We start from the raw sequence: 56,318 nt of genomic DNA on the forward strand, positions 1-56,318 counted from the left end.
CCCGTGGGGGGGGGGGCCGACCCGTTATGGGTGTGGGAGGGCTACACGTAACTGGCCGTGCCCGTACCGGTGGGGGTCCGCCCACGGCCTGTGGGGTCGGGGTGCGGTGGGTCAGCTGTCCTTGAGGACCTTGGCGGCGCGGGCCTCGGTGAGCCACTCGGGGAACTCGACCATCAGCTGCTGGTAGAGCGCGTCGTGGGAGAGGCTGCGGGGGTCGCGGCCGGCGTGGAAGAAGCCGGCGTTGTCGACGGCGCGCTTCTCCGGGACGGTCAGGTCGTCGAGCTTCCGGAGGAAGTCGAAGCCCTTGGCGTCCGGGTCACCGAAACCGATGAACTGCCAGAAGATGGGGAGTCCGGCCGCCTCGCACAGGGCCCGCTCGGCGGCGGGCTTGGACGTCGGCGCACCGTCGGTCTGGAAGATGACGAAGGCGGGGTGGGGGGAGCCCGACTTCTTGTAGTGGTCGACGACGGCCTCGATGGCCCAGTGGTAGTTGGTCCGCCCCATGTGGCCGAGGCCGGAGTGCAGTTCCTCGATACGGTCCTCGTAGGTGGTGAGGTCCAGGTCGGCGATGCCGTCCACGTCGGTGGAGAAGAAGACGACCGGGACGGTGGCCTTCTCGTCCAGGTGCGCGGAGAGGCCGAGGGCCTGCTCGGCGAGGTGCTGGACGGTGCCGTCCTTGTAGTAGTTGCGCATCGAGCCGGAGCGGTCGAGAACCAGGTAGACGGTGGCGCGATGGGTGGTGAGGTGGTGCTTCTCCAGCGTGGCGCGTGCGGCGTCGTAGAGGGGAAGGAGGGCGGGGGCGACCGCCGCGGCGGGGTGGTCGGCGTCGGGCGCGGGGGCCGGCTCGTCGGCGTCGGTCGTGGCCGCTTCCGGGGTTTCCTCCGCGTCCGCCTTCGGGGCCTCGTCCGGGGTTTCCTTCGATGCCTCCGCCGGGGCTTCCGCGACCTCGGGTGTCGCTTCTTCCTCGGGCTCCTCCGGGGCCGCCGCCGTTTCTTCCTTCGCTTCGTGGTTCTCTTCGTGCTTTTCTTCCGCGTCGGCCGGCTGGTCCGCCGCTGCGGCTGCCTCCGCCGCCTCTTCCGCCTTCTCTGACGACCCTGCCGTCTCGGTCTTCTCGGCCGTCTCCGCCCGCGCGTCGGGCTTCGGTGCGGGGGCGTCCGCCACCGTGGCCGGTGCGGCGGCGGTTGCCGGCTTGTCGAACGCCCGGCTGACCAGGTCGGCGGCGCTGTCGGGAGTAGCCGGGGTGGTGGCCGCGAGGGCGTCGGCCGCCGGCTCGCGCTCGTCCTTGGCCGCGGGCTCCTCGGAGCTCTGGGGCGCGGCGGCTTCCTTGTGCGTGTCCTCGTGCGTCGGTGCGCCCTGGTCCGCGACCGTCACCGGGCCCGCCTTGGCGTCCGCGGCGGCGTCCGGGGCAGTGTCGGCTTCGGTGTCGGCGTCCTTGGGCCGGGCCGGCTCCGTCGCCTCGGGGGCGGGTACCGGCTCGTCCTTCGTGTCGGTCGTCGCCGCTGCCTCGGCCGCCGGCTCGTCCCGTACGGGGGCCTCTTCCCGCGCCGGCTCCGCCTTCGCAGGGGGTTCCGGTGCGCGCTCAACCGGGCCGCCCTGGGCGGGCAGTGAGGCCGTGACCGGGGTCGGTGCGTGCGTCGGCTCGGAGGGCTCGCCGGGCGCCGTACGGGCGGCCGGGACCTCGGCTTCGGGAGGTGTGGTGGTCGGGGTGGTCGGAGCGGGGGTGGATTCCTCGCGGGCCTCCGGAATCGTTGCCGACTCCGGCTTGTCGGTGGTGTTCCGGGCCGCGCCGGATCCGTCGCGGGTCGCCTTGGAACGACCGAAAGCGTTGCGCAGCAGACTCCGAATGCCCATCGGCTGACCTCTCTTGTGCGTGGTGGGTGCGGCGAATGTCCGTGAAGCGCGGACATGTCCCTGACCAGGACGGATACGTAAGAGTAGCGGCCTGCACCGGCCTGATCGTGGGAACCCGCGCCTCGCGTGGTGGGCCATACGGGGGTGTTGAGCGGAGAGGTGGTTTCGGCCAGCGCGCCGCCGGTCCGGAAAACGTGTGCCGGGCGGCGGAAATAGCCCATGCGACCTTTGCGGAATAGCCCGATTGGTCGTTTGGAAAGGGGTGACTTGACCGTTTGTATGGCAGGTCCTGGCCCCATACGTGGTGCGGAAGTGGCGTATGAGGTGCCCAACGTGACGGATAGCGAAATTGTCGGCGATATCGACGGGCTGTCGGCGGGGAGGCGCTGCCCCGGTCGTCGGTGAGGTCAACTGGCCAGATTGCGCGGCGAGTTCAGGCGAGGATGCGGGGGGTGGTCCGATCCGGGGCGCCCCCGGTGCCGAAGAGGGCGTTTTGTCGCCAGGTGTTCACCGGCGCTTCGTTTCACGTGAAACATGCCCGTGGTTCCGTCGTTGTCACGGATCTCCCGGCCCCGCTCGCGCACGTCACGTGGCGGAAACGAACAGGCAAGAGCTCGGTAAGAAGTAAGTCGCGCAGGTATCCGATTCGCGGATGCGCCCGTCTTCTCCGGTGACCATTGTCCTGGGCTGCCCGTTGTGCCTCGGGGGGCGGCCGGTGAGAAGGCAAGAACCCTTTCGAGGGTGACGGGAGATGTGGGCGCATGGGGCTGACCAGTCAGTCGCTCGAAATCGCGGTGATCGTGCTGGCGGTGGTCTGTGTTGCCGCGACGGTGTGGCTTTGGCCCCGCCTGTCGCGGAACGGGTGGCGCCACGTGCTGGGGAGACTGGGGGCCATCCTGGTCACCCAGGTGTCGATCGTGTCCGCGCTCGCCCTCGCCGTGAACGCGAACTTCGAGTTCTACGGCAACTGGGACGAGCTGCTGGGCAACAACGAGCAGGCCCCGGCCTCGGTGAGCCAGGGGGACGGGCAGTACGCCACGGTCGGCAACATCAAGGGTGGGCTGATCCAGCCCGCCGGCCCCCAGGGGCTCGACCGGGTGACCGGACTGCCGAAGGGCCCCGTCGACAAGGTGGGCAAGGTCGAGTCCGTACGGATCATCGGCCGCCGCACCCGGGCCATCAACCCGGGCTTCGTCTACCTGCCGCCGCAGTACTTCCAGCAGCAGTTCCACCGGCAGCGGTTCCCCGTCATGGTCGTCATCAGCGGCTACCCGGGCGGGATCATGAACCTCGCGCAGCACCTGCAGATCCCGCAGACCGCGGGCCAGCTGATCGCGCAGGGCAAGATGCAGCCGACCGTGATCGTGATGGTGCGGCCGACGATCGCGCCGCCGCGCGACACCGAGTGCGTGGACGTGCCGGGTGGTCCGCAGGCCGAGACGTTCTTCACCAAGGACCTGCCGGACGCCATGAAGTCGGCCTACCGGGTGGGCCATGACCCCAGCGCCTGGGGCGCGTTCGGGTACTCGTCCGGTGGTACCTGCTCGCTCCAACTGGCGATGCGCAACCCGCAGGCGTACACCTCGGCGGTCTCGCTCTCCGGCGACTACGCGATCAAGGACGACCTCACCACCGGCAGCCTCTTCGGTCCCGGTCCGACGGGTGCCCAGCGCCAGCGCGAGCACGATCTGCTGTGGCGGCTGCAGAACCTGCCCACGCCGCAGGTCTCCGCGCTGGTGGCCAGCAGCCGCCAGGGCGAGTCGGACTACGGCGACACCATGAAGTTCATCCACGCGGTGAAGCCGCCGATGCGGGTCGACTCGATCATCCTGCCCCGCGGCAGCCACCAGTTCGGGACCTGGCGGCGGGAGGTCGTACCGGCCCTGGAGTGGCAGAGCCAGCAGCTGACCTTCCCGCAGGACACTGAGCCGAACGCGCCGCAGAAGCCGGCGCCGGGACAGGGGAAGGGCGCGGCCAAGGGGCAGGCGCCCGCCGACGAGCGGTCCCACAAGCGGGTGGAGGCGGAGCGCCCCTAGGGGTGAGGTGACCGTCGCCAGGGCGATGGCATGCGGAAGGGGGCGCCGGCATGGTCCGGCGCCCCCTTCGTCGTACGGCCGCTCCCCCGCATGAGGACGCCGTTCCTGCCCCGGCCGCTTCTCCCGAGCCGTGCGGGTCCCGCCCCAACGGGTCCCCGGCCGGCTCCAACGGCCCTGGCTCACGGCCGGTAGACCATCCCCGGTTCCGGCTTCGCCGGGGAGAGCAGCTGGGACACCGTGACGACCGTGTAGCCGCGCTTCTTGAGCTCCTTGAGGATGCCCGGGACGGCCGGCACGGTGCCCTTGTAGATGTCGTGCAGCAGGATGATGCCGTCGCGCTTGGTCTGGTCGAGCACCCGCTTGGTGATCAGGTCCGAGTCGGTGGTCTGGTAGTCCTTGGCGGTCACGCTCCACAGGACCTGTGCCAGGCCGAGATCCTTGCTGATCTTGGAGACCTCTTCGTTGGTCCGGCCCTGCGGCGGGCGCATCAGCTTGGGCGTCTTGCCGGTGATCTTGCGGACCGCGTCCTGGACCTGGGACAGCTCGCGCTTGGCCTCGTCCGGCTTGATCTCCGTGAGGATCTGGTGGGACCAGGTGTGGTTGGCCAGCTCATGGCCCTCGGCGTCGATCCGCTTCACCTCGGCGGGGCGCTCGGCGATGTGGTTCTTGCCGAGCATGAAGAACGTGGCGTGGGCCTTGTTCTCCTTGAGGATGTCCAGCAGCCGGTTGGTGTTCTCGCTCGGGCCCGCGTCGAAGGTCAGCGCCACGCACTTGGCCTTGCGGCAGTCGACGGCATCGCCGCTGCCGGCGTCCCCGGCCTTGGCGTCCTTGGCATTGACGTCGGCCGCCGGAGCGTCGGCCCGCGCATCGGCCGGTGCGGTGACGTCGTACGAGGCGCAGCCGCTGAGGGTCAGGGCCAAGGAGGCGGCCGTCAGCAGCCCGGCTATGGACGAGCGGCGGGCCGCGGATATCTGCTTCGGCATGCGATCTCTTTCCTGGAGTCGTTCGCTGGGGTGCTGGCTGCTGTGGAGTTCTCGGCCGTCTTCCTCGGCGCCCTTCGCCGGCGGGTGGTGCCCGGGAGCGTCCGCGCCCTTTCCGGGCATGGCGAAGCAGACGCGGACGGAGTCGTGGCCCGGCGCGCCGATCGCCTTCCGAACGGACTCCAGGGACTGTACAGGCGAAGTACACACCAGGTGTATAGATGAGGGAGGAGCGCGATGTGATGCTGGCGACAGCCCGATCGGGCGCACTCCGCGCGACACTCCGGCGCACCCGCGGTGGACTTCTGCTGTGACCGCCCCGCCGGACGACTGCCTGGCCCGAAACGACTGGATCTGCGGCGACTACCTGAGCACCCGCCGCCAGATCCTGCTCGACGCGGTCGGCCAGCATGTGCAGTTGACCGTGGTCTCGGTGGGACTCGGGCTGGTGATCGCCCTCCCGCTGGCGCTGCTGGCCCGCCGCCGGCGCTGGACGGTCGGGCCGGTCCTCGGCCTGACCACCGTGATCTACACGATCCCGTCGCTGGCGATGTTCTCGCTGCTGCTGCCGGTCTACGGACTCTCCGCCACCCTCGTCGTGGTCGGCCTCGCCCTCTACTCCCTCACCCTGCTGGTCCGGAACATCCTGGCGGGTCTGGACGGCGTCCCGGCCGGAGTCAAGGAGGCCGCCCGGGGCATGGGGTACGGGCCGATGCGGCAACTGCTGACGGTGGAACTGCCGCTGGCGGTGCCCGCCGCGATGGCCGGGCTGCGCATCGCCACGGTCTCCGCGGTCGCCCTGACCACCGTCGGTGCGATCGTCGGGTACGGCGGGTTGGGCAACCTCATCTACGCGGGCATGAACGCCTACTTCAAGGCGCAGGTGCTGACCGCGTCCGTGCTCTGCGTGCTCATCGCGGTCGCCTTCGACCTGCTGCTGCTCGGCCTGGAGCGTCTCCTCACACCATGGCGGCGGGCCGGCCGCAGCCCGCGGGCGGCCCGTGGGAGGCGGCCACTCACCGCCTCCGGACGGCGGACATGAGCACCCTCGCCGCGGTCTGGGCCTGGCTGACCACCGCCGCCAACTGGTCCGGCGAGAACGGCGTCTGGCACCGGCTCGCCCAGCATGCCGCCCTCACCTTCGCCTGCCTCGTCCTCAGCGCCCTGATCGCCCTGCCGATCGCGTTGACGCTGGGCCATCTGGGCCGCGGTGGCGCCCTTGCGGTCAACCTGGCCAACATCGGCCGGGCGGTGCCGACCTTCGCGGTCCTCGTTCTGCTCCTGCTGACCCCGATCGGGCGGCACGGGGAGTGGCCGACGGTCATCGCGCTGGTGCTGTTCGCCGTGCCGCCGCTGCTGACCAATGCCTACGTCGGGATGCGCGAGGTGGACCAGGACGTGGTCCGGGCCGCGCGGGGCATGGGGATGACCGGGATGCAGCTGGTGTGGCGGGTGGAGGCGCCGCTCGCCCTGCCGCTGGTGCTGACCGGGGTGCGGATCGCCGCCGTGCAGCTCGTCGCCACCGCCACGCTGGCCGCCTTGGTGGGGGGCGGCGGCCTCGGCCGCATCATCACCGCGGGCTTCAATCTGGCCAGTACCCCGCAGGTGGTGGCCGGTGCGGTGGTGGTCGCGGTGTTCGCGCTGCTGATGGAGGCCCTGTTCGAGCTGGTGCAGCGGTTCGCCCCGGCACGGGCGCGGGGGCGGACCCGGTGAGGACGCCCCGTGCGGCCCCGGTCCCGCTCCGCTCGGCCCGCGGTGCGCTCGGCACGTTGACCGCCCTGGCCGTGGCGGTCGGTCTGGTCTCCTGCACCGGTGGGCCGTCGCTGGAGCACCGCGGCGCGGTCACCGCCTCGCCCGGCGACAGCCGCGATCTCGCCATCGGCTCGGCCGGCTTCACCGAGAGCGAGTTGCTCGCCCAGATGTACGCGGCGCTGCTCGGCCAGGACGGCTACCGCACCCATGTCCTCACCGTCGGCAACCGCGAGCTGTACGAACCCGCGCTGGAGGCCGGCCAGATCGACGTCGTGCCCGAATACGCCGCCACTTTCGCGGACTGGCTCAACGCCAAGGAGCACGGTCCCCAGGCCGCCCCGGTCGCCTCCCCCGACCTGGACACCACCATGGCCGCCTTGCGTCGTCTGGCCACCCCGCGCGGTCTGACCGTGCTTCCGGCGGGCCGGGCCGTCGACCAGAACGCCTTCGCGGTGCGCGCCGCCTACGCCGCCGAGCACCACCTCCGCACCCTCAGCGACCTGGGCCGCGCCAAGCTGCCGGTGCGGCTGGCGGCGGGTGACGAGTGCGTCCAGCGGCCGTTCTGCGCACCGGGCCTGCGGAAGACGTACGGCATCGACATCACCGCCGTGGACCCCAAGGGCGTCGGCACCACGCCCGCGAAGCAGGCCGTACAGAACGGCCAGGACCAGATGGTGCTCACCACCAGCACGGACGCCACCCTCGATCAGTTCGGGCTCGTCGTCCTCGCCGACGACCGGAAACTCCAGAACGCCGACTACATCGTCCCCGTCGTCAACCGCGCACGGGCCGGCAGCGCCCGCCCGGCCGCCGCGCTGAACGGGCTCAACCGCGTGCTGACCACCGCAGACCTGGCGCACCTCAACGAACAGGTCGACAGCTGGCGCCGGCTGCCCGCCGATGTGGCCCACAACTACCTGGTGTCGAAGGGGCTGTTGAGGAAGGAATGACGGAGCCGGAACGACGTTTCACGTGAAACAGCGCTCCCGGCCGTCGTTTCACGTGAAACACCACGCCCGTCCCGGCCGCCTCCCTCACTCCGTCGGAACCGAGTCCACCTCCGGCCGCCCCTGCGACAGCCCGCGTCCCTCCGGGGCGATGGTGCGGCGCAGCGCCTCGTGCAGGGTGGTCGGGGTCAGGACGCCCAGGAACCGCCGGCCGTCCAGGACCGCGATCCAGCCGGCATCGTGCTTGAGCATCTCGCTGAACGCCGCCTTGAGGGTTCCGGACGCCGGGATCCACGCCTCCATCCGACGGGCGTGGTCCGCCACCGTGCCACCCGCGCCCGACAGTTGCTCCGTGCCCACCCAGCCGTGCAGCGCCCCCTCGGCGTCCAGCACCACCGCCCAGCGTGCACCTTCGGATCGCAGCCGGACCACGGCGTCCGCGGCGGGTTCGGCGAGCCGGGCGAACGGCGGGCGTTCCAGGTCGTCGCGGTCGATGGCGGTGACCGACAGCTGCTTCAACGCCCGGTCGGTGCCGATGAATTCGGCGACGTAGGGGGTGGCGGGGGCGCCGAGCACCCGCGCCGGGGTGTCGAACTGCTCGATCCGCCCGGCGCCGTAGACCGCGATCCGGTCGCCGAGCCGGATGGCCTCCTCGATGTCGTGGGTGACCAGCAGCACCGTCTTGTGCAGGGTGGCCTGGAGCCGCAGGAACTCCTTCTGGAGGCGGTCCCGGACGACCGGGTCGACGGCACCGAACGGCTCGTCCATCAACAGCACCGGCGGATCGGCCGCCAGGGCGCGGGCCACCCCGACCCGCTGGCGCTGGCCACCGGACAGTTGGTCGGGGTAGCGCGCGCCGTAGACGGTCGGGTCCAGCCCGACCAGGTGCAGGAGTTCGGCGGCCCGCTCCCGCGCCTTGGCCTTCTTCCAGCCGGTCAGGAACGGCACGGTCGCGGTGTTGTCGAGGACGGTGCGGTGCGGGAAGAGCCCGGTTTGCTGGATGACGTAGCCCATCCCCCGGCGGAGCCGGACCGGGTCGACACCGGACACGTCCGCGTCGTCGACGAAGATCCGCCCACTGGTGGGGTCGATCAGCCGGTTCACCATCATCATGGTCGTCGTCTTGCCGCACCCGGACGGCCCGACCAAGGTGACCAGCTCACCCGCGCCGACCTCGAACGAGAGGTCGTCGACGGCCGTGGTCCCGTCGGGGTAGCGCTTGGTGACCGACTCGAACCGGATCATTGCGCCATTGAATCCCGCGGCCCCGCACCGGTCCCGTCATGCGGGCAATCGAGTGGGGAACGGAACGGCGACGGGGGCCGTACGAGTTGCTTCCGGGGCACCGCCTCCCGTCCTGCCGCGCCCGGCCCGACCGGCGTGCTTACGATCCACTCCGGCCGCTCCTCGGAAGGGTGGAAGGGAACGCCACATGAGAGCCGTAGCAGTCAACGCCTTCGGTGCGGACCCGCAGCTCATGGAGCTGCCACAACCTGAACCGGGGCCTGGTGAAGTCCTGGTGCGGCTGGCCGCCGCCGGACTCAACCCCGTCGACTGGAAGCTCGCCGACGGCATGTTCGGGGAGGCCGTCCACGCCAAATTCCCGCTGGTCATGGGGACGGACGGGGCGGGGGAGGTGGTCGCGGTCGGCAGCGGCGTGCGGAGGTTCACCGTGGGGGACCCGGTGTTCGGCCAGTTCCAGCGGCCCGAGCGGGGCGGCGGTTCGTACGCCGAATTCGCCGTGGCCAAGGAGGACGCCATCGCCCTGGCCGCCCGCAGCGTCACCTATGCGACCTCCGCCGCCGTGCCGACGGCCGGGATGACCGCGTACAACCTGGTCGAGGAGACCCGGGTCGGCGAGGGCCGGCGGGTGCTGATCGTCGGCGCGACCGGCGGGGTCGGCACCTTCGCGACCCAGATCGCGGCCGGCCGGGGTGCGGAGGTGATCGCCACCGCCCGCCCGGCCAAGGCGGAGTTGATGCGCACGCTGGGGGCCGCGGCGACCGTCGATCACACCGCGGGACCGGTCGCCGACCAGGTCCTCGCGGCGCACCCGGAAGGGGTGGACGTGCTGATCGACATGACCAGCGACGCGGCGGGGTTCGTCGAGCTGACCCGGGCGGTACGGGACGGCGGTGTGGCGGTCTCGCTGATCGGCTCCGCCGACGCCGATGTGCTCACCGAGCACAACCTGCGCGGCTTCAACTTCGTCAACCGGCCCTCACCCCAGCTCCTGGAGATCCTCGCCGGGCACCTCGACGCGGGCCGTCTGACGGTCCTCGTGGGCCTCGAAGTCCCCTTGGCGGAGGCCCCCGAGGCCCTGGCGGCCAGCCGCACCGGGCGGGCGCAGGGGAAGACCGTCCTGGCGATCTGAGGACGGTCTTCGCGCTGCTGCCGAGAAGGCCGCTGTCCGCGCCGGACCGTTGTCGTGTCCCGTTGCCGGGGCGCGGACGCGGATCAGTGCCTTCCGGTACTCCTCAGTTCCGCGGTGACCGGCCGGCGGCGTCGCCTGCGCGGTCCGGGTGCTCGTCCGGGTCGTACTGCCGGGTGGCCTGGCGCTGTTGCGGCGACATCGTCCGCCACTGCTCCCTGAGGGGGGCCAGCCCGTCGGTCAGCGCGCGGTGCCCTGCGGCGTCGTTCAGGACGTCCTTGAGCTGGAGCCGCCCGCTGAGCATCTTCTTCGCCAACTGCCAGAGCGGCTCCGGTGCGTTGGGGTTGTCGCGCACCGCACGCAGGGTTTCGGTGTGGTGCTCGTTCTGCTCCTCAGATGTGGCATTTAAGGTGGCATAGCGGTTTTTTCTTATGCGCGCCATTTTGGGTATATGGTGCGGTTATGCGGCCGGTGGTGCCGCGTACCGGGCGGGCGCCACGGCCGTCCCGGGGCGCGGCGAGCCGCTACCGGCGCGGACGGTCATCGGCGAACCGGCGCTGTGCGGCGCGGTGGGCGTTCCGCATGCCGCGGGCTGTCACCCGCCGGCGCACCGGCCCGGGCTGACGGCCCGACATCCCCGACAGCACGGCGCGGCGGAGGCGGGCCGCCAGTGGGCCCGCGGCGGCGAGGGCGGCGGTGGCCGCCGCCGCGCCGATCGCCGTCCCCACGCCGGAGCGCAGGGAGGCGGTCAGGGCGTCGGTGTAGGCGTCGGCGGCGGGGCGGGAGACCGTGGCCGGCAGGGCGTTCAGGAGGCGGGCGCGGAGCAGCGCCAGCGCCGCGGCCAGGAGGGCGCAGGCCACCGCGCAGCCGGCCGCCGTGCAGATCAGCGCCCGGCGTCGGCGCCGGGTCAACAGCAGACCGGCCAGGAGGCAGAGCGCGGCGGTCGGCGGCAGCAGCAGCGCGCCGGTGCGTGCGACCTGGAAGCCGGCCCGCAGCCGGGGCACGTCGGGGGACTTGAGCAGCACGATGGAGGCGCCGGTGGGCGGCACCCGGTGGATGAGGTCGATGCCGAGTCCGTTGCCGGACAACTGGTGCCGGACGCGCTCGATGACCGGCGAGAGGTCCAGGGTGACGGGGGCGTCGCCGGAGGCGGCCAGCGTGCCGTCCAGGGTGCGGTGGGCGGTGCGGTGCACCCCGGTCCAGACCGCGGGGAAGGTGCGGCCGGTGACGACCTGGCGGACCTGTTTGTCGACGAACTCGCGGATGCCGCGGGTGAACTTGCGGCGCAGCGCGGGACGTTCGGCGCGGGGGACCACCTTGAGCAGGCCGTCCAGCCGGACGTGGGGCATCACGCCGTTGGTGACGTCGTCGACGATGGCGTCCTGGATGGCGGGGTTTCCGGCGAGCGGGGCGACCGCGGCCACGTAGCGGTCGGTGTCGGTGAGTTCGGTGCGGGCCCAGAGGGCGGCCAGGCTCAGCGGTAGCAGCAGCGTTCCGATCAGCAGCAGCGCGCCGCCGGCCAACGAGCGGGCCCGGCGTGGCCGTCCCGGTGGGCAGCGCGCCGCGGTCACCCGGCCGTCGGCGCGTGCGGGTGCACTCGCTGACATGCGTACCGGTCCTTCCTGCAACGGCGATGGCTGCCACGCTCCAGGCAAGTCCGTACGGCGGTCGGCCGCGAGCGGGGCCGGTGCCAATGGGTGATCGCACGGATGAGCGGCCGGTGGGTGGCCGGCGGCGGGTGGGTGATCCCGCGCGTTGCTCAGCCGGACCGTCGGGCCCGGCCGTGCCGGACCGCCCGGACCACCCCGGGCACGAGCAGCGCGCCGGCCAGGGCCGCCACCGCCCACCCCGCCCCGTCGCCGTGCTCGGGCTCGGGTTGCGACTCGGGGAGGTCGTCCAGGTCGCCGGAGCAGGCCAGCGGCGCGGCGTCCGCACCGGCGTAGACGCAGACCGAGGTGGCGGCCCGCAGGGTGCCGGGGGCGGCGCTGGTGCCGAGGTCCCGGCGGGCGCCGAGCACCGCGCCGGCGGTGAACACCTGGATGTCGTACGCGGGCAGATCGGCGTGCCAGACGGCCTTCTGCTCGCCCGTGCCCTCCCCTTCGACGGTGCCGTCGGTGGCGGTGGCCGAGACGGTGGTGGCCGGCATCTCCTGCTCGATGCGGGCGCCGGTCACCTGGTCGCCGCCGAGGTTGTGCACGGTGATGCGGTAGTCGAGCCGCTGTCCGGCCTCCGCCCGGTCGACGCCGTCGGTTACCGTCACCGCGATGGCCGGCGGGGCGGGCGCGGCGGGGAGCGCGACGGCGCACAGCACCGCGCAGGCGGCGGCGGTTCTCATGCCGTCATCCGAGCACCGCAGCGGCGCGGGTCGGTGACTGGCGGGCCGCGCCCGGGGGCGGGGTCACCCGAGTGCGGGCGCGGGCCCGCGACGACGGCGGGTCAGTGCTGGTGCGGGCCCGGACGGTGGACGGGGCCGTGGGAGTCGTCGCAGTGGCTGCCGGAGGGCTGCTCGGGGCCGGGCCCGGGCCCCAGGGTCAGCAGCTCGTCCTCGTCCTGTTCGCCGAGGTGGTCGACCTGGAGGGTGGCGTGGGTGATGCCGTACTCGGTGTGCAGCAACTCCTGCAGGCTGCGGCGGACCTTGTGGCAGTCGCCCGCCGGGGCGACCAGGATGTGCGCGGAGAGCGCCGGCTGCCCGGAGGTGATCTGCCAGATGTGCAGGTCGTGCACCTCGACGACCTGGTCGGCGGCGACGAGGTGATCGCCCAGCGCGTCCGGGTCGATCCCGGCCGGAGCGGCCTCCATGAAGATCCGGCCGGACTCCCGCACCAGCCCCGTACCGGCCTTCAGCATCAGCGCGACGACGACGAGCGAGGCGATCGCGTCGGCCTGCTGGAAGCCCGTGGTCAGCACGATGAGACCGGAGATCGCGGTGGCGATGAAGCCGAACAGGTCGGTGAGGATGTGCTGGTAGGCGCCCTCGACGTTCAGGCTGGAGCGGTTGGCCTTCGACAGGAACCAGGTACAGATCAGGTTCACCACCACACCGGACAGCGCGGTGATGACCACCAGCCCGCCGGTGACCTCGGGCGGTGAGATCAGCCGCTGGACCGCCTCGTACGCCAGCCAGACGGAGAGCACCAGCAGGGTGATGCCGTTGGCCTGCGCGGAGAGGATCTCGGCGCGCTTGAGGCCGTAGGTGTAGCCGCCCCGTGCGGGCTTCGCGGCCAGCCGCATCGCGACCAGCGCCAACACGATCGAGACCGCGTCGGTGAGCATGTGGGCGGCGTCCGAGATCAGTGCCAGCGACTGCGCCAGGAAACCGATCACGACCTCGACCGCCATGTAGGCGGTGAGCAGAATCAGCGCGGCCCGCAGCCAGCGCCGATCGGCGTCCGGGGACACGGCATGGGTGTGGCTGTGTGCATGGCTGTGCCCACTGTGGGCGTGCTCGGTCATGGGCGCGCTCCTTCTTGGCTCCACCTTGCTTCTCGCAGCGAAGCAAACCGCACTTCGACAAAAGATCCAAAGGCTGCACCGGTGACCGTTGTCATTACCGTCGAACGGGCTATCGTGCCTGGTCAGAGCGGTGCGATGGAGAAGGGTGACCGGATGGACACGGTCCGGTCGGCGGAGCGGTCCTCCGCTGTTTCACGTGAAACGGCGGTTTCACGTGAAACGAGGCGCCGGTCACCCGCTGGCCTCAGGCGGCCGGTGCGCGGCCCGCCGCAACGGGATGCAGCGCCGCGTACTCCAGCGGTGCCGACGGGTCGATGGACACATCGAGCGGGGCGGGCGCGGCGCCGGCCCGGACGAGCAGATCGCCGACGGCCGCGATCATCGCGCCGTTGTCCGTGCACAGCCGCAGCGGCGGGACCCGCAGGGTGATGCCGGCCGCGGCGCAGCGCTCCTCGGCCAGCGTGCGCACCCGGGAGTTGGCCGCCACGCCGCCGACCACCACCAGCGTCCCGACGCCGTGCTCGGTGCAGGCGGCGACCGCCTTGCGGGTCAGCACGTCGGCGACCGCCTCCTGCAGCGCGGCCGCGCCATCGGCGACAGGTAGCGGACGGCCCGCGGCGCGGTGGCTCTCCGCCCAGCGCGCCGCCGCCGTCTTCAACCCCGAGAAGGAGAACGTGAACCGCTTCTCGGGCGGGCCAGCGGTGAGCGGGCGAGGGAAGTGGACAGCGCGCGGATCCCCCTCGCGCGCTGTCCGGTCAATGGCCGGACCGCCGGGGTAGGGCAGCCCGAAGACCCGCGCGACCTTGTCGAAGCACTCCCCGGCGGCGTCGTCCAGGGTGTCGCCGAGGTGCACGATCCGGTCACGGGCCAGGTCCCGTACGAGCAGGAGCGAGGTGTGCCCACCGGAGACGATCAGCACCACGCAGGGGTCGGGCAGCGGACCGTGCGCGAGGGTGTCGGCGGCGACGTGACCGGCCAGGTGGTGGACGCCGTAGAGCGGCACGCCCAGCGCGTACGCCAGCCCCTTGGCCCCGGCCAGCCCCACCTGGAGCGCACCGGAGAGTCCCGGTCCGGTGGTCACCGCCACCGCCCCGATGTCGGACGCCCGCAGCCCCGCATCGGCCAGTGCGCTGCGCACCACGGGCGTCAGCGCGTGCACATGCGCCCGGGCGGCGATCTCCGGCACCACTCCGCCGAACCGCGCGTGCTCGTCCATGCTCGACGCGACGGTGTGCCCGAGCAGCCGCCCGTCCCGCACCAGGCCGGCACCCGTCTCATCGCAGGACGACTCGATGCCCAGCACCACCGGCGAGCCCATGGACCGCACTCCTTCCCCGTCGCGTTTCGTGCCCTGGACAGTCATAGCAAGTAATTGCAAGCAATGTGCAATAAGGGGCGGGGTGGGCGCAGGGGGACGCGCCGGGCCCGCGGGGGCCTCCCCGGGAGCCGGGGCCGCCCGGCCGGTCAGTAGAGTTCGGCACCCGTCCTTCGACGTCCCCTTGACCTCCGTCCCGTCCCTTCGCGCCCCGAGGTACCCCGCAGTGACTCCCCCGCTTCCCCTCTCCGTCGTAGGTATCGGGGCCGATGGCTGGGACGGACTGTCGCCGGCCGCGCGGCGGGAGCTGGCCGCGGCCGAGGTACTGATCGGCGGGGCGCGGCAGTTGGCGCTGCTGCCCGCGGAGTGCGCGGGGCGGCGGGTGCCGTGGCCCTCGCCGCTGCGGCCCGCCGTGCCCGGGCTGCTCGCCGCGCATACCGGGCGGCGGGTCTGCGTGCTGGCCAGCGGGGACCCGATGTTCTACGGGATCGGGCGGACCCTGACCGAGGTGATGGCGCAGGACGTCGCGGTGCGGCGCCCGCTGCGGGTGGTGCCGCACCCGTCGTCCGTGGCGTACGCCTGCGCCCGGCTGGGCTGGGCGGTGGAGGACACCGAGGTCGTCACGCTCGTCGGGCGGCCGGCGGAGAACCTGGTGCGGGCGCTGTACGACGGGCGGCGGGTGCTGGTGCTGTCGGCCGGGGCCGGGACGCCCGACGAGGTCGCCCGGCTGTTGCGGGACCGGGGCTTCGGCCCGACCCGGATGCGCGTACTGGAACAACTCGGCGGCCCGCGCGAGCGGGTGGTCGAGGGCAGTGCGGAGCGGTGGGACGCACCCGCCGGCGATCCGCTCAACGTGATCGCACTGGACTGCGTGCGGGAGCCGGACGCACCGCGGCTGCCGGTCGTGCCGGGGCTCCCCGACGACGCCTACGAGCACGACGGCCAGCTGACCAAGCGTCATGTCCGGGCGGCCACCCTGGCCGCGCTGGCCCCCGTGCCCGGCGAGCTGCTCTGGGACATCGGCGGCGGTTCCGGCTCCATCGCCGTCGAATGGCTGCGCGCGCACCGCAGTTGCCGGGCCGTCAGCGTCGAACGGGACACCGTACGGGCGGCGCGGATCGGCCGCAACGCAGGGGCGCTCGGCGTCCCGGCGCTGCGCGTGGTGCACGGCGCCGCGCCCGCCGCACTGGCCGGACTGCCGACGCCGGACGCGGTGTTCATCGGCGGCGGCCTGACCGTGCCCGGGCTGTTGGACGCCTGCTGGGACGCGCTGCCCCCGGGCGGCCGGATCGTCGCCAACACCGTGACGCTGGAGTCCGAGGCGCTGCTCACCGAGTGGTACCGGCGGCACGGCGGCGAACTGGTGCGGCTCGCGATCGCCCATGCGGTGCCGGTCGGCGGCTTCACGGGCTGGCGGCAGGCGATGCCGGTCACCCAGTGGTCGGCGGTGAAGCCCGCGTCGTCCGGTGTGCCGGAGCTCGGCCCGCAGGAGACCGCCACGCCCTCCCGCTCCCAGGACCCCTCGTAACCTCCCCAGGAGACCGACAGTCATGACCGTCTACTTCATCGGTGCGGGCCCCGGCGCCGCCGACCTGATCACCCTGCGTGGCGCCCGCACCCTGGCCGCTTGCGGGGTCTGCCTCTACGCGGGAAGCCTGGTGCCGCGCGAACTGCTCGCCGAGTGCCCGCCGGGGGCCCGGCTGGTCGACACCGCGCAGTTGGACCTGGACGCGATCACGGCGGAGCTGGTCCGGGCCCACGAGGAGGGCCAGGACGTCGCCCGGCTGCACTCCGGTGACCCGTCCGTCTTCAGCGCGGTGGCCGAGCAGATGCGCCGCCTGGACGCGGCGGGGGTGCCGTACGAGGTCGTGCCCGGCGTGCCCGCGTTCGCCGCGGCGGCCGCCGCCCTGAAGCGCGAACTGACGGTGCCCACCGTCGGCCAGACCGTCATCCTCACCCGGGTCGCCCAGCGCGCCACCCCGATGCCCGACGGCGAGGACCTGGCCACCCTGGGGCGCAGCGGTGCGCTGCTGGTGCTGCACCTCGCCGCGATGTACGTGGACCGGATCGTCGACGAACTGCTGCCGCACTACGGCGCCGACTGCCCGGCCGCCGTCGTGGCGATGGCCTCCCGCCCCGACGAACTCGTGCTGCGCGGCACGCTCGGCGACATCGCCGGCCAGGTGAAGGCCGCGGGTGTGGTCCGGACCGCCGTGATCATGGTCGGCCGCACGCTGGGCGCCGAGCAGTTCCGCGACAGCCACCTCTACTCGTCGGAGCGCGAGCGGCCGCACGTGCCCTGCGACGGGGATGCCTGAGGGAGCGTCAAGGGCAGCGCGCAGCACGCCTGTCCGGCTGAATTGTATGACCGCATCGGGGTGAAAGTCCGTTTTCCCGATCCCGGAGGCCGGTAAGGAAGCTGCGACACCCAGGGGGGTCGACGCAAAAGGAGCTCGCCACGATGCGTACCAGGATGGCCGCCACCGCGGTCTTCGCTGCGGCCGTGCTGACCCTCACCGGCAGCACCGTCGCCACCGCCAGCGGCAAGGACACACCGCGCCGCTCGAAGGACAGTCCCGTCAAGATGGCCGCCTGCGCCCTGGGCAGCGCGCTGGGCGCGTTGACCGGCGGGGACGACAGCTGCATGCGGGACCGGTTGGACCGGATGGACCGCGCACGCGAGATGGCGGCCCGCAAGGCACTTGGCGAGCACCGTCGGGCCGGGAAGGGCCGCGGCAACGAGCTGGGCCGTTTCGACATGGCTCGTGAGGACGGGCTGAGCCGCGGAGAGACACTGCCGCGGATGTGACGAGGGGTTGCACGGCGGGGCGTCGGATCCCGGTCGTCGGGCCGGGGCGCGTTTCACGTGAAACATCCGACGCCAGTCGCGCTAGGTCCCTGACCCACCGGACAGTACCTAGCCTCCCGGGCCGCGCGGCTCCGCCCGGCCCACCACCAGTCCCGCCCGGTCGATACAGATGACGTCGACGGCGACCGGCGCACCCCGCAGCACGCCCAGTGACGCGTCCCGTGCCGTGGCCGCCACCAGGTCGCCGAGGGGAACGCCGGCCGCCGTGCACAACTGGAGCGCGGCCAGGCCGGTGTTGGCCTCGGCCACCGCCTCCGCCAGTGCCGCGTCGGCGCCGCCCTGTCGGGCCAGTTCGGCGAGGAAACCCTTGTCGACCTGAGAGCGCGCCGAGTGCAGATCCAGATGACCGGCCGCCAGTTTCGACAGCTTGGCGAAGCCGCCGCAGATCGTCAGCCGGTCGACGGGATGCCGGCGGATGTACTTGAGCACCGCCCCGGCGAAGTCCCCCATGTCCAACAGCGCGTCCTCCGGCAGGTGGTGCAGGGCGACGGCGACCTTCTCCGACGTCGAGCCGGTGCACCCGGCGACATGCCGCCGGCCGGCCGCCCGCGCCACGTCCACCCCGCGCCGGATCGAGTCGATCCACGCCGAGCAGGAGTACGGCACGACGATCCCGGTCGTCCCCAGGATCGACAGGCCGCCCAGGATGCCGAGGCGCGGATTCCAGGTGCTGCGGGCGATCTCCTCGCCGTGATCGACGGAGACCTCGACCTCGACGTCCGCGCTCGCACCGCTGCCTGCGTGGGCCTTGGCGACGCGCGCCAGATGCTCCCGGATCATCTGCCGCGGTACGGGATTGATGGCGGGTTCGCCGACGTCCAGCGGCAGTCCGGGGCGGGTGACCGTACCCACGCCCGGGCCCGCCGCGAACACCACTCCGCTGCCGGCCGGCAGCGCCCGCACCGTGGCCCGCACCAGCGCCCCGTGCGTCACATCGGGATCGTCCCCGGCGTCCTTGACCACCCCGGCCATCGCGGTGGCCGGTCCCGCCCCGGCAGCGGTCAGCTCCTCCACCGCGAGCGCGAAGGACGGCGTCTGTCCCTTCGGCAGCGTGATCGTCACCGGGTCCGGGAACTCCCCGCTCAGCAGCGCCGTGTACGCGGCCGTGCTGGCGGCCGTGGCGCACGCCCCGGTCGTCCACCCGTGCCGCAGCCCGGTGTGCGCGAGCTGCGCGCTGCGCCCTCCCGTAGCCTTCGGTTGCGTTTCACCCACGGAGGAACCTGCCGCTCATGCCGACGTCACCCGTCCACGAACCCGTCCGCCAGGTACTGATCCTCGGCGGCACCACGGAGGCCCGCCAGCTGGCCACGGCCCTGGTGGCGGAGCCGGGGGTGCGGGTGATGACCTCACTGGCCGGCCGGGTGGCGGCGCCGCGGCTGCCCGCCGGGGAGGTGCGCATCGGTGGGTTCGGCGGCCCCGAGGGCCTCGCCCGCTGGCTGAGCGAGCACGCGGTGGACGCGCTCATCGACGCCACCCATCCTTTCGCCGGCACGATCAGTTTCCACGCGGCCCAGGCCGCCGCCACCGCCCATGTTCCCCTGCTGGCCCTCCGCCGCCCCGGCTGGGGCGCACAACCCGGCGACGTCTGGCACCCGGTCCGCTCCCTCACCGAGGCCGCCGCCGTCCTCCCCACCCTCGGCGGCCGGGTCTTCCTCACCACCGGCCGGATGGGGCTCGCCCACTTCGCCCACCTCACGGACCTGTGGTTCCTGGTCCGCTCGGTGGACGCCCCGGAGCCCCCGCACCCGCCCCGGATGACGACCGTCCTGGACCGCGGCCCGTTCACCCTCGACGGGGAACGGGAACTGCTGCGGCACCACCGCATCGACGTGCTGGTGACCAAGGACAGCGGCGCCGCGGCGACCGCCCCCAAGCTGGCGGCCGCGCGGGAGGCCGGGGTGCCGGTGGTGGTCGTCCGGCGGCCGCCCGTTCCGGAGGGCGTGCCGGTGGCCGCCGAGCCGGGCGCGGCGGTGGACTGGGTGCGGGCGCTCCTCGGCTGACGCCGCGCGGGCGGTCAGCGCTCCGGGTACCTGCGCGGCGTCCAGACCACCTCGGTGCCGTCGTCCCGCTGCACCCGCTGGGTCTGGGACGAGCCGACGAGCAGGATCGTCCGCATGTCGACCTGAAGGGGATCGAGGTCGGTGAGCGGGACGGTGCGGAGAGACTCCTCCGGGCCGCCGATGTCGCGGGCGAGGATGACCGGGGTGTCCGGTGCGCGGTGCTCCAGGAGGACGTCCCGGGTCTTGGCCACCTGCCAGGTGCGGCTGCGGGAGCCGGGGTTGTAGAGCGCCAGCGCCAGGTCGGCGGAGGACGCCGCGCGCAGCCGTTCGGCGATCACCTCCCAGGGCTTGAGCCGGTCGGAGAGCGAGATCACCGCATAGTCGTGGCCCAAGGGGGCGCCGGCGCGGGCGGCAGCGGCATTGGCGGCCGTGACGCCGGGCAGGACGCGCACCGGCACGGAGCGGTAGGGCTCCTCCGACGCCACTTCGAGGACCGCGGTGGCCATGGCGAAGATGCCGGGGTCGCCGCCGGAGACCACGGCCACTCGGCGGCCCCGGCGGGCCAAATCCAGCGCGAATTCGGCGCGTTCGGACTCGACCTTGTTGTCCGAGGGGTGCCGGCGCTGGCCCGGGCGCACCGGGACGCGGTCCAAGTACGTGGTGTAGCCGACGAGGTCGTCGGCGGCGGCCAGGGCACCGCGGGACTCCGGGGTGAGCCAGCGCGGACCGGCCGGGCCGGTGCCGACCACGACCACCTCACCGCTGTCCGCGGCGGCCGGATCCGGCTCCTCCTCAGCGGCGGTGGCGATGCGGCTGGGCACGACCGCGACGGAGAAGTACGGCACAGAGTCGGCGTCGACGTCGGACAGCGCTCCGGTGCGCTCCCCGGCCATCGTGGCGCGCTCGACGTAGCGGGCCTCCGGCAGCCGGCCGGAGCGCTCCAGGGCACGGCGGACGCTGGGGAAGGTACGGCCCAGCTTCATCACGACGGCCGAGTCGGTGGCGCTCAGACGGGCCGTCAGCTCTTCCTCCGACAGGGTGCCGGGGAGGACGGTCAGCACCTCGTCGGCCTCGGTGAGCGGGGTGCCCAGCCGGGCCGCGGCGGCGCTGATGGAGGTGACGCCGGGAACGACCTCGGTCGGATAGCGGTGGGCCAGCCGCTTGTGCATGTGCTGGTACGAGCCGTAGAAGAACGGATCGCCCTCGGAGATCACCGCGACCGTGCGGCCGGCGTCGAGATGGGCCGCGAGCCGCGCCGCCGCCGCCTCGTAGAACTCGTCCAGGGCGCCGCGGTAGCCGCCGGGGTGGTCGGTCGTCTCGGTGGTGACCGGATAGACCAGGGCTTCCTCGATGTGGTCCGGGCGGATGTGCCGCACGGCGATGGAACGCGCGATGGAGCGTCCGTGCCGGGCGCTGTGGTACGCCACCACATCGGCCTGGGCGATGACCTCCACCGCCCGTACGGTCATCAGGGACGGGTCGCCGGGGCCGAGGCCGACGCCGTAGAGGCGGCCGGTGGACCGCTCCGGGGACTGCGCGGTCGGCTGGTCCACCGTGCCGCTGCTCGCCTGCTGCTCGCTCACGCCTACTCTTCCTCGCTCGCCAGGGCGTTGATCGCGGCCGCGGCCATGGCACTGCCGCCGCGCCGCCCGCGCACCACTATGTGATCCAGCTTGGACGGGTGGTCGATCAGCGCGTCCTTGGACTCGGCCGCGCCGATGAAGCCGACCGGGATGCCGAGGACGGCCGCGGGGCGCGGTGCCCCTTCCTCGATCATTTCGAGGAACCGGAAGAGCGCGGTGGGGGCGTTGCCGAAGGCGACCACGGCGCCCTCCATCCGGTCCCGCCACAGTTCGAGGGCGGCGGCGCTGCGGGTGGTGCCCATCCGGGCGGCCAGCTCCGGGACCGACGGATCGCCGAGGGTGCACAGCACCTCGTTGTCCGCGGGCAGCCGCTTGCGGGTCACCCCGCTGGCCACCATGGTGGCGTCGCACAGGATCGGCGCACCGGCGCGCAGCGCGGCGCGCGCACTGGCCACGACCCCAGGGCTGAAGGCCAGATCGCGGACGAGATCGACCATGCCGCAGGCGTGGATCATCCGGACCGCGACCCGGCTGGCGTCGGCGGGCAGTCCGGAGAGATCCGCCTCGGCGCGGATGGTGGCGAAGGACTGGCGGTAGATGGCCGCCCCGTCCTTTTCATAGTCGAACGCGGTCACTGGAGCCTCGGGGTGGTGGGTTGAGGGGTGGAAGAAGGACGGGCAGCAGGAGGGGCACCGGGGGTGGTCGATGTTTCCCGTGAAACGGCGCCCGACCGGGGCGTTTCACGTGAAACGGTGCTCGGTCGCGGTGTTTCACGTGAAACCGACGGCGGGGCCGGGTCCTTGGGGCCCACCGCGGTGGTGCGATAGCCGTCGGGTGTCGCCAGCACATCGATCCAGGCGCCGTGCGGGTGGCCGCAGCGCCGATCGCAGCCCGACCAGTGGACGGGCAGCCCGACCGGCACACCGGAATCGTTCGCCGGGACGGCCCCGCCCCCGGCGACCGCGGTCGCCGCATCGCTCCGCACATCGGTAAGGGACTTGGCGCAGCCGGGCAGGCCGGTGCAGGCGGTGACCCGGCGCCAGGGGGAGGCCGGGTCGGTGATCAGTCCGGCGGCGGCGAGGTCGCGAAGCCGCCGGGCCGCCGGCGCGGCGGACAGGCCGGGGACGACGATGCCGCGCCAGGGCGTGAGGCGCAGTTCGCCGGAGCCGTCGCCGGCGGCGATCCCGGTCAGCAGCCGCCACTGAGCCGCGGTCAGCCGGCCGAGCGGCGCCAGGACCGCCAGCGCGCGGCGGCCGTCGGGCCCCTCGACCGGACCGGGGGCGGTGGCGTCGGCGTACGGCACGGCCGGCTGCGGGCCGACCGCGTCTGTGTATTCCGTGTACTCCGCGGATTCCGCGGCGATGCCCGCGGCCCGCAGCGCACGCTGCACCTCCTGGGCGGTCAGCGGCCGAGCGGCGGGGAGTTCGCGGACCCGCCAGGCACCGCTGCCGCACTCCGCGGCGGCGGCCAGGAAGACCTCGGCGGCGGTCAGCGCCGCCCGCGGGACGTCGTCCGCCGCGATCCGCAGCGCCGCCCGGTCGTCGCCGACCCGGAGCAGCGCCCCGTACCCGGACGCGGCCCCCGGCGGGTATGCGGTGTCCGCCGGGGCCTTCCGGCCGGATTCTGCGAGCAAGGTCACATCGCCGCCCAGGCCCGCCACATCGCCCCGGCCGTCGTCGAGGACGAACAGGAAGCGGCCCGAGAGCGCCGTCGCCGATGCGCTCGCGCACAGCAGCGCGTCCAGGCTCCGGGCCCACAACCGCACGTCGGAGGGGGTGTGTCGGTCCAGTCCGGCCAGCGGCGAGGCCAGCACGTTGCGGATCCGCTCGTGGCGTACGGACGGCAGCAGCCCGGCGTCGGTGAGGAGGTCGGCGAGGTGCCGGCCGCAGTCGTCGGGCAGACCGCGGAGTTCGACGTTGCCGCGGGAGGTCAGCGAGAGGTGGCCGTCGCCGAGGCGCTCCGCGGCGTCCGCCAACGCGCCGGCCTGGCGCACCGTCAAGTCCCCTGCGGGCAACCGCACTCGGGCCAGCTGCCCGTCGGCGGCGGAGTGCAGCCGCAGCGCTCCCGGGCAGGCGTCACCGCGGTCCCGCACGGGCGGTTCGGCCCTGTCGGGGCGTGGTGAGGGGGAGGGCGGCATGGCGGCGAGCATACCTACGTCGGTGGCGCCCGGAACCGGGGCGAGGGGTGGTGAACGGCAGCTCCGGAGGCGGGCTCCCGCGGCCCGGCCGCAGCCCTTACTATGCAGGTCGGTGGGTCGGCTGACCCGCCGGACGCCAGCGACGGCGCCAAGGGAGGAAGCCCGGTGAGAATCCGGCGCGGTCCCGCCACTGTGAACCCGGCCACCGCCGGGTGAGCCAGGAACTCCCGCCGTCCATACGACCACCCGGGGCGCGGATACCCCGAGGAAGGCTGCGCCGTGATCCTGCTGCTGTCGACCTCCGACACCGACCTGCTCAGCGCCCGCGCGGCCAGCGGCCCCGTGCCGTACCGGCTCGCCAACCCCTCCCGTCTCGACGTCGCCGAACTCCCCGGGCTCCTGGAGGGCACCGACCTGGTCGTCGTCCGCCTGCTCGGCGGTCTCCGCGCCTGGCAGGACGGTCTGGACGTGCTGTTGGCCGCGGACCAGCACCGGCCGGTCGTCGTGCTCACCGGTGAACAGGCCCCCGACGCCCAGCTCATGGAGGCGTCCACGGTCCCCGTCGGCATCGCGGCCGAGGCGCACGCCTACCTCGCGCACGGCGGCCCGGCCAACCTCTCCCAGCTGGCCTGCTTCCTCAGCGACACCGTCCTGCTCACCGGCCACGGCTTCGAGCCGCCCGCGGCCGCCCCGTCCTGGGGCCCGCTGGAGCGCACAGCGCGGGAGGTGACCGGCCCGACGGTGGCCGTGCTCTACTACCGCGCCCACCACATGAGCGGCAACACCGGCTTCATCCATGACCTGTGCGACCAGGTCGAGCGGGCCGGCGGCCGTCCGCTGCCGCTGTTCGTCGCCTCGCTGCGGGCCCCCGAGCCGGAGCTGATCGAGGAACTGCGCACCGCCGACGCCATCGTCACCACCGTGCTGGCCGCGGGCGGCACCAAGCCCGCCGAGGCGTCCGCGGGCGGCGACGACGAGTCCTGGGACGCGGGTGCGCTGGCCGGCCTGGACGTGCCGATCCTCCAGGCGCTCTGCCTGACCGGGTCGCGGGCCGCCTGGGAGGAGAGCGACGAGGGACTCTCCCCGCTCGACGCCGCCTCGCAGATCGCCGTGCCCGAGTTCGACGGGCGGCTGATCACCGTGCCGTTCTCGTTCAAGGAGATCGACGAGGACGGTCTGCCGGTGTACGTCGCCGACGCCGAACGCGCCGCCCGGGTCGCCGGGATCGCCGTCCGGCACGCCCGGCTGCGGCACATCCCGGCCGCCGAGAAGCGACTGGCGCTGGTGCTGTCCGCCTACCCCACCAAGCACTCCCGGATCGGCAACGCGGTCGGCCTGGACACCCCGGCGAGCGCCGTCGCGCTGCTGCGCCGCCTCCAGGCCGAGGGCTACGACTTCGGGACGGAGCCCGTGCCGGGCCTCGCGTCCGGCGACGGCGACGAGCTGATCTACGCCCTCATCGAGGCCGGTGGCCACGACCAGGAGTGGCTGACCGAGGAGCAGTTGGCCCGCAACCCGGTCCGCATCCCGGCCGCCGACTACCGCCGCTGGTACGCCACGCTGCCGCAGCAGCTGCGGGAGTCCGTCGAGGAGCACTGGGGCCCGCCGCCCGGCGAGATGTTCCTCGACCGCAGCCGGAACCCCGAGGGCGACATCGTGCTGGCCGCCCTGCGCCGCGGCAACCTGCTGATCCTCATCCAGCCGCCGCGCGGCTTCGGCGAGAACCCGATCGCGATCTACCACGACCCCGATCTGCCGCCCTCCCACCACTACTTGGCGGCCTACCGCTGGATCGCCGCCTCCACCGTCGACGGCGGCTTCGGCGCCGACGCCATGGTCCACCTGGGCAAGCACGGCAACCTGGAGTGGCTGCCCGGCAAGAACGCCGGCCTCTCCGCCGCCTGCGGTCCGGACGCGGCGCTCGGCGACCTCCCGCTCGTCTACCCGTTCCTGGTCAACGACCCGGGCGAGGGCACCCAGGCCAAGCGTCGGGTGCACGCCACCCTCGTCGACCACCTCGTCCCGCCGATGGCCCGCGCCGACTCCTACGGCGACATCGCCCGCCTTGAGCAGCTGCTCGACGAGTACGCGGCGATCTCCTCGATGGACCCGGCCAAGCTGCCCGCCATCCGCGCGCAGATCTGGACCCTGATCCAGGCCGCCAAGCTCGACCACGACCTGGGCCTGGACGCACGCCCGGACGACGACGGGTTCGACGACTTCCTGCTCCACGTCGACGGCTGGCTCTGCGAGGTCAAGGACGCGCAGATCCGCGACGGCCTGCACGTGCTGGGCGCCGCACCGGTCGGCGCGGCCCGGGTCAACCTCGTGCTGGCCATCCTGCGCGCCCGACAGATCTGGGGCGGCACCTCCGCGCTGCCCGGACTGCGCGAGGCGCTCGGCCTGGACGAGTCGGCCGCGACCCGGACCGCAGCCGACGAAGCCGAGGCGGTCGCCCGCGGCCTCGTCCAGGCGATGGAGGACGCGGACTGGGACCCGACAGCGGTGCGTCGGGTCGCCGAGGGGCACCCGACCGCGGTCGCCGACATCCTCGACTTCGCCGCCCGGGAGGTCGTCCCGCGGCTGGCCGGCACCACGGCCGAGGTCGACCACGCGGTGCACGCCCTGAACGGCGGGTTCGTCCCGGCCGGCCCGTCCGGCTCACCGCTGCGCGGTCTGGTCAACGTCCTGCCGACCGGCCGCAACTTCTACTCCGTCGACCCCAAGGCCGTCCCGTCGCGGCTCGCCTGGGAGACCGGTCAGGCGCTCGCCGACTCGCTGCTGACCCGCTACCGCGACGACAACGGCGACTGGCCGGAGTCGGTGGGCCTGTCCCTGTGGGGCACCAGCGCGATGCGCACCTCCGGCGACGACGTGGCGGAGGCGCTGGCACTGCTGGGCGTCCGCCCCGTGTGGGACGACGCCTCGCGCCGGGTGACCGGCCTGGAGGCCGTGGCGCTCGATGAGCTGGGCCGTCCTCGGATCGACGTCACCCTGCGCATCAGCGGTTTCTTCCGCGACGCGTTCCCGCACGTCATCGGCCTGCTCGACGACGCGGTGCGGCTCGCCGCCGGTCTCGACGAGCCCGCCGACCGCAACTTCGTCCGGGCCCACGCCCAGGCGGACCTCGCCGCGCACGGCGACGAACGCCGCGCCACCACCCGGATCTTCGGCTCCCGTCCCGGTACGTACGGCGCGGGGTTGCTCCAGCTCATCGACTCCCGCGACTGGCGCACCGACGCCGACCTCGCCGAGGTCTACACCGTCTGGGGCGGCTACGCCTACGGGCGGGGGCTGGAGGGCCGCCCGGCCCGGGAGGAGATGGAGACCGCCTACAAGCGCATCGCGGTGGCCGCCAAGAACACCGACACCCGCGAGCACGACATCGCCGACTCCGACGACTACTTCCAGTACCACGGCGGCATGGTCGCCACCGTCAAGGCGCTCAAGGGTAAGGCCCCCGAGGCGTACATCGGCGACTCGACCCGCCCCGAGACGGTCCGCACCAGGACGCTGGTGGAGGAGACCTCCCGGGTCTTCCGGGCCCGGGTCGTCAACCCCCGCTGGATCGAGGCGATGCGCCGCCACGGCTACAAGGGCGCCTTCGAACTCGCTGCCACCGTGGACTACTTGTTCGGCTACGACGCCACGACCGGGGTCGTCGCCGACTGGATGTACGACAAGCTCGCCCAGACCTACGTCCTGGACCCGGAGAACCGCGCGTTCCTCCAGGAAGCCAACCCCTGGGCGCTGCACGGCATCGCCGAGCGCCTCCTGGAGGCGGAGTCCCGCGGTATGTGGGAGAAGCCGGACGCGGAGACGCTGGCGGCGCTGCGGGACGCCTTCCTGGAGACCGAGGGCGAGCTGGAGGGCGAGGACTGACGGCCCGGAGGGGCGTGACGAGGGGCGGTGTTTCACGTGAAACACCGCCTCGGCCTCCCTCCGCCGACCGAACGCCGCTCCCTCAACCCTGCGGCCAGGAAAGCCGTTTGGCGAAGTGCAGCCACGCGGCCAGGGCCACCAGGACCGCGGTCGCCCCGGCCAGCGTCATCACCACCGAGGGGGACGTCCGGTCCACCACCATCCCGCCGGCCAGCGCGCCGAGCGAGAACGTGGCCTGGAACGACGCGGTGAACAGCACCGAGGCCGCCTCGGGCGCCTCGGGTGCCGCCTTGGCGAACCAGGTCTGTGAGGCGACCGGCACCGCGCCGTACGCGACGCCCCAGACCACCAGCAGCGCCAGCGCGCCGACCGGTCCGCGGCCGACGACCGGCAGCAGCAGCGTGGCCAGGGCCAGCAGCCCGGCCGCGGTTCCGAAGACGGTGCGCGGACGCCGCGCCACCATGGCACCGCCGGCGAAGTTCCCCACCACCCCGGCGACGCCGTAGACCAGCAGGAACAGCGTGATCGTCCCGGCGGTCGCGAGATGCGTGGTCCGTTCCAGGAACGGCGTCACATAGGTGTACGCGCCGAAGTGGGCCAGCACGATCAGGAACGTCATCAGCAGCGCGAACCGGGTGTGCACCCCGCGCAGCATGCCGCGCAGCAGCGTCGGGCTGGTGGCGCGGACCGCGGGCAATGGCGGGATCACCAGCGCGGTCAGCACCAACACCCCCACCGTCAGCGCCCCGACCGCGGCACAGGCGGTCCGCCAGCCGGCCAGATCGCCGAGGAAGGTCCCGGCGGGCACCCCGAACACCGAGCCCAGCGGTACCGCGGAGAAGATCACCGCGGTGGCCCGGCCGACCGACTCCGCCGGTACCAGCCGCTCGGCGAGCCCGGCCCCGATCGACCAGAACCCGCCGATGACGATGCCGACCAGGACCCGGGACAGCAGCACCAGCCAGTAGGTCGGTGCGGCCGCGGCGAGGAAGTTCGCCAACGCCAGCAGGGCGACGAAGGCACAGAGCATCAGCCGCCGGTCGATCCGGGCGGTGGCCATCGTCACCGTCGGCGCGGCGCATGCGGCGAGGAATCCGGGGAGCGTCATCATCAGCCCCGCGGTGCCGTCGGAGACGCCGAAGTCGGCCCCGATCCGCGTCAGCAGACCGATCGGCAGGATCTCGGTGGTGACGATGGCGAAGATGCCCAGGGTCACGGCGAGCACGGCGAGCCGGCCCTTGAGCGGCGTACGGCCCGTCGGGGCCGGGGGTGCCCCGGGCCCGGAGTCCCGTGGGGCCGTCGTGCGGTGCGGGTTTCGGGGGGTGGTGGTCCTGGTGCTGCCGGTGGTCGTCATGGTGTCCGTTCTGAGGAGCGACCCGTTGCGATGCCCTCAGTCCAGCAGCCGCCGGCCCGGCGGTCCGGCATCTTTCCGACGTGGTAGTTCCCCCGAGGACGGCGGCCCGGTGGGCTCAGCCGCCGGCCGTCCCGGCGTGGATCTCCCCGTTGCTGGTGGTCAGATCGAGCCGGTAGCGCCCCGACGGATCGTTGCGGACCTCGATCCGCTTCGCGCCGTTGGAGGTCTCCGCTGACACCTGGTACCGGTCGTCCGGCACGGTGACCGAGACCGCGCCGTTGGACGTCTTCGCCCGGATGTTCTGCGGCTTGGCCGCGGTGAGCGTGATCTCGCCGTCGGAGGTCTCGGCCTTGATGCCGGTGCCCGCCAGGCCCTTCCCGGTGATCGCGCCGTCCTCGCTCCGGACGTCCACCGCTCCGGACACCCCGTCCAGGTCGATCTCCCCGTTGCTGGTGGTCACCCGCACCGCGGCCACCTTGGACAGGTTGATCGCGCCGTTGGAGGTGCCACCGGTCACCGGGACCGTGCCGGGCAGGTCGACCGTGTACGTCACCGAGCAGTGGTCGTTGCCGCAGCCGCCGAGCACCAGGATGCCCCCCTCGACCCGATGCGTCGGCCCCTGCGGTCGGTCGCCCCGGTAGGTGACCTTGCGGTGCACGCTGACCGTGCTGCCGCCCTTGCCGCCGCGCACCGTCACGCCGCCGTCGGAGGTGTCCACCCGCACCGCCGTGATCTGCTGTGCCACCGTGGCGTCGTCGGAGAAGGTCTCGCCGACCCGCAGGCTGCACGCGCCGAGGGCCAGTGCCCCGGCCCCGGCCAGTGCCACGGCCCCCACGAAGCGGACGTGTCGGTTCATGAAATCCCCCCGGAATCCGGTCTGTTCACGGCTCCGGGCAGCAGCCCGTCGCCCCGCGGTCCGGGCCCGTGCCGCGGCGCGCCGGCCGCCCGCGCCGGGCCCACTGCCGACGACTTTAAGGTCTGCCGCGACCCGCTGACCATGGGGCTATCCCCCGGGTCCCGGAGAGGGAGAGCCTCCGGGTGCGGCCCCTGGGCGCCGGTGCCACGCTGGGGGTGGGGACTGTTCCCATGCGGTATGAGGAGGCTTCCGGTGACCGGCACGGGTAAGCGTACGAAGTCGAAGACGTGGCACGCCGAGATCAACATCGTCGAGTCCGGCAGCGACGTCCGGGCCGAGGCCCGGCTGCGCGGCAAGGAGGGCGGGCAGATCATCGGCGAAGGAACCGCCAGGTGCAATCCGACGGATGAGAACGTCCCCGCCATCGGGGACGAGTTGGCGGTGGCGCGGGCGATGTCGGACCTCAGCCATCAGCTGCTCAGTCGCGCCGCGCACGACATCGAGGTGCACACCGCCCGCCCCGTCGAGCGGCTGCACGCCTGACGGGGCGCGCGGGGCCACGGCCGGGCGGTCCGGTCGCCGTCCGCCCGGCCGTTTCGCGCGTCAGCTGTCCTTCGTCGAGAAGTCCGGCCCGACCGTGAGCGTCACCGCACCCGGCGGGGCCTGCGCCGATTCGGTCGCCTTGGAGCCGGGCAGCCGTGCGGCGAGCACCTCGGCCTGGGTCTTGAGGCTGGGCGGGTAGCTGATGGTGGACTTGTCGGTGGTCGGGCCGTTGTCGGTGAAGACGACGGTGAAGCCGAGTTGGCGCAGTCGCTGGGCGGCGACCGCGGCGAGGCCCTTGGTCCCGGTGCCGTTGAGCACCCGCACCCGGACCGAATGCGCGGTCACCGGGTTCTGCGCGGCCTCCGCGAACTTCTTCTTCCCGGCGGCGCCGACCTCGCGGTCGTGGGCGAGGTCGCTGAACAGCTCGTTGGCCTGCGGGTATTGCCAGAGCACGTTCGCCTTGTCGGTGGGGATGTCCGCCTCACGCGGATAGGTGGGGACGGTGAGGAAGGTGAGGCGGTCGGAGGGGATGTCCTTGACCGTGGAGGCGAGGTCGTACAGCGGCTTGAGCCCGGCCAGGTCCTTGTCGGTGGTGAGGGACTTGGTGGCCGAGTCCAGGAAGCCGTAGAGGTCGGTCGGGCTGGTGAGCTTGGACTGCGCCTTGGCCGCGAGCGCCTTCATGAACTCCTGCTGACGGCCGATCCGGCCGAGGTCGGAGCCGTCGCCGACGCTGTAGCGGGTGCGGACGTAGCCGAGCGCCTTCTCGTCGGTGACGTTCTGGCAGCCGGCGTCCATGTCGAGGTGGGCCTTCTTGTCGTGGATGGCGTGCTTGGGGCAGACCTCGATGCCGCCCAGCGCGTTGACCATGCCCTTGAAGCCCTGGAAGTCGACCGAGACGAAGTGGTCGATGCGCAGGCCGGTGTTCTTCTCGATGGTCTTGATGCTGCACGCCGCCGCTTTGCCGACGTCGCCGCTGAGCCCGCCGATGCTGAACGCTTCGTTGATCTTGAAGTGGTGCGGGGCGGACTGCGCACCGCTGCCCTTGTCGCACGCCGGGATCGGCACCCAGGAGTCGCGCGGGAAGGACACCGCGGTGGCCCACTTATGGTCGGCGGAGACGTGCAGCACCATCAGGGTGTCCGACTGCATGGTGGTCAGGCCGCTGCCGTACTTGTCGCCGGTGCCCGCCCGGCTGTCGGAGCCGACGACCAGGATGTTCTTGGAGCCGGGGCTGAGGTTGACCGGTCGGTCGCCGCCGAGCGCGCTGCCCACGTCCGTGCCGGTGATGTTGCCGTTCAGGTGCTGGTACACCCACGCGCCGACCCCGGCCGTGGCGAGCAGGAGCACCCCGAGCACCCCGCCGGTCCAGGACACGATCCGGCCGCGCCGGGTCATCCTGGTCTTCCCGGCCTTGCGGGAGCCGCCGGCGGCCCGCCGTCCGGAGCCCGTCCGGCGCCGCTCCGCACGGCCGCCACCCTCCGCGGGACGGTCGCCGTCGTCCGCCGCCGAACCCCGGCCGCTCCCGTTGCCCCGCCGGGCCGCCTGCCTGTGCGTCGTCCTGTCATGCACGCCGATGGCCCTTCTGGTCCTTCTGGAGCTGGTCTTGCAGGGTGGAGAGGTACGCGCGCACAAGGGAGGACGCGGCGGGCGGCGGTGCCGGCCGGGGACCGCGGGGCGGCGGTCCGCACCGGTGGGTCAGATGCCCTCGGTGGGCAGCAGCCGTACGGATTCCGGGTCGTAGCGGAGCCACTGCGGACGGCTGCCGCCGGGCACGGTGCGCAGCAGGCACCATGTCTCGCCCGCCTCGTCCGTCCACCAGGCACTGATCCGGCCCAACTCCCAGGCACCGTGGGGATATTGGACCTCGACCGGCTGATAGACCCATCGCACCTCCGCCTCTGGAGGCGGGTTGTCCCAGGTCAGGGGTCCGCACCTCGTCGCCATCTCCCCCTCCGGCAGCGCCCGTTGCGCATGTCAGGCGCAACCCTACCGGCAACTTTTACAGCGCTGTAGAAGTTGATTGGTGTGCTACGGATCACAAAACGCCATCCGTGGCGTGGCGTGCTGGAGAGCCCGGGATCAGTGTGCACTCACCACGGCGTTGCTGCCTTCAGAACGAGGAACAGAGCTACCGACGCGTTCAGTGCGGAGAGCGCGGAGGCCGCCGTGCCCGCCGCGGCGACCAGCGCGGCCAGCCCCGCCGGGGTCAGCGCCGGCGGCCAGGTGCGCGCCGACGGCACCGGTCCGAGCAGCGCCGCCACCCGCCGCGGTACCGGCCCTGGTTCGGGCGACGCGAACTGCACCGCCACCGGGTACGGCGCGGGCCGCGAGATCAGCGCGGCCTTCCCCACCGCCCGCGCGGTCAGCCGCCGGTCGCCGACCGCCCGGGCCGCCTCCTCGTCCGCCCAGCGCTCGGCGCTGAAGGCGACCGCGGAACGCAGCGGCAGCAGCAGCGGGTTGACGCACCCGGCCAGCCGGACGGCGAGCAGGTAGCGGTGGTGGCGGCAGTGCAGATGGGCGCGCTCGTGGGCGAAGAGGGCGCGCCGCTCGTCCTCGTCGAGGCTCCGCAACATGCCCCGGGACACCGCGATCCGGCCGGCCCGGGCCGGCCGCCCCGGGCGCGCGGGGGTGCCGGGCACGGCGTAGGCGTACGGATCGTCGTCCGGCAGCACCGCGGTACCGGTGCCGGTCGGCAGGACGTCCAGCGCGCGATGGGCCAACTCCCGGATCCGGTGGTCCCGGCGCAGCGCGGTGCCGCACACGGTGAGGGCGGCGGTCAACGCGAAGATCGCCGCTATACCGGCCACCTCGGCGAACGGCACCGCGGCCCGCACCTCCGGGTCCGACCAGCCGTCCGGCAGCGGATTACCGGGCAGTTGGGCGGTGCCGACGACCACCAGCAGCCCCAGGCAGAGCGTGCTGCACAACCCGAGGACCACGGCCAACAGGGTCAGCAGCCGGGTGGTGACCCGGGGGTGGAGGTGCTGCTCCGCGAGCCGGGCGATCGGCAGGGCGGTCAGCGGCAGGACGAGCGGCAGGAAGACGAAGAGGCCCACCGGTCACCCTCCGCGCGCTTCGTCCGAGCCGTCCTCGCGGCGCGTGCCCGGGGCCGGATCCGGGGCTCTGCCGTCGTCCTCGGCGCGGGCCAGGAGGCTGCGCAGCACGTCCTCGTCGTGTGCCGAGAGGGCCGAGACGAAGCTGGTCAGCACGGCGTCCCGGTCTGGTTCGCCGTCCAGGACGCGGCGCATCCGCAGCGCGGCGAGCCCGGCCTCGTCGGCCGCGGGGGTCCATACGTAGGCCCGACCGGACCGTTCGCGGGTGACCGCTCCCTTGGCGTGCAGCCGGGACAGGATCGTCATCACGGTCGTGTAGGCGAGGTCGTCGCCGAGCCGCTCCTGCACCCAGGCGGCGGTGGCCGGTCCGGGGGCGTGGTGCAGCGCGGCCAGTACCTGCGCCTCCAACTGGCCCTGTCCGCGCCGGGCTCGCTCCCGTCCGTTGCCACCGAGGGCCTTGCCGAAGGGTGTTCCGCCCATGTCGTCGCCTCCCGTCGCACCGGGCGTCCCGCGGGCTGGGACGTCGGGGCATTTTACGGCGATCGCCGGTGTGTCCTCCTGGCTGTCCACAGGGTTGCACCCGCCGGCGCCGCTCCCCGCCGCTTACTTCTACAGTCCTGTAGTTTTTCCGGCAGGTCCTAGTTCACCGCCGGGGACCGGTCACGGCAACCGGAACCGGCCATCACCTGGAGGGAAGCCATGGGAGTCTCGCTCGCCAAGGGCGGCAACGTCTCGCTGTCGAAGGAAGCGCCGGGCCTGACCGCGGTCTCGATCGGCCTCGGCTGGGACGTGCGGACGACCACCGGCGCCGACTACGACCTCGACGCCAGTGCACTGCTCTGCACCGACGCCGGCAAGGTCGCCTCCGACCGGCACTTCGTCTTCTACAACAACCTCACCAGCCCGGACGGCTCGGTGCAGCACACCGGCGACAACCTGACCGGCGCGGGCGAGGGCGACGACGAGACCCTCAACGTCGCGTTGAACGGCGTGCCGGCCGAGATCACGAAGATCGTCTTCCCGGTCTCCATCCACGACGCACAGAGCCGCGGCCAGAACTTCGGCCAGGTGCGCAACGCCTACATCCGCGTCGTCAACCAGGAGGGCGGCGCCGAACTGGCCCGCTACGACCTGACCGAGGACGCCTCGACCGAGACCGCGATGGTCTTCGGCGAGCTCTACCGGCACAACGCGGAGTGGAAGTTCCGCGCCGTGGGCCAGGGCTACGCCTCCGGGCTGGCGGGCATCGCGGCGGACTACGGCGTCAACGTCTGACGCGGACGGCTCAACCGTCCCGGACGATCCGGATGGTCGGAGGACCCGGAGGACCCGGAGGACCCGGAGGATCCAGAGGACCCAGCGGACCTGGATGACCCGGACGATCCGGAGGACGGCGGGGGAGCGGGGGCGCACCGGCCCCCGCTCCGGCCGTGCTCAGAGATCGAATTCGGCCGGGGAGATCCCCAGCGCGAAGCACACCTCGCGCACCACCGCGCGCTCGGTCGGGTCGAAGTCGCCGTCCGCGCCACCGATGACGATGCCGATCTGGAGCACCGCCCGCGCCTCCACCGGCTTCTTCTTCACCTTCCCGATCTCCTGCATCAGCGCGACCTTGCCGAAGTCGAAGTCGGCGGCGAGCTTGTCCAGGCAGCCCTCGAAGCGGAGCCGGAGGTCCTCCGCCGGGAAGTTCTGCAACGCCTCGTTGGTGGCGATCAGCTGCGCCACCCGCCGCCGCTCCGACGGGTCGACGACCCCGTCCGCGGCAGCCACCAACGCGCATATCGCCATGCTGGCGTCGCGGAAGGCGCCGCTCTTGAGGTCGTTCTTCTTGGCGACGAGCTGGCTCTGCATCGTCTGCGCGGACTCTCGGATCCGGTCCCACAGCGCCATGTGAATCTCCTCGGCTGGTCGTGCGGCGAGCATGCGGATGGCGGGCCCTGGGCATGCTTCACGCATGTGTTTGGTCATGCGCAAGTAAAATCTACAGCCCTGTAGAAGGTATGCGGATGCCACCCCCGGTCGTCATGGCCATCTTTGGCGCGATATGCCGCCAGTGCGCGGAGTACGGTGGAGAAACGACCGGAAAGCGAAGAATTTTCGACAAAGCCCGGGATGCCCGTATAGGGGATGCCCCGGAGTACGCGGGTGAGCGCCATGCAGACCTTCTTGTCCGTGCTCGTGCTGCTGGCCCTGATCGCGATGGGCGTGCTCTTCCTCATCCGGGTCAACGCCCAGACGGTCGGACGGCCCACCCCGCACCGGTACGCGCATCTGAAGGAGTCGTTCCAGCATCGGCTGCACAAGCGCTCGCACGGCGCCGGCCCGGGGCCGCGCACGACGACGGGCCCGCCGCCTTCCCGGGAGCCGGACGACGACCGATGACGCCGGCCGCCGGCTCCGCCCGCCCGTCGGCCGCCGGCGCCGGCGGCCGACGCCCTTCGACGACAGGCTTCGCCCGGCCCCTTCCGCCCCCGGCGATCGCGGCGGCCGCGGTCGCCGCCCGTCGCGTCAGGAGCGCCGTATGACCACCGCCCCCGAGGGCCGCTCCCCGCACCCCCGCCCTCCGCAGCGCCACGCACCGCCGCCCGTCGCCCGGCTGGCCATCGCCCCGCACGGCGAGGTGACCCGGCGGATCGACGGCGTGTGGTGGCCGCACTCCACCGACCTGCTCGCCGAACTCCCCGAACTCCTGGCCGCGTTGCCCTTCGACTGGCCGCGGATCACCCACGCCACGGTGAACGGCTCCGGCTGGCCCGCGCTGCCCGGCCGGATCCTCGTCGCCGGCCACGTCGTCCGGCTGCGCCACACCACCAACCGCCCCGGCCCGGACACCGTCTGCCTGGTCTCCGCCGGCCACGGCCGCTGGGACCTGCTGATCCTCCCGCCCGCGACCCCCGAACCCGCCGCGGTCCGGATGCTGGCGGAGACGGCGCGGACCGGCGTACCGACACCGGCCTGACGCCAGGTCAGGCCCCGGCGGCCGGCTCGCGCGGGACCCCTGCCGCCGCTCGCGCGGGACCGCTGCCGTCGATCACCGGCATACCCCGGGAAACCGGTGCGCGCATCCGGCGGCCCCGCCCCACCGCACCCGCACCGGGCCCTCCACCGCGCCTCGATCCGGCTGCTGCCTGGGGTTTTCCGGGGGCGACTACTGCGGACGAGTGGTGTTCATCGGAAGAACGCCGATCCGGGGGCGTCGGTCCGTGAATCCTCCCATTGCGTACTCATCATAAGAAAACGCAACAGAAGGAACTCCGTGGATCCCTCCCAGGGATCCCGACCGAAAGCGAGGGACCATGGCTGCGACCAAGGTCATGAAGTTCTGGGCGGCCTGCCTGGCGGTGCTGGGCAAACTGCTCGCGTCACTGGGCGTTTCCGCCGCCGCGTCCGCGGCCCGCCGGGAGGCCGCGCTCTACGAGCGGACCCTGGGCAGTACCGCCCCGGGTACGGCCCGTCCCGACGCGGCGGACGGTACCGAACCCGTCCACGATCCGGGACCGTTGACACCTGCCACGGACACCGTCAAGCCCTTCGTGCCCGCCGCGCGCACCGCGCCCCGGTACGGCGAGAACGGCTCGGTTCGCCGCAGGGCCCCGCTGCCGACACTGCCGCCGACCATCAAGCAGCGCATCCGCGCCGAGGCGCACGGGGCCTCCCCCACCTCCCGCGTGCGTCGCACCGCCGCCTCCCAGTCGCTGTCCACCGGTCCGTTCGGCGCCCCCGCGCACTCCGGCGCCGTTCCCGTCTCCCCGGTGATTCCGGCGGCCCGCCGCCGCGAGCACAGCACCGTCCGTGCCGTCTGAACCGGAACCGCGCCTGCGCGCCGGCAGCACGACACACCGCGGTCCGGAGCGATACCCGACGGCCATCCGCACGCCAGTACCGGCGGCACCACCGGCCGGCAGCACCAGCCGCAGCATCCGAAGAAGCGTCCGAAGCAACACCAGGACCCATCGCGGTTTCCACCACGGGACTCACCGCGGTTTCCACCACCGGTCTCACCACCGGACTCACAGCAGGTGCAGAAGCAGCGCTCACGGCACCATCCGCAGCACGTCTCACGGCATCACCCATGGCACGTTCCACAGCACCACCCACGGCACCACCCACAGCAGTACCCACAGACTTTGATGTGACGTTGCGTTCGACGTCGACGGGCACGAGGCCGCACACGAGAGGCCACCGCCAGAACCGGTAGACAGCTGCCGGCATTCGTGGTTTCACGTGAAACGGCGTACGGCAGAGGGCCGTTCATCTTCCGGTACCGAGGATCGGTCGCCGTATCAGATGGGCGAAGCCTCGCCGCCAGAGTCCGCGATGACGAAGTGCAGTGCACAGCCCCGGCGTTGACCGGGGACGGCCAGCACCCTGGCCGACCGGCCGCAGGCTTCGGCGCGGCGCTCCAGGCTCTCGGGGAGAGCGTGCAGCCCAGCCGATCCACCGTCTGACGACGGCCCGCGACGCGCATCGCGCCGTCCGCGGCGTCGCAGCCGAGAGCGGCCCCGGATGCCAGGCGTCCGTGTCGACCGGTGCGAGCGAGCCGTCCTCTGCGTCCGCGCGGGACTCCGTCAGGCCGTAGCCGTCCAGCGACGGGCGGCCCTTTGGCATGTGGGCGCACCGCCGCACCCCGGCACGTCGGCCGGTTTGGCGCGCTCAGCCCCTACGGCAGGATCACCGCATGCGGGTCAGGCCCCTCGGTGTCCTCGGCACGTCGGCCGGCGCGGTGCGCGCGGGCCACCGTCGGCCCCGTTCGGCCGCCCTCGCCGCCAGTCAGTTTTTGTCATGTCGATGGTTGATCGACCGTCCCGTCGCCGTGCGGACGCCGGTGCGTACGCATTATCCGGCACCTGCTTGTGCGGGCCTATTTGTCACGATCCTGTCGTCGAAATTAATGACCCTGCATGACTGCATGACATTAAGGGGTAATGGGGTGCGCTGTCCTGGAATGAACTGTGCCCGGGAATGAAGGCGGTGTTGGTGCGGGAAAGGCGTAGCGGGTCGGCCGCCCGCACATTACTCGACCGGCTGGCCGGTATTTTCTTCCGTGGTGGTCCACATTCCCTCCCCTCTTTCTCGACAATCCGGACGCCGACGAAATGCTGCGGTGGGTGTGCGCGGAAGTCCGGTGGAGTGGGCGGAATCCGTATCGACTTCTTGTTGACTGCTTGGTAAAGTGCGCGGCATTCATTGTGACTCGGCGACGTGGGCAGCTGGCCGGAGTCCTCAATCATTCGAAGCTGAGGGGTTTGTCGCATGCCTGAGCCGGCGGATACCGGGCGGCGAATCAAAGAGCTCCGGATCAGTGCGGGATTGACGCAGCACGAACTCGCCGGGGCCGACATCTCCGCCAGCTACATCTCCCTCGTCGAACGCGGCAAGCGCATTCCCAGCGGCCGCGCCCTCAAGATTCTGGCCGGGCGGCTCGGGGTCGGCATGGCGGACCTTTCCGGCGGCGCCGCGCGGTCGGAATCCACCGGCCGGACCCGCCGGCTCGACCTGGTCGGGCGGCTCGTCGTGGCCCGCCGCCAATGGGAGGGCGGCGATCCCGAAGGGGCACTGCGGGAATTCCGGACGCTGGCCGGCACCGCACCGGTCGGCCGCCCGGACGACGTGTACACCGAGGCCCAACTCGCCATCGCGGAAATACTCGGCGCCCAGGGCCGCGCCGACGACGGTGCGGCCGTCCTGCTGCGCATGCTGGACGGGCTCGGCCCCGCCGGGTACGCGGAGACCCGGGTGCGCGCCCTGATCGCCCTGGCCGACCTGCTGGAGTCGGCCGGCCGGGTCCAGGACGGACTGCGCTACGCGCTCAGCGCCTCCCTGGAGGCGGCCGCCGCCCGGGCGCCCGACAGTGCCTTCCACTCGCTGCTCCTCCTCGACGTGCTGACCCGGTGCGCCTACTGGAGCGGCTGCGCCCATTGGGCGTCGGAGGCCGGCCAGGGGGAGCTCCCGACGGACGGTGTGCTGCCGGGGCCGCGCGCCGGGATCGCCCTCCACCGGGCGCTGGACCTGTGGGACCGCGGCGCGCCCGACCGGGCCGCCGGGCTGTTGGCCGAGACCGCCCGCCGGCTCACTCCCGCGGCCGGCTTCCGGCGCTGGGAGACCGTCAACGGACGCTATGCGCTGCTGCTGCTCGGCCGCGGCGAGCGGGCGGCCGCGCGGAGCATCGTGGAGCGCGGGCTGGTCGTCGCCTCGGTGGCCCGGGAACCGGACTTCCCGCTCTGGCTGACGACCGCGGAGGCGGTCTGCGCGGAGACGCTGGGGGACCACGCCCGGGTGTGCGTGCTCGGTGAGCGACTGGCCGCGCTCCCCGATACCGGACGGTGCCACGAGAAAGCCGCCGCGCTTTCGGAGGTCGCGGGATCCTGTGTGCGGCTGGGGGACCGGGAAAGGGCCGCCGGATACCTCCGCTATTCCGCGGAGCTGTTCCGGCGGGCCCAGGCGTACCGGCACGCCGACCGGGCCCGGGAACGGCTGGCCGACCTCCTCGAAAAACGGAGCTGATGTCCACCGCCGGGAAGCGGATCCCGGGCACGTGAACGGCCGCGACCGGGCCTCGTGCCCCCTGCTGCCATTGCACCGCCGGCGTCTCGCCATTGCGCGGTCGTTCGTCCGTCGCGGTACCCACGTCCGGCCGCTATTTATCGGCCTTCTTCGCCCATCCCAGGAGGGCGAACAGCGCCTCCGCGCCGCCGACGATCGCCAGCACCAGCCCGGCCTTGTGAAGTGAGACCACCGGTGTCTCCACTTCCTTGGTGGTGAGCCACAGGATGACGCCGACGATCGCCAGGAAAACGCCGATCGCAATGCCCTTCATGAATTCCCTCGTCCCTGGTCGCTGATGCGGAGCTGGTCGACGGCACCAGCGTCCCGCCCCGCGCGGGCCTACGGATCATCCGCAGGTAGGTACTTCCCCCGGCGCCGGCTGTCACTTTCTATGTACGCCGCGCCCTACCAACGGCCCGGCGCCCACAGGTAACTGGCGTGACGTTGCCAGTCATGTCGCGATTACCGTTTCGGCCGGCCGAGAGTGGACTCCGCGCACGTTCCGGTCCGCGCGCACGTTCCGGTCCGCCCCCCTCCGTCAGGCGACCGCCCGGGTGAAAATCCCTCCCCTTGGCGTACCCAGAACTGCCACCCGCCCTGCCGACCGGTTACCTGGTGCCTGCCCCTCAGTCGCGACGAGCACGGCGCCGCGACGCCGCTGGAGCACGCAGGAGGAAGTACCGCCATGTCGTCGCCGCTCGCCGGACGCACCGCCGGACCGATCTCGCCGGCCGTGCGCGCCCTGCTCCCCTTTCTGTTACTCCTGGGTGCCGCGGTCGGCACCGCGGGCCCCGCGGCGGCCGCCCCGCCACCGTCGTCGGGCACCGACTGGGACCAGATCGCCGCCTGCGAGAGCAGCGGCGACTGGCACTCCAACACCGGCAACGGCTACCACGGCGGCCTCCAGATCGCCCCGTCCACCTGGCGCGCCTACGGTGGCGGCCGCTACGCGCCGCGTGCCGACCTGGCCAGCCGCGACGAGCAGATCGCGATCGGCGAGCGCATCGCCCAGGAGCGCGGCCTCGCCCCCTGGCCCAACTGCGGCTACCAGGGCGCCTCGTCCACCGACCGCGCCCTGCCCCGCCGTAGTTCCGCGCCCCACCCCACCGCCGCTCACCACACCGCGGCCCCGCACGGCACCTACACGGTCCGGCACGGCGACTGCCTCTCCGCCATCGCCCGCCGTGCGGACACCACCGGCGGGACGCACACCCTCTACACGCTCAACAGAGGACGTCTCCCGGACGGACCGGACGAGATTTTCCCGGGGCAGCGGCTGCGGTTGCGGTGAGGGGGATCGCGGGGGACGCACCCGCGGCGGCCTGGACCGACCGGTGCGGTGCCAGGTACGGCATGCAGACGTCGTCGGCGACGACGAGGCCGAAGCCGACAGCGGCGAGCGCGGCCGCCACTGTGCCGATACGAGCCATGTGCAGGGTCTCCTCGGTGCGGTTTCCTGAGTCGGCGGGCAGGCGAGATCGCCGGCTGGCCGCCGTCAGGAAGGGGGGAACAGGACCCTTGTCGGGATTCCTGTGGCCGAAAAGATAGGGCGGATGACCATGCTGGTGCAAATTCTTAGAGTCGGGTCAGTTTCCCCTTTGGGGAGAATGTAATTTCTCGACGCGGCAATTACCTCTGGCATATGCCAGAGATTGATGATGCGACGCTCCGGCGTTCAAAAGGCGCGAGTTGCGTACTTCTGTCGCTTTTGCTGAGCTAGTTCTCGGAGGTAATTCCCCGTCGGCGTCGCAGCTGGGTCAGGGCTCGCTGGGTGCGGGACTCCTCCGTGCGTGCCCCGATGCGCCGGCAAATGGTGAGGCTGGCCTCCAGGTGGACGACGGCCTGCTGGAGGCAGCCGATCTGCTGCTCGGCGCGGCTGAGGTCGTACAGGACGGTCGCCTCCTCGCCCGTGGCGCCGATGCGGCGGACGGTGGCGAGGGCGGCCACGTGCCGCGGGATCGCCTCCTCGCTCCGACTCACCGCCTGTAGTGCCTTTCCGATGCCGTTCAGGGCGATGGCCTCGCCGCGCTGGTCGCCGACGCTCCGGAGGGTGGGCAGCGCGGCCTCGTACAGGTCGAGCGCCTCGGGGGCCTTGCCGGTGGTGGTGAGGATGCTCGCCAGATTCATCTGGAGCGTGGCGAAGTCTCCTCGGCTTCCCAGGTCCCGGTGGGTTTCCAGGGCCTCCCGGTAGGCGTTCTCCGCGGCTTTATGGTTGCCGTTTCGCATCTGTAATTCGGCGATATTGTTCAGTGTGCGATAACGGCCTCTTTGGTCACCGACGGAAGAGAAGCCAGAGAGCGCTCGGAGAAAGCACTGGAGGGATTTCTCCGTCTCTCCCAAGTGGAGGCAGGAGATGCCCAGGAGGTTGTAGCTCCTCGCGATCTGTAGTTGGTCGGATGTTTGCAACCGCAGACTGAGAGAAAGCTCCTGGAGGTCGCGTGCGGCGGCGTATTGCCCGGTGTGCCACAGGGGGATGGTCAGCTGGTGGAGGCATTCGCCCTCCAGCCCCGGATCCCGGAGCGTGCGCGCCAGGTCGAGGGCCTCCCGCGCCGTCCGGTGGGCCTCCTCGTACTGCCCGCTGTGCGCGCAGACCGTACTGAGGTCGAGGAGGGCGCGCGCCCGGGCCGCGCGGTGGCCGGCCGCCTGCCAGTGCGCGACGGCGCGCCGCAGCAGCGGTTCGGCCGTCGCGAGGTACCCCTCCACGTCCATGAACCCGGCGAGGGCGTGGGCGAGCAACGCCAGCCGGTCGGCCGGGCCGTGGGCGCGTACGTGTTCCAGGGCGGCCAGCAGGTTGGCGCCCTCGGTGACGAACCACTGCTGGGCGTCGTGCGCGGTGGCGGGTTGCGGTCCGGTCGTGGCGGGGAGCGCCGTGCCGTCCGGGGCCACCGCGAACCGGGCGCGGAACGGGAAGACCAGCCGGTCCGCCCGGTCCGCGACGCAGAGGTAGTGGTCCGTCAGGCGCCGCACGGCCAGCCGGGAGTCGTCCGGGGTGTCGACGTCGAGTGCGGCGGAGGGTCCGTCGGCGACCAGGGAGCGGGCGTACTCGCGCAGCAGGTCGTGCATCCGGAAGCGGTGCGGGGACGGTTCGGAGACGAGGTGGTAGGCGAGGAGCTGTTCCAGCGCGCGTTCCGTGACGTCGAGCGGGAGTCCGGTCAGGGCGGTCGCGGCGGGGATGCCGAACTCGCTGCCGGTGTGCAGCCCGATCCGCCGGAAGACCAGCCGTTCCAGCGGGGGCAGTGTGCGGTACGACAGCTCCAGGACCGTGGACATCCGCCGTTCGTGGTCCCGGATCGCCAAGAGGCGGCTGGACCCGCTGTTCAGCAGGCGCAGCAGGTCGGCGGTGGTCCAGGACGGCCGGGACAGCAGCCGGCTGGCCATGAGTTCGATGGCCAGGGGCACGTAGCCGCACAGCCGGACGATGTGGGCGACGTCCGCCCTGTCGGGGGTGGAGTGTGCTCCCAGCCGGTCTTCGAAGAGGGCGATCGCGTCCTCGCGCGGCAGGACGTCGAGCGAGAGCGGCCGGACTCCGGGCAGGCCGGTGAGGCGCTGGCGGCTGGTGACGATCACCACCGTGGGGGAGGCTCCGGGGAGCAGGGGGCGTACCTGCGCGGGACCGGCGGCGTCGTCGAGGATCACCACCATGCGCCGGTCGCGCACCGCGCCCCGCCAGAGTGCGGCAAGTTCGGCCTCGTCCTGGGGCAGTGCGCCGGATGCCGTGCCCAGCAGGCGTAACAGGGTGGTCAGCGCCTGGGCCACGCTCAGCGGTGGCTGGTCGGGTGCGTGGCCGCGCAGGTTCAGATAGAGCCGGCCGTCGGGAAAGTGGTGGCGCATCTGATGGGCGACGTGCACGGCCAGTGAGGTCTTGCCGATCCCGCCCATCCCCCCGATCGCTTGGAGGGTGACGACCGGCGCGGAGGCGCTGCCGGCCTCGGAGAGCGCCGCGCCGAGCCGGCGGACTTCCGCGCGGCGGCCGACCCACGGAACGTCGCGCTCCAGGTTGTCCGGGACGTCGGCCGGACGGGGTGCGGCGACCGACGTCCCGGTGGCCGGAAGGAGCGTGGCCACCGGTGCCGAGGCGAGGATGCCCTGGTGGATCCGGTCCAGTCGCGGGCTGGCGTCGGTGCCGAGGTCGTGCACGATGCGCCGCTGGGTCCGGTGCAGCAGTCGGGTCGCGTCGGCGGTGCGTCCGCTGCCGTGCAGGGCGAGGGCGATCCGTTCGATGAGTCCCTCGTCGACCGGGTGGTCCTCCGCGAAGGGCAGCAGGACGGGGACCGCTTCCCCGAACCGGCCGGCTTCGAGCAGGATCTCCGCCCGCAGCATCGCCGCGGCGAGGCTCTTCTCGCCGACCGCGGACCGTAGTTGCCCGGCCCAGTAGGCGGAGATGCCGGCCAGGGGTTCGCCGCACCACAGCGTGTCCGCGAGGCCGAGCAGGTGGAGTGCTTCGGCCGCGCTGTTGTTGTCCTTCAGGGAGCGTGCCTGGTCGACCAGGCTGACGTAGCGGCGCAGGTCGACGCGGTCCGGATCGACGTCCATGACATAGGAGTTGGCCCGGGTGAGGACCGCGGGCGTGTCCTGTCCGTCGATCTCCAGTGCCTTGCGGATGCGGGCGACGTGGACGTAGAGGGCGTCCCGGGGCTTCGCCGGGGGATGGTCGTCCCAGATGCGGTGGACGAGCGTGTCCATGCTCACGGTGCGGCTCGCGTCCCAGGCGAGTGCGGCGAGCGCCAGACGGGTCTTCGTGGGGCCGGCATCACGACGCCGGCCGGCCGCGCGCACCTCGACCGACCCGGAAAGGCGAATCTCGATCTCCACCAGCGCCCCCCACTCGCCGGTACCTGCCCCGCTTTATCGAGGATGACATGCATGGCGCGACCAGTGCCATATGCGATTGGTTGTAGTCCGAATCTGACTTCACGGTGAACGGCTTTGTTCAAGGGGCGCGAAAGCTGGGGAGTTATGGCAACTGCCGTCTGGCGCGGCAGGATGGGGCTTGCATATGCCCGTGACAATTTGAGGAATCGCCAGGAGGAGGTTACGGACGTGCCAACTCCGGAATCGGACGCACGGGAAGAGCTGCTATCGGCCATGGTCGGCTTCGGCGGATCAGCGGAATCCGACGCCTGGCGGGAATTCGACCGCATCGCCCGCGCGGCCGCACAGGCCGACCCCGACGTGGCCCGCAGCTGGGCGGCGGCCGCCGACCGCACCCCCTCGGCGCTGCGCCAACTCGCCTTCTTCCTGAGCGAATTCGCGCTCCGTGAGCCGGCTACGGGCCGGGCGCTGGATGCGTGGGCGCGACGCTACGCGCCCCCTCCCGGCGGACCGGAGCGCCCCGCTCCGCGCCATGCCAACACCCTTGACGGATCCGCCTACGTCCAGGGGCAGAGCGTGCAGGCCCGCGATATCCAGGGCGGCATCCACATCCATCACCAGGCCGCGCCCGCCGTTCCGCGCCCCCGGCAACTTCCGCCCGTCCGCGACCGGTTGGTGGGCCGGGAAGGCGACCTGCGCGTTCTGGACCGGCTCCGCTCCGGCCGTTGCGCCGGGGCGCGCTCCTTATTGGTCGTGAGCGGTTTCGCGGGGGTGGGAAAGACCACCCTGGTCTCCCGGTGGCTGCAAGGGCACGCGGACGATTTTCCCGACGGCCAGCTGTACGCCGATCTCGGCGGCCACGGCACCGGCGAGGCCGAGAGCGCCGGCGGGCCACCGGGGGCCGCCGCCGATCCGCCCGCACCGCACGGCGGTCCGGTGCCGACGGCGGCCGTGCTGGAGGCGTTCCTCCAGGCGCTCGGGGTGTCCTCGGTGCCCGCGGAAACGTCCCAGCGGGTCGCCCTCTGGCGCTCGGTGACGGCCGGGCGCCGGCTCGCGGTCATGCTGGACAACGCCTTCACGGCGGCGCAGGTCCGGCCGCTGCTCGTCGGGACACCGGGCAGCCTCACCGTGGTCACCAGCCGGAACCACCTCACGGGCCTGGTCGTCGACGGCGCCGCGGTCCACCGGCTGACCGCACTCAGCACGGAATCGGCCGTGGAACTCCTGGCGGCGGGCGGGGGCGGGGCCCGCGTCGAGCAGGCCCCGGACGCCGCCCGCGAGGTGGTCACGCTCTGCGCCTGTCTCCCGCTCGCGGTCTGCCTGGCCGCCGCCCAACTGGCCATCCGCCCGCACCGGACGCTCTCCGCCCTGGCCGACAGCCTCTCCGCGGACCAGGGGCCGCTCGACGCCCTGCAACTGGACGGGGACTCGGTGGTGCGGACCGCCCTGGACACCGCGTACCGCACGCTCCCCGGTGACGCGGCCGCGCTGTACCGGACCCTGGGGCTGCTGCCCACCGACCGCTACGACCTCCACCTGCTCAGCGCCGTCCGCGCCGATCCCGGGGGCCGGACCGACGCCGCGCTGAGCGCGCTGGTGGAGGCCCACCTCATCGAGGAGACCGGCCCCGGCACGTACCGCTGCCACGACCTCGTGCGCGCGCACGCCCGACGCCGCGGCGAGGACGAGGAACCCGCCGCGCGGCGCGAGGCGCTCCTCGACCGCTTCGTCGACTGGTGCCTGGGCACCGCCAGGACCGCCGAACGGCTGCTCACGCCCAGCCACCGCCCGGTGGCCGGCGACCTCGCCGCCCCGGACACCGTCCCCGCACCGCTCGACGGCGCCGCCGGAGCCCTGGACTGGCTCGACGCACACCGGTCGGCCCTGATGGGCGCGGTACGCCACTGTGCCCGGACCGGCCGGCACACCCGGTGCTGGATGCTGGTGGACGCCCTCTGGCCCCTCTTCCTGCGGCTGCGCCCGACGGAGTCGTGGATCGAGGCGCACCGCCTCGGACTGGCCGCGGCCCGCAGCGACGGCCATCGGGAGGCCGAGGACCGCATGCTGACCTCAGGGGCCATCGGCCTACGGGACGCCGGACACCACGAGGAAGCGACCCGGTGGTACGCCCTGGCCCTGGAGAACGCCACCGCCCACGGCGACGTCCGCCAGCAGGCCCAGGCACTCAACGGACTCGGCCACCTCGCCCTGCGCACCGGCCGCCTCCCCCAGGCCCGGGACCACTTCGAACAGGCCCTGCGGTTACGGGAGTCCCTCGGCTACCGCAGGGGCGCGGCGCTCTCCCGGATCCGCCTCGCCGAAACCGCCCTGGCGGCCGACGACCCGGGTACGGCCGTCCGCCACCTGCGGCGGGCGCACACCGAGCTGACCCAGGAACAGGAGCACTACGAGGCCGCCCGCGCCCTCGCCCTCCTCGGCCACGCCCTGGTCCGCGCCGGGGACCACGACGCGGGCACCGCCCGGCTGCGGGCGGCCCTGGCCGGCTTCCGGGAAGCCGGCGCCCGCTCGCAGCACTGGCAGGGCCGCTCACTGGAGTGGCTCGGCCAGGCCGCCCAGGAGCGCGGCGACCGGGCCGAGGCCGCCCGCTGCTATACGGCGGCCCGGGACCTCTACGCCCCGGTGAGCGCCTCCGACACCGAGCGGTTGGCGGACCGGCTGCGGCACCTGTGAACGGCACCGCGGCCCGCCGCACCGGCCGACCGGGTCAACCGTGCGGCACGCCCCCCAGCTGCCGCGGTGCCGCCCGCGTCGGCGCCCCAGGAAGGACGGCGCGCACCGCCCCCAAGGGGCCGCCCGCGGCCAGCCAGGCATGCAGCACCGAGCCGACCAGGCAGGGCGGCACCGGTGGCCGGGACGGCCGGGCGCCCGGCCCCGCGCACCACACCACGGGTGCGCCGCGCACCGCGACGACACAGCCCCCCGCGGTGTGCGGGACCACCGCGACCAGAGCGCCCGGATGGCGCGCCAGCAGTGCCCTCGCGCGCTTCCGGGCCGCCCCGGGAGGCAGCGCGGTCCGCGTCACGAGCACATCGGCGAACTCCGCCCAGTGGCCGCCCGGCCCGCCGTCGGGGTCGGCCCACAGATGGACGTCCGGTACGCCGTCGCCGGCCGGGCGGACGGGGCCGCGCCCCGGCGCCTCCCGGCACACCAGCAGCCAGGCGCGGGCCAGGCCCGCACCGTCCGCGGAGCGCCAGCCGAGCAGCACCGGGACGCCGGCCGCCGCACCGGCCCCGGCGCCGAAGCGGACCGTCGACCAGGCGACGGGCGGCAGCGGACCGGCCGGCCCGGTCATCGGGCGGCTCCCAGGCCGGGGTCCGTCCACTCCTCCAGCAGCGGCGGGAGCGGGACCGGCGGCACGACCGGGGCGCAGGCCGGTTCCCCCAACTCCAGCAGCCGGTACAGCAGCGTCCGCATCCGTCGGTGGAACTGGCCGGGCACCGACGACAGCCGGGCCGCGGCCTGCGCGTACTGGTCCGGGCGGCGCAGCTCCGCCGCGTACCGCAGCTGCTCGGCCAGGGGGTGGGACGGCGAGAGGACCGGTGCCGTGGCGGCCAGCGCCGCCAACGGCGAATGTGCCGAGATCTCGCGGCGCGGACCGGCGGTGAGCAGCACCGTGGCCTCGGTCAGCGCGGCGTACGCGGTCAGCGACCCGTGATCGCCGATCACCCAGTCCGCCGCGATCAGCGGGGCCTGCCAGTCCGCCTCGGGCGGTACCACCGCGATACCGCGCTGCCGGCACGCACCGAGCCAGCTGCGCACCTGCCAACCCCCGTGTCCTGCATAGACGTTGGGGTGAACCAGCAGCGCCGCCCGGTAGTCGGGCTCGGGGAGCTGGTGCAGCAACTGCGGCAGCAGGGCGTCGAGTCGGCCGAAGGTGGACGCCGGGCCCCAGGTCGAGGTGACCACCACGAACCGCTGGGTCGGCGCGATGCCCAGTGCCGTGCGGTACCGCTCGCGCCGGACCATTCCGGCGGCGATCCGGTCGTGGCACGGGTCCCCCGCGACATGCGCCACCGGGAGCGCCTCGGGACAGGAGCGCGCCAGCTCCGCGAGGTCCCGGTCGTGGGAGTAGACCACCGCGGCCGGCACCAGCCGGCCCTCCCGCATCAGGTGCTGCCGGCTCATCATTCCCGGCGGCCGCGGCTCTCCGGGAGCCAGCGCCGAGGCGTCCCGCAGTAGTTTGATGTGGCCGGCCCCGTGCGACAGCCGCACGAGCGGCGCCCGTACCTCGTGCACGCCCCGGGACCCGGCGGCCAGCGCCAGGTCGAACTCGGTGCGGATCGCCTGCTCCCAGGGCACGGTCGCGATGCCCAGCCCCCGGAGGTATGCGGACACCCCGTCGCCGAAGGCGTGCGGCGCGGCGGTGAAGACGACCTGGACCCGCAGGTCGGCCTCCAGCAGGCCGAACACCTCCGCCAGGCGTTGGGCGTACGCCAGGGTGTGTGCCACCACCAGTACGCGTTTACAGTCCTGCACGGTCGACCACTGACCTCGTTGGATCAGCGCCGAGACCATCGATGTCGCAGACAACTCTTCCCCCATGAATGTCGGTTGAGGACAGTCCGAGACAGGACGTGCCCGACACCCCCTGCGTTTTCCTTGCAGCGCCCTTACAGGTCCCTTGCGGCGACCTTGCAGCCCGAACCTGCGCCCGTTCACCGCTCCCGGACGACCGCCGTACGTTTCCCGGAACGCGGCTCAGGAGGGCCGTCATGGTGAATCCGGTGGGCGTTCAGGGTGAACGCGGGAGACCGGCCGATCCGCCGGCTTGGTCGAGGTGCGGACTGCCGGTAGCAAGACTGCGGGGTTTCCCAATCGTGAGGGGCAGGATCGCACTGTGAAGAGAGCACGTCGCATGAAATGGGTGATGACAGGTCTTTTCGGCCTGCTCCTGGTGGGTGGCGGGGCGTCGCCGGCCATGGCGTGGGGGTACGGGGACGGGCCGTTCGAGGCGAGCGGGGACACCTTCAACAGATTCGTCGCCGGATTCCGGTGCGAGGGCCGGGTCCGCTTCTGCATCAACGGCCCAGTCAACAGCGGCAACACCAAGAACGCGGAGAACGTCCGGATCAACGGGAGTCCCAGCAGCAGCGGAAGCCCGACGAGCAGCAGCGGCTCCAACAATTCGGGAACCACCGGTAGCGGCGCCACATCGGGCAGCTCCAACCAGATGAAGAACCTCGGAGGGGGCGGCGGTCTGCATCTCTAGGCGGGCACCACAATCCGAAGGCCCCGGGGATACCGGGGCCTTCGGATTTTTCGGAGTCGTTCCGGACCAGGGCCGGAACCGGCTCAGCGGAGGATCTTGAGAATGCGGGACACGTCGTTCCGGCTGCCGCTTTCCGAACCCGTGGCGGAGTTGAGACTGTTCGTGGAACCGGCGGCGGTTTCGATGTTTCCGCTGTTCACCGGGTTGCCGCGGTTGAGGTAATTGTTGCTGTTCTTGCTGTTGCCGCTGCGGATCGGCCCGTTGACGCACGGGTGCGGTGACCGGTTCGCCGGGGAGCGGTAATTGAAATCGGCGAGGCGGTTGTCGCACGTCACGCCGGAAATCATGCTGGTGATGGTGCCGACGTCGGCGCCCGCCACCGCGGAAAGCAGCGAACCGTCCGGAGTGGTGGTCTGGGCCTTGGCGATTCCGGTGCTGAGAAACACCAGACCGCATGCCCCGGCGACGGTTCCCGCCTGCACTAGTTTTTTCACGACGCTCCTTGCCCGATCGGCCTGCTGATCCCAGACGTATCGTCCTGTGGTTGTCGGCCCGCGGCCTTGAGAACCCGCAGGGAGCCAAACGCTCACGGGCCATATTCAGCCGGGTGGCCCAACGGTCCCGACAGGCCCCACGGGGGGCGGTGCGGGCCGCGGAGGCGGGGGAAACCCCCGCCACGAGTGGGCGGTCCACCGGAGGGGCCGGACCTGCTGCCTCAACAAGCCTGAGAACATGCCGAGTTACCTGCGCGGGGTGAGCCGCGGCCCGGCCTCCCGCGACGACGGCCCGGTGGCGGGTCACCGGGCCGTCCGTGGGCGGGTCAAGCCAGTGCGTGCCCCGTGGTCGCGTCCACGTGGTCGGGGACCTCCTCGTGCCGGTCGCCGACCGTCGACGTCCCGGTGGGTTCGAAGACCAGGATCGAGGCGCCGGTCGGGGCGGACGGCTTGTGCTCGGTGCCCCGGGGGACGGTGAAGACGGCGCCCTTGGGGAGCCGGACCGTGCGCTCTCCCGCCTCCTCCCGCAACGCGATGAACAGCTCCCCCTCCAGTACCAGGAAGAACTCATCGGTGTCGTCGTGGGCGTGCCACAGGTGCTCGCCGGCGACCTTGGCGACCCGGACGTCGTAGTCGTTGACCCGGGTGACGATCCGGGGGCTCCACAGGGCGTCGAAGGAGGCCAGCGCCGCGCCGAGCTCCAGCGGCTGGTTCGTGTGTGTGCTCATGATCCGATCCTGTCCGGCCCGTCCGGTCGCCGGGAGTGCTAGGAATCGCATATGCCGCAACGATCCTCGCAACCTGGCCGCGCGCCGGACCGCTCGCACCGCCCGCACCGCGTCGTCGCCGTCGTCGACGAGAACACCAACCCCTTCGAACTCGGCTGTGCGATCGAGGTGTTCGGCCTCCGGCGCCCCGAAATAGGCCGGGAACTCTACGATTTCGCGCTCTGCGCGCCGGAGCCGCGGATCCTGATGCGCGACGGCTTCTTCACCCTCACCGGCGTCGCCGGTCTGGCGGCGGCCGACACCGCGGACACCGTGATCGTTCCCCACCGGCCCGACGTCGAGGTGCCCCGCCGCCCCGCCCTGCTCGACGCGATCCGCCGGGCCCACGCCCGCGGTGCGCGGCTGGTCAGCTTCTGCACGGGGGCCTTCACCCTCGCCGAGGCGGGCGTCCTCGACGGCCGCCGGGCCACCACCCACTGGCAGTGGGCGGACGCCTTCCGGGCCCGCTTCCCCGCCGTCCACCTGGAGCCCGACGTGCTGTTCGTGGACGACGGCGAGATCCTCACCGCGGCGGGCAGCGCGGCCGCGCTCGACCTGGGGTTGCACCTGGTCCGCCGCGACCACGGCGCGGAGATCGCCAACACGGTCAGCCGCCGGCTGGTCTTCGCCGCTCACCGGGACGGCGGCCAGCGGCAGTTCGTGGACCGCCCGGTGCCCAGGGTGCCGGACGAGTCGCTCGCCCCGCTCCTGGCCTGGGCCCAGGAACACCTGGACGGCCCGCTCGCCGTGCTCGACCTGGCCGCCCGCGCCGCGGTCAGCCCGGCCACCCTGCACCGCCGCTTCCGCGCCCAGCTGGGCACCACCCCGTTGGCCTGGCTCACCGGCGAACGGATCGCGCTGGCCTGCCGGTTGATCGAACGCGGGGAGAGCCGCCTCGACGTGGTCGCCCGGCGCAGCGGCCTGGGCACGGCGGCCCACCTGCGCACCCTGATGCGCCGCGAGACCGGCCTGACCCCGTCCGCCTACCGCCGCCGCTTCGGACCGGCCAGCGATGAAGGACGCGCCGTTCCACGAGCGACACGCCGTTTCACGTGAAACACGTCGTTGCACGGGAACGCGGCGCTTCGCGGGAACGCGGGGTGTCGCGGGAGCGCGGCGTTTCACGTGAAACACCACCCCGGCGGTCGCTCGGCCACCGGGCCGGCCGGCCTCTAACCTGGGAAAAGGAAGCCGGTGCGCGTCGATGACCGCTGATCCCGTCACCCTCGCACTCTGCGGCGATGTGATGCTCGGCCGCGGAGTCGACCAGATCCTGCCCCGCCCCGGCGACCCCGAACTGCGCGAACCGTATGTCCAGGACGCCAGGATCTACGTCGGACTGGCCGAGGCGGCCAACGGTCCGGTCCCCCGCCCCGTCGACGTCCGCTACCCCTGGGGCGACGCCCTGGCCGCCCTCGACGCCGCCGCCCCCGCCGCCCGCGTGATCAACCTGGAGACCTCCGTCACCCGGCACGGCACCTTCGCCCCCGGCCGCCAGATCCACTACCGGATGCACCCGGCGAACCTCCCCTGCCTGGCCGCCGCCCGCCCCGACGTGTGCGTACTGGCCAACAACCACGTCCTGGACTTCGGCCGCGAGGGGCTGGCCGAGACCCTGCGGAGCCTGGCCGCCGCGGGCCTGTGCACGGCCGGCGCCGGCGCCGACGCCGAGGCGGCCCGTCGCCCCGCGATCGTCCCCCTGCCCGACGGTCACCGCCTGCTCGTCCTCGCCCTCGGCATGCCGTCCAGCGGCATCCCCCGCACCTGGGCCGCGACCGCCCGGCACGGCGGCGTCCACTGGGCGGACGGCCCCACGCCGGCCGCCGCCGCGGCGGCGGCCGCCCTGCTCCGCACCCGGAAACGGACCGGCGACCTGGCCGTGGTCTCGGTGCACTGGGGCTCCAACTGGGGCTACACCGTGCCCCGCGCCCAGACCGCCTGTGCGCACGCCCTGATCGACGCCGGCGTGGACCTCGTCCACGGCCACTCCGCGCACCACCCGCGCCCCGTGGAGGTGTACGCGGGCAAGCTCATCCTCCACGGGTGCGGCGATTTCATCGACGACTACGAGGGCATCACCGGCTACGAGCGCTACCGCGACGACCTGCGTCCGCTCTACCTCGCCGCCCTGGAGCCCGGCACCGGCCGCCTCCAGGAGCTGCGGATCGTCCCCTTCCAGGCCCACCGGATGCGGCTGCGGCACGCCTCCGTCGTGGACGCCCGTTGGCTCGGCAGCCTCTTCGACCGCCTCGCCCGCGGCTTCGCCCCCGGCGTCCTCACCACCGACCCGGCCCCCGCCCTGACGCTCCGCCCGGCCTGATGCTCCGCCCGGCCTGGCCGGTGCCGCCGTGCCGGGACCGGCCCCAGGGCCCGGGGCCGGTCAGGTGGATCGGGGCCTGGGACGGTGGATCGGAATCGGCGACGCCTACTGGCCGGAGTCCGCCACCGCCGCGGCCAGTGCCAGCACCCGCCGCGCCTCCTCCACGTGCAGGTTCTCCACCATCCGCCCGTCCACGGTGACCACCCCGCGGCCTTCCCGGGCCGCGGCCTCGAACGCCTCGATGATCTTCCGGGCCCGGTCCACCTCAGCCTCCGCCGGGGCGAACACCCGGTTGCACGGCTCGATCTGCGACGGATGGATCAGCGTCTTCCCGTCGAACCCGAACTGCTGCCCCTGGACGCACTCCGCCTCGAACCCGGCCAGGTCCTTGACGTTGTTGAACACCCCGTCCAGGATCGCCTTCCCCGCCTCGCGGGCCGCCAGCAGCGCCAGCGACAGTCCGGTCAGCAGCGGTGCCCGGCCCGGCACGTGCGCGGCGTGCAGCTCCTTCGCCAGGTCGTTGGTGCCCATCACCAGCACCGTCAGCCGCTCGCTCGCGCCGGCCACCGCGCGGGCATCCAGCATCGCCCGCGGCGTCTCCACCATCGCCCAGATCGCCGTGCGGTCCGGGGCGCCGGCCGCCTCCAGCCGCCGCTCCACCTCCCGCACGGTCTCCGCGGACTCCACCTTCGGTACCACCACCGCGTCCGGACCGGCCTGCGCCGCCGCCCGCAGATCGTCCGCGAACCACTGCGTGCCCGGCCCGTTGACCCGGACCGTGACCTCCCGACGGCCGTACGCGCCGGTGGCCACCGCCGCCGCGACCCGCTCCCGCGCCGCCTCCTTGGCATCCGGGGCGACCGCGTCCTCCAGGTCCAGGATCAGCCCGTCCGCCGGCAGCGACGCCGCCTTCTCCAGCGCCCGCGCGTTGGCCCCCGGCATGTACAGCACCGACCGCCGCGCCCGCACGCCCTCCGGCGCCTCGTCCGTCGCACCCATGGCCCTACTCCGTTCCCTCGCCGCTCGCCGCCGCGTACGCCGCCCGCAGTGCGGGATCCCGCGCCACCAGCGCCTCGGCGAGCTCCACCACCACCCGGCACTGCTTGACCGTGGCGTCGTCCTGCATCTTCCCGTCGATCATCACCGCGCCCGTCCCGTCACCCATCTCCGCGATGACCCGGCGCGCCCAGGCGACCTCGTCCGGCGCCGGCGAGAACACCTGCTTCGCGATCCCGATCTGCACCGGGTGCAGGCTCCACGCCCCCACGCACCCCAGCAGGAACGCGTTGCGGAACTGGTCCTCGCACGCCACGGTGTCCTTGATGTCGCCGAACGGCCCGTAGTACGGCAGGAGGCCGTGCGCCGCGCAGGCGTCCACCATCCGCGCGATCGTGTAGTGCCACAGGTCCTGCTGGAACACCGCCCGCGGCGCGTCCGCCGCACCCGGCTGCGGGTCCTGGCGCACCAGATAGCCGGGGTGCCCGCCGCCGACCCGGGTGGTCTTCATCCGTCGGCTCGCCGCCAGGTCCGCCGGCCCCAGCGACATTCCCTGCATCCGCGGGCTGGCCCCGGCGATCTCCTCCACATTGGCGACCCCGCGCGCCGTCTCCAGGATGGCGTGCAGCAGGATCGGCCGCCGCACCCCGGCCTTCGCCTCCAACTGGGCCACCAGCCGGTCGACGTAGTGGATGTCCTCGGCGCCCTCGACCTTCGGCACCATGATCACGTCGAGCTTGTCGCCGATCTCGGTGACCAGCGTCAGCAGGTCGTCCAACGCCCACGGCGAGTCCAGGCTGTTGATCCGCGTCCACAACTGCGTCGCGCCGAAGTCGGTGCCGCGGGCGATCTCGACCAGCCCGGCCCGCGCAGCCTCCTTGCGGTCCGCGGCGACCGCGTCCTCCAGGTTCCCGAGCAGCACATCGACGTCCGGTGCGATGTCCGGCACCTTGGCCGCCATCCGCGGATTGCCCGGATCGAAGAAGTGGATCATCCGTGACGGCCGGAACGGCACGTCCCGCACCGGCTCCGGAGCCCCCACGGCCAACGGACGGAAAAAATCCTTCGGAGAACGCACCCTGCCTCCCACCTCGCACCGACCAACCGGCCCCGAGCCGGCCAACGGCGCACACTCTAGGCCCGCCGCCCCCGCTTGTTACCGCGCAGTATGTGTGCCGTTGATCACGGAACGCGAAGGGGCGCGAGGGGGCGCCACGGAGCGGGCGGGCGCATCCGGCCCGTCGCTCACCCCGGTCGCACGTCCCGCGCCCTGAGCGTCACGTAGGCCGCCGCCAGGGCGGCGGCGACCCACAGGGCCAGCACGGCCGAGCCCGACCAGGGGCCGAGGCCGTCGGTCGGCGGGTGGACGTCGGTGAGGTGGGAGCCTGCGGCGTCGGGGAGGTAGGCGGCGAAGCGGGCGGTGGCGGGGAGCGCGCCGAGGAGCGGGGAGACGAGGAAGAAGAGGGGGACGAGCAGGCCCAGGGCGAGGAGCGCATGGCGCAGGGCGGTGGCGACGCCCAGCGCGAACAGGGCGAGCATCGCCAGGTAGAGGCCGCCGCCGAGGACGGCGCGGAGCACGCCCGGAGCGGTGAGCGAGGTCGCCAGGTCGCCGAGGACGGCCTGGCCGGTCAGGAAGGTCGTGAGCGAGGTGGCGCAGCCGGTCAGCAGGGCGACGGTGAACACCACCGCGGCCTTGCAGCTCAGCAGCAGCCCGCGCTGCGGCACCGCCTGGACGGACGTGCCGAGCATGCCGGTGGCGAACTCGCCCGAGGCCGCCAGGACACCGAAGAGCACCATCGCCAACTCGCCGAGGAGCATGCCGGACAGGCTGGTGGCGGTCGGGTCGAGCGCCGCGCGGTCGGCGGGCTCCAACTCCCGCGCGGCGTACCGGGTGAGGAGGCACAGGGCCGCGCCGGTGGCCAGGGTCAGGAGCGCGGCGGTCAGCAGCGACCAGAACGTGGAGCGGACGGTGCGGAGTTTGATCCACTCCGCGTGCAGTACCGCGCGGGCGAGGGCGGCGGCGCCGGGCGGTGCGGACGCGGCGCCGGCGGGGACGGTGGTGGGTGCGGGCACGGGTCAGGCTCCCTGGTGCGGCGGGGGGACGGCCGGGTCGCCGCGGTGGGCGGTGCGGTATTCGGTGGCGGCGGCCACGACACCGAGGTAGGCGTCCT

Annotated in this window: 50 protein-coding genes and 1 riboswitch (1 of these 51 cut by a window edge); of the genes, 21 read left to right on the forward strand and 29 right to left on the reverse strand. The window is 72.9% G+C overall.

Annotated features, from left to right (window positions below; genetic code table 11):
- Positions 1–111 precede the first annotated feature (111 nt).
- Entirely contained in the window at positions 112–1,851 is a 1,740-nt protein-coding gene (locus tag ACFVT2_RS02510) for a VWA domain-containing protein (protein ID WP_390011078.1), read from the reverse strand.
- A 761-nt stretch (positions 1,852–2,612) separates the two neighbouring features.
- Between ACFVT2_RS02510 and ACFVT2_RS02515 the strand changes: the two genes are divergently transcribed.
- The gene (locus ACFVT2_RS02515; protein ID WP_390011080.1) at positions 2,613–3,887 is read left to right on the forward strand and encodes an alpha/beta hydrolase; all 1,275 of its coding nucleotides are present in this window, start codon (positions 2,613–2,615) and stop codon (positions 3,885–3,887) included.
- A gap of 179 nt (positions 3,888–4,066) precedes the next feature.
- Here the strand turns inward: ACFVT2_RS02515 and ACFVT2_RS02520 are convergent, their stop codons facing one another.
- A complete protein-coding gene (locus ACFVT2_RS02520; RefSeq protein WP_390011082.1) occupies positions 4,067–4,870 on the reverse strand; it encodes a polysaccharide deacetylase family protein in 804 nt (267 codons plus the stop codon).
- Positions 4,871–5,177: 307 nt separating this feature from the next.
- On the opposite strand from ACFVT2_RS02520, the gene ACFVT2_RS02525 reads away from it, so the two are divergent.
- Genes ACFVT2_RS02525 through ACFVT2_RS02535 form a run of 3 tightly spaced genes read left to right on the forward strand, consistent with a single transcriptional unit; the run spans position 5,178 to position 7,569 of the window.
- Positions 5,178–5,909, forward strand: coding sequence for an ABC transporter permease (locus ACFVT2_RS02525; protein ID WP_390011083.1), 732 nt, complete (start codon positions 5,178–5,180; stop codon positions 5,907–5,909).
- On the forward strand, positions 5,906–6,580 hold the full coding sequence (locus tag ACFVT2_RS02530; protein WP_390011085.1) for an ABC transporter permease: 675 nt from the start codon (positions 5,906–5,908) through the stop codon (positions 6,578–6,580). The genes ACFVT2_RS02525 and ACFVT2_RS02530 overlap by 4 nt, the downstream gene beginning before the upstream one ends.
- Positions 6,577–7,569, forward strand: coding sequence for an ABC transporter substrate-binding protein (locus tag ACFVT2_RS02535; RefSeq protein WP_390011087.1), 993 nt, complete (start codon positions 6,577–6,579; stop codon positions 7,567–7,569). Before ACFVT2_RS02530 ends, ACFVT2_RS02535 begins: the two co-directional genes overlap by 4 nt.
- 84 nt (positions 7,570–7,653) lie before the next feature.
- On the opposite strand, the gene ACFVT2_RS02540 is transcribed toward ACFVT2_RS02535, so the two are convergent.
- Complete coding sequence (locus ACFVT2_RS02540; protein ID WP_390011089.1) at positions 7,654–8,811, reverse strand: ATP-binding cassette domain-containing protein; 1,158 nt, start codon at positions 8,809–8,811, stop codon at positions 7,654–7,656.
- Between the two features lie 187 nt (positions 8,812–8,998).
- On the opposite strand from ACFVT2_RS02540, the gene ACFVT2_RS02545 reads away from it, so the two are divergent.
- The gene (locus ACFVT2_RS02545) at positions 8,999–9,940 is read left to right on the forward strand and encodes an NADP-dependent oxidoreductase (RefSeq protein ID WP_390011091.1); all 942 of its coding nucleotides are present in this window, start codon (positions 8,999–9,001) and stop codon (positions 9,938–9,940) included.
- Positions 9,941–10,043: 103 nt separating this feature from the next.
- Here the strand turns inward: ACFVT2_RS02545 and ACFVT2_RS02550 are convergent, their stop codons facing one another.
- From ACFVT2_RS02550 to tsaD, 5 genes are all read right to left on the reverse strand, one after another.
- Positions 10,044–10,379: a hypothetical protein gene (locus ACFVT2_RS02550; protein ID WP_390011092.1), complete on the reverse strand. Its 336-nt coding sequence runs from the start codon at positions 10,377–10,379 to the stop codon at positions 10,044–10,046.
- An 82-nt stretch (positions 10,380–10,461) separates the two neighbouring features.
- Positions 10,462–11,544, reverse strand: coding sequence for a hypothetical protein (locus tag ACFVT2_RS02555; protein ID WP_390011094.1), 1,083 nt, complete (start codon positions 11,542–11,544; stop codon positions 10,462–10,464).
- Positions 11,545–11,696: 152 nt separating this feature from the next.
- The gene (locus ACFVT2_RS02560; protein ID WP_390011095.1) at positions 11,697–12,272 is read right to left on the reverse strand and encodes a hypothetical protein; all 576 of its coding nucleotides are present in this window, start codon (positions 12,270–12,272) and stop codon (positions 11,697–11,699) included.
- A 101-nt stretch (positions 12,273–12,373) separates the two neighbouring features.
- Positions 12,374–13,390 carry a cation diffusion facilitator family transporter gene (locus tag ACFVT2_RS02565; RefSeq protein ID WP_390011097.1) on the reverse strand — a complete coding sequence of 339 codons (1,017 nt, stop codon included), beginning with the start codon at positions 13,388–13,390 and terminating at the stop codon, positions 12,374–12,376.
- Between the two features lie 244 nt (positions 13,391–13,634).
- A complete protein-coding gene (tsaD, locus tag ACFVT2_RS02570) occupies positions 13,635–14,708 on the reverse strand; it encodes a tRNA (adenosine(37)-N6)-threonylcarbamoyltransferase complex transferase subunit TsaD (RefSeq protein WP_390011099.1) in 1,074 nt (357 codons plus the stop codon).
- A gap of 223 nt (positions 14,709–14,931) precedes the next feature.
- Here tsaD and cbiE point away from each other — a divergent pair, with 223 nt between their 5' ends.
- The 3 genes from cbiE (at position 14,932) to ACFVT2_RS02585 (ending at position 17,514) form a co-directional block, all read left to right on the forward strand.
- Entirely contained in the window at positions 14,932–16,233 is a 1,302-nt protein-coding gene (cbiE, locus tag ACFVT2_RS02575; RefSeq protein WP_390011100.1) for a precorrin-6y C5,15-methyltransferase (decarboxylating) subunit CbiE, read from the forward strand.
- A 22-nt stretch (positions 16,234–16,255) separates the two neighbouring features.
- A complete protein-coding gene (cobM, locus tag ACFVT2_RS02580) occupies positions 16,256–17,023 on the forward strand; it encodes a precorrin-4 C(11)-methyltransferase (protein ID WP_390011102.1) in 768 nt (255 codons plus the stop codon).
- Positions 17,024–17,166: 143 nt separating this feature from the next.
- The gene (locus ACFVT2_RS02585) at positions 17,167–17,514 is read left to right on the forward strand and encodes a hypothetical protein (RefSeq protein WP_390011104.1); all 348 of its coding nucleotides are present in this window, start codon (positions 17,167–17,169) and stop codon (positions 17,512–17,514) included.
- A gap of 108 nt (positions 17,515–17,622) precedes the next feature.
- Here ACFVT2_RS02585 and ACFVT2_RS02590 read toward each other — a convergent pair whose 3' ends face one another.
- Positions 17,623–18,786, reverse strand: a complete 1,164-nt coding sequence (locus tag ACFVT2_RS02590; RefSeq protein WP_390011106.1) for a cobalt-precorrin-5B (C(1))-methyltransferase — start codon at positions 18,784–18,786, stop codon at positions 17,623–17,625.
- Positions 18,787–18,803: 17 nt separating this feature from the next.
- Between ACFVT2_RS02590 and ACFVT2_RS02595 the strand changes: the two genes are divergently transcribed.
- A complete protein-coding gene (locus tag ACFVT2_RS02595; protein WP_390011107.1) occupies positions 18,804–19,574 on the forward strand; it encodes a cobalt-precorrin-6A reductase in 771 nt (256 codons plus the stop codon).
- A gap of 14 nt (positions 19,575–19,588) precedes the next feature.
- On the opposite strand, the gene ACFVT2_RS02600 is transcribed toward ACFVT2_RS02595, so the two are convergent.
- From ACFVT2_RS02600 to cobG, 3 genes are read right to left on the reverse strand one after another with little or no spacing between them, the layout of a single operon-like run.
- Positions 19,589–21,127, reverse strand: coding sequence for a precorrin-2 C(20)-methyltransferase (locus ACFVT2_RS02600; RefSeq protein WP_390011238.1), 1,539 nt, complete (start codon positions 21,125–21,127; stop codon positions 19,589–19,591).
- Between the two features lie 32 nt (positions 21,128–21,159).
- Positions 21,160–21,792, reverse strand: coding sequence for a precorrin-8X methylmutase (locus ACFVT2_RS02605; protein ID WP_390011109.1), 633 nt, complete (start codon positions 21,790–21,792; stop codon positions 21,160–21,162).
- The gene (gene cobG / locus ACFVT2_RS02610; protein ID WP_390011111.1) at positions 21,789–23,306 is read right to left on the reverse strand and encodes a precorrin-3B synthase; all 1,518 of its coding nucleotides are present in this window, start codon (positions 23,304–23,306) and stop codon (positions 21,789–21,791) included. Before cobG ends, ACFVT2_RS02605 begins: the two co-directional genes overlap by 4 nt.
- Positions 23,307–23,389: 83 nt before the next feature.
- A riboswitch (cobalamin riboswitch) is annotated at positions 23,390–23,542 on the forward strand.
- A gap of 31 nt (positions 23,543–23,573) precedes the next feature.
- Here cobG and cobN point away from each other — a divergent pair.
- Positions 23,574–27,176: a cobaltochelatase subunit CobN gene (gene cobN, locus ACFVT2_RS02615; RefSeq protein WP_390011112.1), complete on the forward strand. Its 3,603-nt coding sequence runs from the start codon at positions 23,574–23,576 to the stop codon at positions 27,174–27,176.
- A gap of 82 nt (positions 27,177–27,258) precedes the next feature.
- Here cobN and ACFVT2_RS02620 read toward each other — a convergent pair whose 3' ends face one another.
- Entirely contained in the window at positions 27,259–28,530 is a 1,272-nt protein-coding gene (locus ACFVT2_RS02620) for an MFS transporter (protein WP_390011114.1), read from the reverse strand.
- Between the two features lie 115 nt (positions 28,531–28,645).
- On the reverse strand, positions 28,646–29,386 hold the full coding sequence (locus tag ACFVT2_RS02625; RefSeq protein WP_390011115.1) for a DUF4097 domain-containing protein: 741 nt from the start codon (positions 29,384–29,386) through the stop codon (positions 28,646–28,648).
- 237 nt (positions 29,387–29,623) lie between these two features.
- Between ACFVT2_RS02625 and ACFVT2_RS02630 the strand changes: the two genes are divergently transcribed.
- Complete coding sequence (locus ACFVT2_RS02630) at positions 29,624–29,929, forward strand: DUF1876 domain-containing protein (RefSeq protein ID WP_390011117.1); 306 nt, start codon at positions 29,624–29,626, stop codon at positions 29,927–29,929.
- Between the two features lie 60 nt (positions 29,930–29,989).
- On the opposite strand, the gene ACFVT2_RS02635 is transcribed toward ACFVT2_RS02630, so the two are convergent.
- The 4 genes from ACFVT2_RS02635 to ACFVT2_RS02650 form a co-directional block, all read right to left on the reverse strand.
- Positions 29,990–31,324, reverse strand: coding sequence for an LCP family protein (locus tag ACFVT2_RS02635; RefSeq protein WP_390011241.1), 1,335 nt, complete (start codon positions 31,322–31,324; stop codon positions 29,990–29,992).
- A gap of 300 nt (positions 31,325–31,624) precedes the next feature.
- Positions 31,625–31,873, reverse strand: a complete 249-nt coding sequence (locus ACFVT2_RS02640) for a hypothetical protein (protein WP_390011119.1) — start codon at positions 31,871–31,873, stop codon at positions 31,625–31,627.
- A gap of 146 nt (positions 31,874–32,019) precedes the next feature.
- Positions 32,020–32,985: a M56 family metallopeptidase gene (locus tag ACFVT2_RS02645; protein ID WP_390011121.1), complete on the reverse strand. Its 966-nt coding sequence runs from the start codon at positions 32,983–32,985 to the stop codon at positions 32,020–32,022.
- Positions 32,986–32,988: 3 nt separating this feature from the next.
- The gene (locus tag ACFVT2_RS02650; protein ID WP_390011122.1) at positions 32,989–33,462 is read right to left on the reverse strand and encodes a BlaI/MecI/CopY family transcriptional regulator; all 474 of its coding nucleotides are present in this window, start codon (positions 33,460–33,462) and stop codon (positions 32,989–32,991) included.
- Positions 33,463–33,681: 219 nt separating this feature from the next.
- Here ACFVT2_RS02650 and ACFVT2_RS02655 point away from each other — a divergent pair, with 219 nt between their 5' ends.
- Positions 33,682–34,257: a TerD family protein gene (locus ACFVT2_RS02655; RefSeq protein WP_390011124.1), complete on the forward strand. Its 576-nt coding sequence runs from the start codon at positions 33,682–33,684 to the stop codon at positions 34,255–34,257.
- 159 nt (positions 34,258–34,416) lie between these two features.
- Here the strand turns inward: ACFVT2_RS02655 and ACFVT2_RS02660 are convergent, their stop codons facing one another.
- On the reverse strand, positions 34,417–34,872 hold the full coding sequence (locus tag ACFVT2_RS02660) for a tellurite resistance TerB family protein (protein ID WP_390011126.1): 456 nt from the start codon (positions 34,870–34,872) through the stop codon (positions 34,417–34,419).
- Positions 34,873–35,136: 264 nt separating this feature from the next.
- On the opposite strand from ACFVT2_RS02660, the gene ACFVT2_RS02665 reads away from it, so the two are divergent.
- The 4 genes from ACFVT2_RS02665 (at position 35,137) to ACFVT2_RS02680 (ending at position 39,486) form a co-directional block, all read left to right on the forward strand.
- Positions 35,137–35,364 (forward strand): hypothetical protein, encoded by a 228-nt coding sequence (locus ACFVT2_RS02665; RefSeq protein ID WP_390011128.1) that lies wholly within the window; start codon positions 35,137–35,139, stop codon positions 35,362–35,364.
- Between the two features lie 139 nt (positions 35,365–35,503).
- Positions 35,504–35,941, forward strand: coding sequence for a DUF5994 family protein (locus ACFVT2_RS02670; RefSeq protein WP_390011130.1), 438 nt, complete (start codon positions 35,504–35,506; stop codon positions 35,939–35,941).
- A 337-nt stretch (positions 35,942–36,278) separates the two neighbouring features.
- Positions 36,279–36,785 (forward strand): DUF6344 domain-containing protein, encoded by a 507-nt coding sequence (locus tag ACFVT2_RS02675; RefSeq protein ID WP_390011132.1) that lies wholly within the window; start codon positions 36,279–36,281, stop codon positions 36,783–36,785.
- A 1,450-nt stretch (positions 36,786–38,235) separates the two neighbouring features.
- Positions 38,236–39,486 carry a helix-turn-helix domain-containing protein gene (locus ACFVT2_RS02680; RefSeq protein WP_390011134.1) on the forward strand — a complete coding sequence of 417 codons (1,251 nt, stop codon included), beginning with the start codon at positions 38,236–38,238 and terminating at the stop codon, positions 39,484–39,486.
- A 133-nt stretch (positions 39,487–39,619) separates the two neighbouring features.
- Here the strand turns inward: ACFVT2_RS02680 and ACFVT2_RS02685 are convergent, their stop codons facing one another.
- The gene (locus tag ACFVT2_RS02685; protein WP_390011136.1) at positions 39,620–39,799 is read right to left on the reverse strand and encodes a DUF5708 family protein; all 180 of its coding nucleotides are present in this window, start codon (positions 39,797–39,799) and stop codon (positions 39,620–39,622) included.
- Between the two features lie 414 nt (positions 39,800–40,213).
- On the opposite strand from ACFVT2_RS02685, the gene ACFVT2_RS02690 reads away from it, so the two are divergent.
- Positions 40,214–40,819 carry a transglycosylase family protein gene (locus ACFVT2_RS02690; RefSeq protein WP_390011137.1) on the forward strand — a complete coding sequence of 202 codons (606 nt, stop codon included), beginning with the start codon at positions 40,214–40,216 and terminating at the stop codon, positions 40,817–40,819.
- A gap of 425 nt (positions 40,820–41,244) precedes the next feature.
- Here the strand turns inward: ACFVT2_RS02690 and ACFVT2_RS02695 are convergent, their stop codons facing one another.
- Positions 41,245–44,340, reverse strand: coding sequence for a tetratricopeptide repeat protein (locus tag ACFVT2_RS02695; protein WP_390011139.1), 3,096 nt, complete (start codon positions 44,338–44,340; stop codon positions 41,245–41,247).
- A gap of 228 nt (positions 44,341–44,568) precedes the next feature.
- On the opposite strand from ACFVT2_RS02695, the gene ACFVT2_RS02700 reads away from it, so the two are divergent.
- A complete protein-coding gene (locus tag ACFVT2_RS02700; protein ID WP_390011140.1) occupies positions 44,569–47,031 on the forward strand; it encodes an ATP-binding protein in 2,463 nt (820 codons plus the stop codon).
- Positions 47,032–47,065: 34 nt separating this feature from the next.
- Here ACFVT2_RS02700 and ACFVT2_RS02705 read toward each other — a convergent pair whose 3' ends face one another.
- Together ACFVT2_RS02705 and ACFVT2_RS02710 are read right to left on the reverse strand one after the other, a co-directional pair.
- The gene (locus ACFVT2_RS02705; protein WP_390011142.1) at positions 47,066–47,653 is read right to left on the reverse strand and encodes a hypothetical protein; all 588 of its coding nucleotides are present in this window, start codon (positions 47,651–47,653) and stop codon (positions 47,066–47,068) included.
- Positions 47,650–48,813 (reverse strand): hypothetical protein, encoded by a 1,164-nt coding sequence (locus tag ACFVT2_RS02710; protein ID WP_390011144.1) that lies wholly within the window; start codon positions 48,811–48,813, stop codon positions 47,650–47,652. Before ACFVT2_RS02710 ends, ACFVT2_RS02705 begins: the two co-directional genes overlap by 4 nt.
- A gap of 415 nt (positions 48,814–49,228) precedes the next feature.
- Between ACFVT2_RS02710 and ACFVT2_RS02715 the strand changes: the two genes are divergently transcribed.
- Positions 49,229–49,570, forward strand: coding sequence for a hypothetical protein (locus ACFVT2_RS02715; protein ID WP_390011146.1), 342 nt, complete (start codon positions 49,229–49,231; stop codon positions 49,568–49,570).
- A gap of 83 nt (positions 49,571–49,653) precedes the next feature.
- Here ACFVT2_RS02715 and ACFVT2_RS02720 read toward each other — a convergent pair whose 3' ends face one another.
- Both ACFVT2_RS02720 and ACFVT2_RS02725 read right to left on the reverse strand, forming a co-directional pair.
- Positions 49,654–50,064, reverse strand: coding sequence for a hypothetical protein (locus tag ACFVT2_RS02720; protein WP_390011148.1), 411 nt, complete (start codon positions 50,062–50,064; stop codon positions 49,654–49,656).
- 326 nt (positions 50,065–50,390) lie between these two features.
- A complete protein-coding gene (locus tag ACFVT2_RS02725) occupies positions 50,391–50,792 on the reverse strand; it encodes a cupin domain-containing protein (RefSeq protein WP_390011149.1) in 402 nt (133 codons plus the stop codon).
- Between the two features lie 51 nt (positions 50,793–50,843).
- On the opposite strand from ACFVT2_RS02725, the gene ACFVT2_RS02730 reads away from it, so the two are divergent.
- Complete coding sequence (locus tag ACFVT2_RS02730) at positions 50,844–51,887, forward strand: helix-turn-helix domain-containing protein (RefSeq protein WP_390011151.1); 1,044 nt, start codon at positions 50,844–50,846, stop codon at positions 51,885–51,887.
- 148 nt (positions 51,888–52,035) lie between these two features.
- A complete protein-coding gene (locus tag ACFVT2_RS02735) occupies positions 52,036–53,151 on the forward strand; it encodes a CapA family protein (RefSeq protein ID WP_390011153.1) in 1,116 nt (371 codons plus the stop codon).
- 105 nt (positions 53,152–53,256) lie between these two features.
- Here ACFVT2_RS02735 and ACFVT2_RS02740 read toward each other — a convergent pair whose 3' ends face one another.
- From ACFVT2_RS02740 to ACFVT2_RS02755, 4 genes are all read right to left on the reverse strand, one after another.
- Entirely contained in the window at positions 53,257–54,150 is an 894-nt protein-coding gene (locus ACFVT2_RS02740; RefSeq protein ID WP_390011154.1) for an HpcH/HpaI aldolase/citrate lyase family protein, read from the reverse strand.
- 4 nt (positions 54,151–54,154) lie between these two features.
- On the reverse strand, positions 54,155–55,225 hold the full coding sequence (locus ACFVT2_RS02745; protein ID WP_390011156.1) for an HpcH/HpaI aldolase/citrate lyase family protein: 1,071 nt from the start codon (positions 55,223–55,225) through the stop codon (positions 54,155–54,157).
- A 167-nt stretch (positions 55,226–55,392) separates the two neighbouring features.
- Positions 55,393–56,220 (reverse strand): ABC transporter permease, encoded by an 828-nt coding sequence (locus ACFVT2_RS02750; RefSeq protein ID WP_390011158.1) that lies wholly within the window; start codon positions 56,218–56,220, stop codon positions 55,393–55,395.
- 3 nt (positions 56,221–56,223) lie between these two features.
- Positions 56,224–56,318: the 3' portion of an ABC transporter ATP-binding protein gene (locus ACFVT2_RS02755; RefSeq protein ID WP_390011160.1), read on the reverse strand. The gene runs 847 nt beyond the window's last position; only the last 95 of its 942 coding nucleotides appear in the window; its start codon lies off the right edge, out of view; its stop codon occupies positions 56,224–56,226.

It is taken from the genome of Streptomyces sp. NPDC058000, from assembly GCF_042886435.1.
Lineage (GTDB): Bacteria > Actinomycetota > Actinomycetes > Streptomycetales > Streptomycetaceae > Streptomyces.

Coding starts and splice junctions, on each gene's coding strand:
- ACFVT2_RS02510 (WP_390011078.1), bottom strand. CDS start 1,851: ATGGGCATTCGGAGTCTGCTGCGCAACGCTTTCGGTCGTTCCAAGGCG.
- ACFVT2_RS02515 (WP_390011080.1), top strand. CDS start 2,613: ATGGGGCTGACCAGTCAGTCGCTCGAAATCGCGGTGATCGTGCTGGCG.
- ACFVT2_RS02520 (WP_390011082.1), bottom strand. CDS start 4,870: ATGCCGAAGCAGATATCCGCGGCCCGCCGCTCGTCCATAGCCGGGCTG.
- ACFVT2_RS02530 (WP_390011085.1), top strand. CDS start 5,906: ATGAGCACCCTCGCCGCGGTCTGGGCCTGGCTGACCACCGCCGCCAAC.
- ACFVT2_RS02540 (WP_390011089.1), bottom strand. CDS start 8,811: ATGATCCGGTTCGAGTCGGTCACCAAGCGCTACCCCGACGGGACCACG.
- ACFVT2_RS02545 (WP_390011091.1), top strand. CDS start 8,999: ATGAGAGCCGTAGCAGTCAACGCCTTCGGTGCGGACCCGCAGCTCATG.
- ACFVT2_RS02550 (WP_390011092.1), bottom strand. CDS start 10,379: ATGGCGCGCATAAGAAAAAACCGCTATGCCACCTTAAATGCCACATCT.
- ACFVT2_RS02555 (WP_390011094.1), bottom strand. CDS start 11,544: ATGTCAGCGAGTGCACCCGCACGCGCCGACGGCCGGGTGACCGCGGCG.
- ACFVT2_RS02560 (WP_390011095.1), bottom strand. CDS start 12,272: ATGAGAACCGCCGCCGCCTGCGCGGTGCTGTGCGCCGTCGCGCTCCCC.
- ACFVT2_RS02565 (WP_390011097.1), bottom strand. CDS start 13,390: ATGACCGAGCACGCCCACAGTGGGCACAGCCATGCACACAGCCACACC.
- tsaD (WP_390011099.1), bottom strand. CDS start 14,708: ATGGGCTCGCCGGTGGTGCTGGGCATCGAGTCGTCCTGCGATGAGACG.
- cobM (WP_390011102.1), top strand. CDS start 16,256: ATGACCGTCTACTTCATCGGTGCGGGCCCCGGCGCCGCCGACCTGATC.
- ACFVT2_RS02585 (WP_390011104.1), top strand. CDS start 17,167: ATGCGTACCAGGATGGCCGCCACCGCGGTCTTCGCTGCGGCCGTGCTG.
- ACFVT2_RS02595 (WP_390011107.1), top strand. CDS start 18,804: ATGCCGACGTCACCCGTCCACGAACCCGTCCGCCAGGTACTGATCCTC.
- cobG (WP_390011111.1), bottom strand. CDS start 23,306: ATGCTCGCCGCCATGCCGCCCTCCCCCTCACCACGCCCCGACAGGGCC.
- ACFVT2_RS02620 (WP_390011114.1), bottom strand. CDS start 28,530: ATGACGACCACCGGCAGCACCAGGACCACCACCCCCCGAAACCCGCAC.
- ACFVT2_RS02625 (WP_390011115.1), bottom strand. CDS start 29,386: ATGAACCGACACGTCCGCTTCGTGGGGGCCGTGGCACTGGCCGGGGCC.
- ACFVT2_RS02630 (WP_390011117.1), top strand. CDS start 29,624: ATGAGGAGGCTTCCGGTGACCGGCACGGGTAAGCGTACGAAGTCGAAG.
- ACFVT2_RS02635 (WP_390011241.1), bottom strand. CDS start 31,324: ATGACCCGGCGCGGCCGGATCGTGTCCTGGACCGGCGGGGTGCTCGGG.
- ACFVT2_RS02640 (WP_390011119.1), bottom strand. CDS start 31,873: ATGGCGACGAGGTGCGGACCCCTGACCTGGGACAACCCGCCTCCAGAG.
- ACFVT2_RS02650 (WP_390011122.1), bottom strand. CDS start 33,462: ATGGGCGGAACACCCTTCGGCAAGGCCCTCGGTGGCAACGGACGGGAG.
- ACFVT2_RS02655 (WP_390011124.1), top strand. CDS start 33,682: ATGGGAGTCTCGCTCGCCAAGGGCGGCAACGTCTCGCTGTCGAAGGAA.
- ACFVT2_RS02660 (WP_390011126.1), bottom strand. CDS start 34,872: ATGGCGCTGTGGGACCGGATCCGAGAGTCCGCGCAGACGATGCAGAGC.
- ACFVT2_RS02665 (WP_390011128.1), top strand. CDS start 35,137: ATGCAGACCTTCTTGTCCGTGCTCGTGCTGCTGGCCCTGATCGCGATG.
- ACFVT2_RS02670 (WP_390011130.1), top strand. CDS start 35,504: ATGACCACCGCCCCCGAGGGCCGCTCCCCGCACCCCCGCCCTCCGCAG.
- ACFVT2_RS02675 (WP_390011132.1), top strand. CDS start 36,279: ATGGCTGCGACCAAGGTCATGAAGTTCTGGGCGGCCTGCCTGGCGGTG.
- ACFVT2_RS02680 (WP_390011134.1), top strand. CDS start 38,236: ATGCCTGAGCCGGCGGATACCGGGCGGCGAATCAAAGAGCTCCGGATC.
- ACFVT2_RS02685 (WP_390011136.1), bottom strand. CDS start 39,799: ATGAAGGGCATTGCGATCGGCGTTTTCCTGGCGATCGTCGGCGTCATC.
- ACFVT2_RS02690 (WP_390011137.1), top strand. CDS start 40,214: ATGTCGTCGCCGCTCGCCGGACGCACCGCCGGACCGATCTCGCCGGCC.
- ACFVT2_RS02705 (WP_390011142.1), bottom strand. CDS start 47,653: ATGACCGGGCCGGCCGGTCCGCTGCCGCCCGTCGCCTGGTCGACGGTC.
- ACFVT2_RS02715 (WP_390011146.1), top strand. CDS start 49,229: ATGACAGGTCTTTTCGGCCTGCTCCTGGTGGGTGGCGGGGCGTCGCCG.
- ACFVT2_RS02725 (WP_390011149.1), bottom strand. CDS start 50,792: ATGAGCACACACACGAACCAGCCGCTGGAGCTCGGCGCGGCGCTGGCC.
- ACFVT2_RS02730 (WP_390011151.1), top strand. CDS start 50,844: ATGCCGCAACGATCCTCGCAACCTGGCCGCGCGCCGGACCGCTCGCAC.
- ACFVT2_RS02735 (WP_390011153.1), top strand. CDS start 52,036: ATGACCGCTGATCCCGTCACCCTCGCACTCTGCGGCGATGTGATGCTC.
- ACFVT2_RS02740 (WP_390011154.1), bottom strand. CDS start 54,150: ATGGGTGCGACGGACGAGGCGCCGGAGGGCGTGCGGGCGCGGCGGTCG.